This window comes from Rhodococcus quanlei, assembly GCF_055231015.1.
In genome coordinates this window covers 114309-170994 of sequence record NZ_JBUYWD010000016.1, presented here as the reverse complement: position 1 = coordinate 170994, position 56686 = coordinate 114309, and the positions used below count along the sequence as shown (strand labels likewise).

The following is a 56686-nucleotide window of genomic DNA, read 5'->3' as shown; positions in this document are numbered from 1 at the left end:
TCATGACTACCCCCGCAGCCCGCAGACTCTTCGCCCGCGCCATCGCAGAAAGCTCCTCACCCGGGTTGGTCACCACCGCTGACCGGGCGGCGGACTGGGCCGATCAGTTCCTCGACCTGGTCCCACTCGACGATGTCACCGATCCGGTCGACGCGCTCGGGCGTGCGACGCCGGCCGAGTTGGGGCGGGCGGGCAATCGACTCGTAGCAAAGGTGGTGTCGGAAGCTCCCGGACTGCACCCGTTCGGTCCGGTGGTGGACGGCGACTTTCTGCCACGCCCACCGCTCGATGCTTTCGGGGACGGTTCTGCGCATCCGGTGCCGCTGATCATCGGGAACAATTCTCGTGAGGGCACCCTGTTCGCCAAGGTGCTCGGCGGGTTGCCGACCACCCCGAAGCGTATAGAGAAGATGTTCGCACTGACCGACCCCGACGCCGAATCCAGAGTGACCTCCGCCTATCCCGGCTACCCGGGGGAAGCGGCCGCCATCGACCTCGGTGGAGATTTCGTGTTCTGGGCGTCGTCGATCGCCATCACCGAATCTCATGCTCGGTACGCGTCCACCTACAGCTACCGTTTCGACTTCGCTCCCAGGCTCCTCGATCTGCTCGGTCTCGGCGCCACTCATGCCTTCGAGTTGTTCCCGGTGTTCGGGTACGGAGACGGTCTGGTGGGACAGGCGATCACACTCGCCGGTGGCCGCCGCGGCATGCGCGCCGTCACCGATGCGATGCAGCGGCAGTGGTTGTCGTTCGCGAAGCATGGGACACCTCTGCAATCGTGGCCGGCATACGACGTCGATACACGCGCAACGATGATCTTCGATGCGACCAGCAGGGTGCAGAACGATCCCCGCCACGAGAAGCGGTTGGCGTGGTCGGGGTACCACGGCTACGACATGCACCTCGAGCACGACCGGACGGACCACGAAGACGACCAGGAGATTCATGCCGAACACAGTTGAGTCACATTTTCGGGTCGCCACCGATGCCGGAGACGTGACCGGCATCGAGGTCGAGGGAATCGCCGCGTGGCGCGGAATCCCCTACGCGGCGCCGCCTGTGGGTTCTCTTCGCCTCCGGGCTCCGCAGCCGGTGCAGCCGTGGCCCGGCGCGTTCTCGGCCGGCACGTTCGGTCCACGCTCGATACAGCCGGGGCCGGAATCGAGTGAAGACTGCCTGACCCTGAACGTCGCTACGCCGGTGGGTGCTCCGTCGGATGACGAACCTCCGCGTCCGGTGATGGTGTTCATTCACGGCGGCGGATACTCGGGAGGGTCTTCGGCATCAGGTCTGTACGACGGGTTCTCACTCGTCCGGCGCGGCGATATCGTCTACGTCAACTTCAACTACCGGCTCGGTGCACTCGGCTATCTCGACTTCAGCCGCTACTCCACCCCCGAACGACCGTTCGACTCCAACCTCGGACTGCGCGATCAGGTGGCCGCACTCGAGTGGGTCCAGCGCAACATCGCCGCATTCGGCGGCGATCCCGACAACGTCACCCTTTTCGGAGAGTCCTCCGGCGGCAACGCCGTCACCACCCTCATGACCACCCCCGCTGCCCGCGGACTCTTCACCCGCGCGATCGCACAAAGCCCGTCGTCCGCAGCCGTGTACGAACAGCAGCGGGCGACTCGGTGGGCCGGAGAGTTCATCGAAACGACCGGTATCGCCGAATCCGAGGCGGTGGACTGGCTTTCCCACGCGCCCGCGAAGGATTTCGCCGCGATCGGTCGCACGCTGGCGGACCGCATCTCGGACGACGAACCGGGCACTCGCGTATTCGGCCCCACCGTCGACGGCAACTTCCTGCCGGAGCATCCGATGGATGTCTTCGCCGCGGGCAAAGCACATCCCGTGCCCTTGATCATCGGCACCAACGCCCACGAGGGCCGTGTGTTTCCGTTCTTTCTCAATATCCTGCCCACCGATCGCAAACGGATCGAGCGGATGTTCTCGGCGGCCGAGTCCGGACTCAAGGAACGGGTGCTGGCGGCCTACCCCAAGTATCCGGGTCTGTGGGCTGCTGCAGACTTGGGTGGCGACGTCACGTTCTGGCAGCCGGCAGTTCTCGTGGCGGAGGGGCACGCACAGGCCGCACCGACCTTTTCGTACCGTTACGACTTCGCCACGGGGTTGCAACGCGCCACCGGATTGGGCGCCACCCACGCTGCCGAAATGTACGCGGTGTTCGGGCTCGACGGCTTCTGGCGGCGTGTGCTGACCTTGCTCGGTGGATTCGACGCATTCGCGAAGGTCACCGATTCGGTTCAGAACCACTGGTTGAATTTCGCGAAATCCGGTGTACCCGGCGATGATTGGCTCCCGTACGACAGGAAGGACCGCCACACACTCCTGATCGACGAGGTGAACCGCATCGCAAGCGATCCGCGCAAGCACCGACGGCTTGCCTGGGAAGGACACGATCACCCCCGTTAGGGAACCGGATCCTCACTTCAGCAATCGGGACATCCGGCGATCCGCCAGCACCTTTCCGCCGGTCTGGCAGGTCGCACAGTATTGGAACGATCGCTCGGCGAACGACACATCACGCACGATGTCACCGCAGACAGGACACGGCAGCCCGGTACGGGCATGCACCCGCATTCCGGAACGCTTCTCCGCTTTGAGACGCGCAGCATCCTGCCCGAGCGAACCCGCCGTAGCGTCCTCGAGCACGGTGCGCATGGCGGCATACAGGGTGTGGACCTGCTCGTCGGACAGTGCCCGTGACGTCGCGAACGGCGAAAGCTGTGCGGTGTGCAGAATTTCGTCCGAGTAAGCGTTCCCCACACCGGCCAGAAGCGATTGGTCGACAATCGAATTCTTGAGGCGCGCCGAGGTGGATTTCAGTATCTGCGCGAACTCGGGTTCGGTAACCGCCAAGGCGTCCGGACCGAGACGGGCAATGCTCGGCACCTCCCGCGGATCGCGCACCACCCACACCGCCAACCGTTTCTTGGTTCCCGCCTCGGTCAGGTCGAAGGCGGGGGTCGCACCCTCGCGGGTGAAGAGGTGAACGCGCAGGGCGAGCGGACCCTTTCCCGGCTTCGGCGGCGTGGGCGACGGGTTGTCGGCCCAGCGCAGCCAGCCGCCACGTGACAGGTGGGTGATCAGGGACAGATCATCGCACTCGAGGCACAGGTGCTTTCCGTAGCGGGAAGCACCGGTGACGTCGCGGCCTTGCAGGTCGGTGATCGGCGGATCGAAAGTCTTGAGCACGCTCAGCGCGGCCACATCGATACGGCCGACGACTCCGCCCACGGCATGCTGTCGCAGGAACTCGGCAAGTGCCTCGACCTCCGGAAGTTCGGGCATAGCCGAAGACTACCCACGTCGAAGCAGATATGTATCCATGATCCAACCCTTGCGTTCGCGCAGTTCTGCCCGCACTCGCACGATCTCGGCCTCGACCTCACGCAGGTTCCCCGAGATCAGCACCTCGTCCGGGGTGCCCAGATAGGCACCCCACCAGATCTCCAGGTCGTCTCCGCGGACCTGCGTGAATGTGCAGTTCGCGTCCAGCATCACCACTGCGTTGTCGACACCGGCGGGCAACCCCTCCGCCAATCGGCGACCGGTCGTGATGTGGACGGGCTCGCCTACCCGGTGCAAGACCATGCGGTGGGCGGCGGCCAGTGCGTGCACGCTCGTCACACCGGGGATCACGGACCATTCGAACACCACCGCTCCCCTGGCCAGCACTCGCTCGACGATGCGGATCGTGCTGTCGTACAGCGCCGGGTCACCCCAGACGAGGATCGCGCCGACGTCTTCACCGGTCGCGCCGAACTCGGCTTCGAACAGTGCGGCGCGCCGCTCGTGCCAGTCGTCGACAACACCTTCGTAGTTCGACGGGGTCCGATCACGGGGCGGGTCGACGATGTCGACGACCCGGTGGGGATGTGAAACGTGATCGGCGAGCAGACCGGTCCGCAGATCCACGAGTTCCTGCTTCTCGGTGCCCTTACCGATGACGAAGAACACGTCGGCGCGGTTCATGGCCTTAACGGCCTGCATCGTCACCTGGTCGGGGTCGCCGGCGCCGATGCCGATCACGAGGAGTTCACGCACACGAGCACGTTATCCCCTGTGAGTGGTTAACGAGTCTCTGCCCTCGTCAACCACTCACAGGAGCAGGTCAGTCGTAGCGAAGTTCTTCGCGCAACCGGGCAAGGGTTCGCGACAAGATGCGCGATACCTGCATCTGCGAAACGCCGACCCGCGCCGCGATCTCGGTTTGGGTCATGGATCCGAAGAACCTCAGCATGAGCACGCGACGCTCGAGGTCCGAAAGCTTCTCCAATGCGGGTCGCACCGCAGCATGAGCCTCGACGTTGGCCAGTTCTGGATCTTCTTCACCGACGGTGTCGGCAAGCGACATGTTGTCGGTGTCGGTCAGCGAAGCGTCCATCGAGAGGGTCCGATACGCGTTCTTCGCACGAAGTCCTTCCGACACCTCTTGCACCCCGATGCCCAGTTCGGCGGCGATTTCACTCGCAGACGGGGACCGTCCTAGCGTCTGCGACAACGTGTCCACCGTCTTGCCGATCTGCGCATTGAGTTCCTGCATTCGTCGCGAGACTCGCATGGACCAACCGGCATCGCGAAAGTAACGGCGAACTTCGCCCATGATCGTAGGAACGGCGTAGGACACGAATTCGAAACCGCGCGTCGGGTCGAACCCGTCGACGGCTTTGACGAGCCCGACGCGCGCGACCTGGACCAAGTCGTCATGGGATTCGCCGCGACCACCGAATCTTCTGGCGATGTGCGCGGCCAACGGGAGACAACGAGTGATGACTTCTTCGCGAAGTCCGGCGGCACGGGCCGACGAGGGATCCAACTCGACGAGACGCGCAATGGCAGGAACCACGTCCTTGTAGTCGTCCTGGTCACCGTGATGGTGCTCGTCGCTGTGAGGTCTTCCCTGCGGAACCGACGTCACCAGGTGCTCTTCCTCTTGATCAGCTCGACAGTCGTCACCTGCCCGTCGGCGGAACTCCCCGTTGCGCGGGACACCTCGACAGCGCTCATCAGAGTCTCCAAAATGTGCCACCCGAAACTCGCACGGTCGGGGACATCATCCCTGCCGACCACTGCACTGACCAGTGCACGAAATTCCGACTGCGACACGGCGAACGCACAGGTGAGCGCGGTTCCGGCCGGTGCGACCCCGATGAGATCGGAGCACACCTGGTCAACGGCAAGCTTGATGTCGGCGACGTCGTCGAGAACGTAGTCGCCCAGTACGGCAAGCGTTTCCGCCACAGCGCGCACAACGGGCAATTGCTCGAACTCGGCCGTGACGTTCAGGACTACCGGCGTATCCGAACTCACGCCGTACCCGATTTCGTCGACATTGTGCATCTGTCCTCCACACTCATCCTGTCGTTGGCCTCGAATTCCGGCAGCGTACCCCGATGCGGATCGGCCCAATCGAACGTGAACCGAGGCATACGGGCAATCGCGCAAGCACTACTTCTCACCCCGGATCACGACGATTTCGTCGGTGTGCTGACCGATGCCGATTAGTCCGCGAGCTTCGAGTAGTGCACGACGCGCAGCGAGAACCCGTCCGAACCGGATCTCGGCGCGTGCAGCAACTCGTACCGTCATCCCCCTCTCCTCCAACATCGATTGCGATTTCTCCACACCACTGAGAGTGGACTGAGCAAGGAGCAATACGCCGCCTTCGGTGAGCGCATCAGGGGCCTGCGCACAGATGCGGTCGATCACCGCTCTCCCGTCCGTGCCGGCGTCCCATGCCCGCTCGATACCTCTGGTGGGTAGAGCATCGGCCTGTGCCGGCACATACGGCGGGTTCGACACCACGAACTCGAAATGCTCATGACGTACCGGCTCGATCAGATCACCACGGAACACGCGGAGTCGGTCTCGACGCAACCACGCATTGATCCGCATGTTGGCTACCGCCCGTGTAGAAATATCGACCGCGGTAGGCACGTTCCCAGCCGCTGCTGCCCGCAATGCGAGAACACCTGTTCCAGCGCACAAGTCCAATACGCGAGTCTGCGAATCGGTCTCCTCACGACCCATTGCCTCTGCGAGCAACCAGGTGTCTTCCTGCGGACGGTAGACACCGGGCAGACGGATCAGCCGGTCGACCACCGCGCCCGACACCCTCGGCGACGCGTTCGACGGCCGTACCGTGAAGAATGTATTCACTCGGATACTCCTGGGCGTGTGGAAGTCGGCTGCAGCGGACTGACCACGTGTGCCCCACGCGAACTGTCGATAAACTGGAACGCTCATGGACGAGCATCCGGGATCCGGATCGTTCCCTCACCGTTCTACGGTTTCACGGCGCCGTGGCTGGGTAGACGAAGACTACGTATCGCTCCGCAACGGGATGTGGACATGAACATTTCACATGGTGCAATAACGGTCGCCAGGGCCACGACGTCAACCGCTGTGGGCGTTGCCGGCGCCGTCGGAGGTGCAACAATCGGCGGGCTCTGGGGCGCCGCCCGCGGTACGGCAACGGGCGTGCGTTCAGGTGCGGAACTCGGGAGTCGATCGACGCCCGCTGCCGCTCTCGCCCTTGCGACCGTGGGTGCCGTGGGCATTGTCGAGTGGCCGGTGGTATTGACCGTGGGCGGCACGACGTTGGTGATACGCGAGCTGACCAAACCATCCAACTCGTCGCACAACGCGAACGCGGGCAGCAAAAGTTCGGTCACGAAGCAATCCGCGTCCCGGTCCTCGACGTCCCGGTCGACGAAATCCCAACCCTCTTCGCGAACGACCTCGAAGTCACCCACCCCGACGGCAGCCAAGCGCACCGGCACCAAATCCCGCAGCCGTTCTCGCGCCGGCCGATGATATTCGACGTCTGGAATCAGCGAACGCTACTGACCTCGCCTGTGCGCGCATCCACCGACATCGCGGCGAGAGTTACGCGCACGATCACGAGTGTGCCGGTTGGGGTGGCCCGTGCGCTTGCCCCTACCGTGGTCGCGGAACTGGTCGAGCATGCGCCGAGCGATCTGGTCACATTGTTGGACCCGCGCACGAATCGGAATCAGCGACGTGTCACCAACCGGTCCGGCCACGTGAATGCCGAGGTGCGCGGACTGGCAAGGGCCGAGGGCACGGATGTCGCACGAGAGCTGTTCGCGCACCTCGATCGCACCGACGGAGTGGAGTGGTTCCACATCAATGCGGCAACGGGACGAGTCGCCGTCGAGCACTCGTCCCTACTGGATGTGAACTCGGTCCTTGCCGTGATCGACGACGTCGAGCACGCAATGGGTGTCCAGACCGAGCCGTGGAGTCGGCAGAGCGACCACCCGGCCGATCGTGAGCCGATACTGGCTGGAGTCGCACAGCTGACGACAGATGCGGTCGGTGCCGTTCTCTCCCTGACGACTGCTGCCGCCCCCTCGATTCCGGTATTGCAGGCCAATCCGGCATTACAAGCTTTCAAGGCGGCGGCGGCATTGATGGACGTGCAACCGCGGCTACGAAGAGCCATGGAAGCACGATTGGGCAACTCACGAACCGATCTGATCATCACCACGGCCAACGGAATCGGGCATGCGATCAGCGGGTCCACGTCGAGCCTGCTGATCGACGCCTGCCAACGGGCCATTCGACTCGCCGAGAACACGTCCCGTTACGAAGTGTGGCGCGACTGGGAGCAGCACCCGAACTACGTGCAGCAGTCACACGTCGAACAACCGGCGGTTGCACCTGCTCGTCCGGTTCCGTTGCCTTCCGGGCCGATCGAAACGTTTGCGGATTCGGCAGCAGTCGGCTCCGGTATCGCATCGATCGCGGCGTTGTTGGGGAACCGCGGACTGGACGACGCAGCCGCTGCCGCGCTGATCGGTGTGCCCAAGGCCACGCGGGCCAGCCGCGAGTGTTTTGCCGGGACACTGTCGACGATGATGGCCCGCCACAGTGTGTTGTCGATGCAGCCGCAGGCGTGGCGGCACCTCGACCGCCTCACCGCGGTAGTGATCGACCAACACGCATTGTGCAGCAACAGGCGGCTGGTCATCGACGCCGAGAACCTCGACGACGCGTGGAACCGCGATCACGTGTGGCGGGCAGCGCAGCGCCTACTGTGGACGGACGTTCCGGAAACGGATGACGCCATCGACACGATATTGCCCATTCCGCCTCCACCTGGACGCAGGAGGCAACAGCTGAAACTGGTCTCATCTCGGAGGCGCAGCGGGGCCGACCGTCGACTCGACACGGTGTGGCACGAGTTGCTCGACAACGGTCACGTGGTCGGTCGAGTTCTGGTCGGACCGGAGCTCGATTCGCACGCAGGAAGCCTCCTCGCCGAAGCGCGGCGGGCGGGCTTGCGCGTCATCGTGATCGGCGATGCGAGCGCCAACGAATTACGCCCGATCACAGACGAATTCGTCAGTACCGCGGGCTCGACCACGGATGTTGTTCAGCGATTGCAGGAAGATGGCCACGTGGTCGGAATCGTCAGCGCCGACGCGCACAAGGCCATGGCCGCCGCTGACGTGTCGATCGGCTTGTTCACCGACGGCCGGCACGGACAGGTGATCGTGCCGTGGAATGCCGATCTCATCTGCCCGGACCTTCAATGTGCCGAACGGATACTTGCCTCCACACCGGTCGCGCGCCAGGTCAGCCGTCGAGGACGTGTTCTGGCCTTTTCGGCCAGTACCATCAGCGGCTTACTGATGGTGGCCGGGCCCGGCCGAACGCGGCGATCCCGGCTGACGAGCCCCTTGGCGATCGCTCAATTCGTCGGTATGTGCCTCGGTCTCTACGACGGCGTTCGCGCCGGGCTCGGCTGGTCCCCCGACGAAGTGCCCCTGGTGCCCTGGCACGGTTTGGAACCCGACGAGGTTCTTGCCAGGCTGCCCGCTCCGATCCGCGAGGTCGACCCGGCACCGAGTTCTCGTCTACCGCAGCCGCTACGCACGTTCGCGGAAGTGATCGCCAAGGCCGACAGGGTTTCCGGTCCGCTCGGCGCACGGCTGCGTCCACCCATCACGAGTACGGTGAATTTCGCCCGGCAAGTCCGGTGTGAACTTCAGGACCCCATCACCCCCTTGCTCGGTGTGGGGGCGACGGCTTCCGCGATCTTGGGTTCACCCACGGACGCCGTCCTGGTGGGCTCGGTACTAGGTCTCGACGCAATCGTCTCTGCTCTCCAACATCGCCGGGCCGATCAGGCTCTGCAGAAAATGTTGATCAGCGAGCGACCCACCGCCCGGTTGTTGAACGAGCCCGCAGCCCGTAACCGCGGGTACGAGTTGCGGAAATCGAAGGAAGAGGACGTCCCCGCCGACCACCTGCGACCAGGTGACGTCATCGCACTCCGAGGTGGGGATATCGTCCCGGCGGACGCGCGGCTCTTGTCCGTGGACGGGCTCGAGACCGACGAGTCGGGATTGACCGGCGAGTCGGTGACCGTCGACAAACAGACCGGCGCCACCCCCGGGGCGCAATTGAGTGATCGCGCATGCATGGTGTTCGAAGGCAGCGTCGTCGTCAACGGCAGCGGGCGGGCGGTGGTCGTCGCGGTCGGCGCAGGAACCCAATCGGGCCGCGCCCTCGCTGTTTCCGGCCCGCCGCCCCGCAGCGGCGTCCAGACTCAACTCCACGACCTCACCGACAGAACCTTGCCATTGACCCTCGTGGGCGGAGGGTTGGTGACTGCGCTGAGTTTTCTTCGCGGCCGACAACTCCGTCCTGCTCTCGCCGACGGAATCGCAGTGGCTGTGGCGGCCGTCCCCGAGGGCCTTCCTTTGGTTGCGACCGTTGCGCAGTTGGCAGCGGCCCGCCGTCTTCTGCACAAAGGTGTGCTGGTTCGATCCAGTCGCACCGTCGAGGCACTGGGCCGAGTCGACACGATGTGCTTCGACAAGACGGGGACACTCACCGAAGGCCGGCTGCATCTCGTCGCACTGGCCGACGTCGACGACGAGTGGGACACCCACCAGTCGGAAGATTCCAAAGATGCCCGACGGCTGTTGCGCGCCGCCGCACGCGCATGCCCCGACCCCGACGAGGGCCCGGTGTCACACGCAACGGACCGTGCCGTCATCGAAGGGGCGCAGCATCATCTGGGCAAGCAATCATTGCACCGATGGGACCCCATCGAGGAGATACCCTTCGAAAGCAATCGGGGGTACGCCGCCACTCTCGGTCAGACCACCAACCACACCCGACTGTGCGTCAAGGGCGCCCCCGAGGTGTTGCTGCCGCGCTGCGTCCGCGGCCTACGACGCAAACGCGGCGGTGGCGCCGACGCCACCCGCGCAGTGGTCGACATGACCGCGGCAGACCGCCGCAGGATCGACGACGTGGTGGAGCGGCTCGCCGAGCGCGGTTTGCGTGTGCTCGTCGTCGCCAGGAGAGACTTCGCCGACGCCCCGGACGAACTCGAGAATTCGGTCGACGGACTGACACTTCTCGGCTTCATCGGATTGGCCGATACTCCTCGGCCCGAAACATTACCGCTGATCACCGAACTCACCCGTAACGGTCTCAGTGTCCGCATGATCACGGGCGATCACCCCGTCACTGCTCGTGCCATCGCAGAGCAACTCGGCATTTCCGCCGAAACGGTGACCACGGGCAAAGACCTGGACGAACTGGACGAAAGCGGCCAAACAGCACTCATCAACGGTTCATCGGTGTTTGCGCGGGTCAGCCCCGAACACAAGGTGCGCATCGTCACAGCTCTACGCCATTGCGGCCACACGGTGGCGATGACCGGCGACGGCAGCAACGACGCTGCGGCGATCCGAACTGCCGACGTGGGCATCGGCATCGCGGCCCAAGGTTCTTCGGCGGCGCGCAACGCGGCAGATCTGGTACTCACCGAATCCGACACCACGTTGCTGCTGGACGCGCTGGTGGAAGGCCGCGGAATGTGGCAGCGCGTGCGTGACGCCGTCGGTGTGCTGGTCGGCGGCAATGCCGGCGAGGTCGCCTTCACACTGATCGGGACCACCGTGATCGGCCGCGCACCGGTGGGGACTCGACAATACCTGTTGGTGAACTTGTTCACGGACATGTTCCCTGCCATGGCCGTGGCGCTGTCGAAACGGACGCCGTCGAACGGGGATCCGACCACTGCCGACGATTCCGGCGTGGAGTCGCAGGCAGCGGCAACGAGCGCCGAACTGGCGGCGTTGCCGCGCCCCGAACTCGGGGCGGAAATGATGCGGATCATCGCCGTTCGCGGTGTCACAACAGCTGCGGGTGCCACGACTGCCTGGACGATCGGACGCTTCACCGGGCCGCGGAGGCGAGCGAGCACGATGGGGCTGGCCGCGCTCGTCGGCACACAGCTCGGGCAGACACTGGTCACCGCGTGGCACAGCCCGCTGGTGTGGGCGACCACCTCGGCGAGCGGTGCGGCACTGGCCATGATCATCATGACTCCCGGTATCAGCGGGTTTTTCGGCTGTGTTCCTCTCGACCCGTTCGCGTGGTTCGTGGTGATCGCGAGTTCGGCTGTCGCCACTGCGGCGGCGGCAGTGCTGCCGATGCGCTCACGGCATCACGCGTGACGAAGCAACGCGGCGCAGCCGTCGGCGGGTTCGATTCGCTCGTCGACGCGTACGACGTCACCGCCGCCCACGAGCGCTGCGAACGGCAACGCCTCGTCCGCACGACAGGTGTTCGTTTCGGACGCGCCGAAATCGGACAGCTCGGCTGCGGCCGTAGCCACCCAGGTCGGTTCGTCTCCGACCAGTACGATGCGGTCGCCGATGTCGCCGATCACCAGAGTTTCCACATTGCCGGCTCGCAGTTCGCGGCCGACACCGTCGAGGCCCTGGGTTGCGAGTCCTTGCCGTCGGCCCAATTCGGCCCGAACGCGCTCGGCCACATCACCGATCTCGCCCAGCCGTCGCTTCGCGAACTCCTCCGCGATCGCGTCGCTCACCGCCTCGGTTTTCGCACCGCCGGCACGGGAACCACCATCGAGGTCGATTGCGCGGGCGCGTGTGCGCTCGGCCAAAGCATCGAGAAGCCCCTCCCGTGAACGTACTTCACCGATGATGAAAACGACGGTGGGATGGTGCTGGTCCACGAGAGCATCCACCCTGTGAGCCACGGCGGCAACGTTCCGTCGTACCGCTTCCTCCACCCGGGGTTGCGGGTCACCGGGTCGATCCGTCTCCGCGCCTGCCGCCTTGTGTATCGGATACTCGTGACCTCCGATCGTCTCCGTCGTTTCCGCGGCTGCGCCGAGCCGGCGAAGGGACGTGTCCGCCCCGTCACGATCGACTGCCACCACCAGATATGTCTGTCCGCCGACGGCGTGCTCGAACAGCGGGATGAGGTACGGCAGGCTCGAGAACCGCACCTCCGACACCGCGGGTGGCCGCAGAAGATGCTCGTCGAGAACGACCTCGTCGTCGTTGGCGATCAGGGTTCGGCCGCTTCGCCCTACCGAAGGCGTGGCATTGCGCACCGCACTCTCGAGGAGGTCGAGCACCGATCGCGATGCGCCCGCGCCTTCCAGACGTGCGCGAGCGCCACGCCATTCGAGTTCCATACGCTTGGCGGCGTCTTCGGTGTCATGGGAGTCGTCGAAGTGCATCGATGCGAACGGACCGTGGGCGGCGGTGATCCGATGCAAACGGTTGGTGTGCATACTGTCTTCCTCCAATCGGCTGAGGTGGTGCCGAAGTTCAGTTCGGCCAAGTCCATTCGGCGACCTCCGGGATGTCTTCGCCGTACCGCCGCGTCCATGCGCGAGCGTCGGCCCGTTTGTCCGTCATCTGTTGCCGCAGTTCGGCTTCGCTCGCGCGCAGACCCGGCACACGATCGATGACGTCGATCACGAGGTGATACCGGTCGAGATCGTTGAGCATCACCATGTCGAACGGGGTGGTGGTAGATCCCTCTTCCTTGTATCCGCGGACATGCAGCTGGCTGTGGTTGCTCCGCCGGTACGTCAATCGATGGATCAGCCAGGGGTAGCCGTGGAAAGCGAAGATCACGGGTTGCTCGCGCGTGAACATCGCGTCGAACTCGTCGTCGGACATGCCGTGCGGATGTTCGTTCTCGGGTAACAGACGCATCAGATCGACGACGTTGACGACACGTACCCCTAGATCGGGGAGCCGTTCGCGGAGAACAGACGCCGCTGCAAGTGTTTCCACAGTAGGAACGTCGCCGGCACAGGCCAGCACGACATCCGGTACGGTCTCCGGTGCATCGTTGTTGCTCGCCCACTCCCAGATGCCCACACCACTTGCGCAGTGCAACGCGGCTTCGTCGGCGGTCAACCAATCCGGCTGCGGTTGCTTACCCGCTACGACGACGTTGATGTATTGGCGCGACCGTAGGCAATGGTCGAATGTCGACAGCAGTGTGTTGGCGTCCGGCGGAAGATACACCCGCACGATTTCGGGCTTCTTGTTCATCACCACATCGAGAAATCCTGGATCCTGATGGGTGAACCCATTGTGGTCCTGTCTCCACACGTGGGACGACAGAAGGTAGTTGAGGCTCGAAATCGGTCTGCGCCAATCCACCTCGTTACTGGCGTTCAGCCACTTCGCGTGTTGGTTGAACATCGAATCCACGATATGAACGAATGCCTCGTAGCAGGTGAATATGCCGTGCCGACCCGACAACAGGTAGCCCTCCAACAGGCCTTGACACATATGTTCCGAGAGGACTTCCACAACCCGGCCGTCGTGGGAGAGGCCCTCGTCGAACTCTCCTTCTCGCAGCTGCCAGTTGCGGCCGGTGACCTCGAGAATGTCCTGCAAGCGGTTACTGGCCAATTCGTCCGGAGCGAAAGTGAGGAAGCTGTCGGGGTTGGCTGCGGTGACGTCTCGAAGCCAGCCGCCGAGCACACGGGTTGCCTCGTGATCGATCGAGCCCGGCCTCGGCACGTGTACGGCGTGATCACGCCAGTCCGGCAACCGTAAGTCTCGGAGCAGCACTCCCCCGTTGGCAACGGGGTTTGCACTCATCCTGTGCGCCCCCACCGGTGCCGAATCGAGAATCTCGGGCACCGGACGACCTGTCTCGTCGAACAACTCGCGTGGGCGGTACGAACGCAACCACTGCTCGAGTGTCCGCAAGTGAACAGCATTCGTACGCGCCGTCGGCAGCGGCACCTGATGCGAGCGGAACGTACCCGCGACGGGCTTGCCGTCGACCATCGGTGGCGAAGTCCACCCTTTGGGGGTGCGAAGAACGATCATCGGCCAATCCAGCACCACGTCGTCTGACCCGGCGCGCGCATGCTGTCGAATCTCGGCGATGCGGTCGAGGCATCGATCCAAAGCGGTCGTCATCGCCTGGTGGACGGTCGCCGGATCGTCACCGGCCACGACATGCGGGAGGTAGCCGTTTCCGCTGAGCAACTCCACCAACGTTGCCTCCGGAATACGTGCCAGCAGAGTAGGGTTCGCAATCTTGAACTCGTTCAGCGCAAGGATCGGGACCACCGCACCATCACGCGAAGGGTTGATGAACTTGTTGGCCTGCCAACTGGACGCCAATGGTCCGGTTTCGGCTTCTCCGTCTCCGATGACGCAGAACACGGTCAGATTCGGATTGTCTAGTGCTGCGCCGTAAGCGTGAAGAAGTGAGTACCCAAGCTCTCCACCTTCGTGGAACGAGCCGGGAGTCTCCGGTGCGCAATGGCTGGGAACCCCGCCAGGAAACGAAAACTGCCGGAAGAACACCTCCATACCTGCTTCGTTCAGTGGGATGTGGTTGTAGAGCTCCGAACACGTTCCTTCCAACCAGGCGCAGGCATTCGGTCCGGGTCCGCCGTGACCTGGCCCCGCAACGAACACGGCATCGAGGTCGCGACGCTTGATCTGCCGGTTCGCGTGCGCCCATACGAGGTTGAGACCGGGCACGGTTCCGAAGTGCCCGAGAAGGCGGGGTTTGACGTCCTCCGGTTGTAACGGCCGCCTCAGCAGCGGATTCGCCATCAAATAGATCTGGCCGACGGACAGATAGTTCGCAGCCCGCCACCACGCATCGATCTTCCGGAGTTCGTCGCGGGACAAGGGGCCTTGGACGTACTCGAGCGTGCCGGGCGACGGTGCGACCGTTTCCTCGTCGTGTGCGTCTCCGTGGTCGGACATAACACGCATACAGCCTCTTCCATCCGAACTGGCGTCTCAGTAATCATTGGGCAGGTCGGCGATGACTGGTGTCGCACAGGGGGTAGATGGTGCTGCGCCTGCACCTGCACACTGCAACGACGAAGCGTTCCGACAGGGTGGTCGGCCGATTGGGAACACTGATTCGTACGGGTCCTCGCACAAGGATCGGCCCACCCAGGACGCGCCGAACGCATTCCACTTCCGGCGAGTTCCACTCGGGATACCCGCAATCGTCGGTCGAGGAAGGTGTCATCCGACCGGAGTGCCCAATAGGTCTCCCAGCGAAACTCTTGACGTCGCCAAAAGCGCGTCACACAAGGTCTCGCGGGATCGTCGTGGACCAATTCCGGGAGAAGATTCGTTCGTCGCCAGCGTAGGCGTCCAGCTCGGCGCGCAGCCGAAAGTCCTCGGTGGTGCAGGTGAGGCAGGTACGTGTCACCGTGGTGGCTGTCCAGTCAGGCCGACTGAATGCGACCTCCCAACAGGTTTCCCCGTACACCGACGTGGGGTCGTCAGCGATCCAACCGTACGTCTCCTCGACACGTTTCGCGACGTCGATTCCGGGATCGCCTATCCGCACCAGCCCATTGTCCTTAACGATGTCGAGACTGTTGTGGTAGTCGGCGAGATCACGCGACACCCTCCAACTGTGCTCCGAGCGCTGGATCTGCTGGGCTGGTAATGGCGGCGCGCCTTCAGGATCACCGAATGCGATTTCCTCGCGGTGTCCGTCGGCGCGATAGACAGGCAGGCACAACGCAGACCAACCGGTATACACACTCAGCATGACCGGCTCCGGTGGCGGCCACGCCAACGGCCAATAGGTGGTCGACAGCGACAGCCGGATGCGGTGCCCGGCGGGAAACTGCTGCGCAACGCCATTGAGGGTGATGGTGGCGCGGTATCGGCAGTCGGGTTTCAACGCTTCGGGGTGAGTGCGGTCATTCCGCTGGGTCAGATTGAGAAGACCGTAGGTGACCCGAGTGGCACGCCCGTCCGGCCACACATCACTGAGGCGGGCCGCGACCATCGCGACCGGTCGGTCGACCGAGAGTTCGAGATCGACTGTCGGCGCACCGAGTATCTCGACGGTCTCCTCGAGGATGTCGGTGTCGAACACCAGCGACCCACCATCTTCTTCCCGTTGGTCGTAGGGAAGGTCCGGCGGGGCATTGTACGAAGCCCACTTGCCTGCGTATTGCCCCACGGACAACGGCGACGAGACGGTGAGGCGAGCCTTTGAGACCATATCGTCACTCTCCATGAGCCGATGGACCTCGAGGGGTAACACCGAGGGGTGCACTTCCGACGACGGCCACGCATCTATGCCCACCCAACGTCCTGGACGTTCACCGTAGGCAGTTGAGGGCGGAGCGCTCTCTTGCATCCAGATGCTCAGGCGCGGGAAATCCAAGACTCCATTGTCGGCCCCTTTCAGCCAGTGGTCCCACCACGCAACCACCTGCTGAAGGTATCCGATCGCGGGCCCCGGCTCGCCGAGGTGAGGGAACTTGTGCGACCACGGGCCGATCAGCCCCATCCGCGGCACGTCCAGGTGCGTGAGCAACCGTGTCACGGCATTCGAATACCCGTCAGCCCATCCACTGGTTGCGAGCACCGGCACTCTGATCGCGCCGTAGTCCTCACACACCGAGGCCCGCTTCCAGTAGTCGTCTCTGTGCTGGTGTCTCAGCCACTCGTCGATCCACGGCCCCACATGGCTCAGCCGTTCGCACCATTTCGCCCGCCAGTCCGGCCCCGCCACATCGGGGTCCGGCGGCATCGTGCAGTGCGCAAACATGGTTCCCGCCTCGGCAAGGTTGTCCGACAGCAGACATCCGCCCATGTAGTGCATGTCGTCGCCGTAGCGATCGTCGGTGAAGGACGAAATCGCGATGGCCTTCAGGTTCGGCGGATTGCGGGCGGCAATCTGGAGCGAGTTGAAGCCTCCCCACGAGATGCCCATCATCCCCAGGGATCCGTCACACCACGGTTGTTCGGCTATCCAGGCCAGCACGTCTTCGCCATCGCGATGTTCGTCCTCGGTGTACTCGTCGACGAGCACCCCGCCGGATGCACCCGTTCCACGGATGTCGACGCGCACGCATGCGTATCCGTGACCTGCCAGGTACGGGTGATGTATCGAGTCACGCCAGGCGGTCAGGTCATCCTTGCGGTAGGGCAGATACTCGAGGATCGCGGGTACCGGGCGGTCGTCCGATGTCATGGGGCGCCAGATACGCGCCGCGAGTTCTATTCCATCGGACACCGGAATCCACGTGTTTCTCTCCTCTTGAACCGTCTCAGGCAGTGTCGGTGTGCGCATCGTGGCCGGGCCCCTCCTCGTCGAACTCGAACTCGAGGGCTTCGACGACGGCCCGATACTTGGATTCGACCTCGTCGTCGTCGTCACCGCCCACGTAGATGTACGCCAACTCGAAGCTGTAGCTGTCCTGCGACTGGATATCGGACAGCCACATGCCTTGTTCTGCTTCGATATCGACGACAACTCCCGGGATCCGGCGATACACCGCTGCAAGTTCTTCCTGCGTCGGAGCTCGATGCACATACGCGTTCTCGAACTTTCGGTAACACCACTTAGACGCCGTGAGATACGGTCCTTCGCCGTGTGGCGGGGCAGGGTCTGCGCCCAAGCCAAGCTGCAACATGCAGTGATGGTTCGGGTACCCGTCGACGTACTCGAACAACTCGGAGTGTGATTGCGAATGGCGTGCATTGATTTCCAGCAGCCGCACACTTTCCCGCTCGATGTCGCAGAAGAACTCGATACTGAAAGTGGAGTTGTTCAACCCGATCTGCGCCATCACGGCCCTGCTTGTCTCCCCCATGCGTTCGATGACTGACACAGGCAATTCAGATGGGTACCGGTGCCGCTGGAATGATGAGCCACCTGGGTAACACAGCGAGTCGAGAGCTCCGTTCACCACAACCCGGCCGCCGTATGTGTACCCCTCCGTCGCAGCCTGGAGTCCGACCATCTTCTCCTCGGCAAGGCATGCACTGCCGCCTACTCTTGCTATCTCCTCCGGGAGATCGACTAGATTCATCACATACTCGAACGGTTTGCCTACCCTGTCGATCCCGCCGGCGATTTCTTTACTCGCCGCAATGAGTTCCTCGTCGTTGTTCACATCGAACGCAAGCTCGGACGAGAACGACTTCACCGGCTTCAGCCAGACCGGGTACGACAACCCGCGTGGGAGCACCGGTTCCTTCAGATCCACCACACCGAAGGCCGGGATGTCCTCGGTAACCTTCGCTTGCTCGAGGCGGCTCCAATACTTGTGTTCACACTTCAACACCGTTTCGAGTGGTGCACTCGGCAAGTTGTATTCAGTACACAGAATCGAAACCATGCTGGGAACCGGAAAGTCCCAATACCCCACGATGGCACCGATGTCGCCGTCGAACGCATCGAGTTCCCGACGTGCCTTGTCGAGCAGATCCGCGATCGGGATCTCCCCGTACTGGATCTCTGGAAGCGTGAGCAGACCGTGAAACTCGTACCGAACCGCGCCCGGTACGTCCCGCAGCGTTCGCTCGTTCGCTTCGTCGAGTCCCACGACGAACACGTCGATCTTCGCCATAATTCTCCTTCGACGCTGCCCTGTTTCCCCTCGGACACCTCCGGGTACCCGCGAGTTACATCACGAAACGGGCATTCGTTTGAGCTTCGAGCATTCGGGTAGTCGGATGCTGCACGCACCGACCGCGTGCAACCAATCGCACACCCAGGAGGTGTACATCAATGGCGGACGAGAATACGGGCCCAGCCGAGGGCGTAAAAGGCGTCGTGGAGGGCGCCAAGGGCAAGATCAAGGAGGCGGCCGGCGCTCTCAGCGGAAACGATGACATGACACGCGAGGGCAGAGCACAGCAGGACAAGGCCGATGCCCAGCGAGAGGTCTCCGAGAAGGAGGCCGCAGCAGAACGGGCTCGCGCCGAAGCGACCACTGAAGAGCAGCGCCAGCGGGCCCAACAGGACGACTGACCGCACTTTCGATTCCGTCGCGCTGTCGGCGCGACGGAATCGTTGGCGGTGAGCGCCCTTCCTGGCAACTGGCCTGCAACATCTGTCACCGTGGAGCATCCGACCTCAACTCGAGTACGCGCGATCCTCGTCGATATACTCCAGACATATCGGGATCACTTGTCGGCGTGCGGCCCCGGAAACATCGATCGGCGGCGCGCTCCAGTAGTGCTGCGCCACGGGCCGATCGTGCATGAACTGCGGCTAGCCGCAACAGGTTCACGGCAACCCAGCGAATCTCACCGTCGGCCAAACCGAGCTCTGCGGCTGCCAACCATCGGTGCGCAATCGGTGAAGCGATGGTTGTCGCCTCAGCGACGACTTCGGGACGCGAGAGCAACGCATCGACGGCGAGGACGGGAATGATCCACGAATCCCCCGGTTGGGCATCGAGATAGCGAATCTCGAAATGCCCGTGGGCACGCACCAGCGGAAAGACGGTGGTCAGATGGTAGTCCAAGTCTTGAGCTGTGGGGCGCCGTCCGATTACGTCGTCAAGTGCGCCATCGAGCCAATCGGCGAACGTACTGGCGGGTGGTGCCGTCCAGCTTGCACCAGGCTTCCCAACCAGGCAAAGCAACGGAACATCGAGCACCCAGCTTGCATAGCTGTCTACTGGATCCTCCCATGTGTCGACGGGAGGCGATGTTCGCGCCGGGTCGAGATACAACCATGTCCGCATTCGTTGTGAAGTCCACGTTCCGTTCGGAGTACCCTGCAGCACGGGGGAACATGCGAAGGCGGCCAACAAGGCAGGGCCGGTTGCATGCAGGGCGTTCCACCGCGCAACGACCTCCGCCCGATCTCGGCCCGCGTCGACGCTGATCTGAGTCGCTGCGGTATTGCACATCATCAGCTTGCCGAACGGTCCGACTGCGGAGAAGACACGCTCCATCTCGTGGTACCGGGGCAAGGTGAGTAACCGATGCGCGGACCGTTCAGCATCAGCCGCACCCGCAATGGTGACCACTCGGTGAGCCCTGAGGAGGCGTCGCAGAATAATTGCATCAGTACGTAAACACGCGCAGAGTCGTTCGACACAGGAAAAGGGAGGGCTGGAAAGTTCGATCTGACCGCCTGGTTCCAAGGTCACCACACTTCCCGCCGGTAAAGGCAGAGCCCGCGAGGACGGGGCGATCGACTTCGGTGCGTGCGAACCCAATGCCGACACTATGACCTGCAAATCGGGCCTCGAGCCATGACCGTCGTCAAGAGCAGTGAGCCATTCGAGTTCGGCGCCGATGAGCTGCGGAATACCGAGTTTGAAGCACTTGTCGCCAATGTAGGCCTCAGCCTCCGCTCTGCTGCCGAGTTGCGGACTGTCCACAGTGGTCGACATTTCGAACTCCCATCGTGGCGGTCGGCCTACAGCGCCGACTCCAGGCAGTGCCCGCTACATCTATTGCCCGATCCGCACGGATACAAACAAGTCGCTTCCGGTCAGTGATCCACTTCAGTCGACACAGTCTGGACACAGCATGTGCTCAGAATCGGCCAGACGGCTGCGATGGAAGACGAGAAAACAACTTCTGCAAGTAAATTCGTCGTCTTTCTTGGGCACCACCCGAACTTTGAGTTCCTCGCCGGATAGGTCTGCTCCGGGCATTTCGAAGGACTCCGCAGTATCTGCTTCCTCGACATCCGTGGCCGCCGAGCGCTCGTCACTTCTCCGAACGATGAGGTCGTCCAGAGACTCTTCGGACACGTCCAGGTCACTACTTCGCGGTGCATCGTAGTCGGCAGACATCATTCGCTCCTTTCCCATGCTCAAGTGAGGCAAATCGAACAGCGTTCGAGCAGTGCTCCCTGCTCGTAGATGACGCCATGAAGTGCCCTCGCCTTGTACCCGAGCAGCCCACCGCGAAAACAACCGAGTAACCAGCGATCGAGCGTGTAGTGCGCCGGTGGATGGGTAGTCGTGGCTCGGGTGCGAACCAGAGCGGGTCCGCACTACAGTGCAACAGTCTTACGAGAGGGCGATACGTGTCGCGTTATCTGTTTCGTCTCGGACGAGCCGCATACCGGCGGCGACGCGCCGTGCTGGCCGCGTGGATGGTTCTACTCGGCGCCTTGGCCGCGATTGCATTCGGATTCGGAGGGCAGACCAACAACGACTTCTCCATCCCCGGCACCGAATCACAACGCGCTTTGCACCTACTCGAACAACGGCTGCCGGAGTTCGGCGGCGCCAGCACCCAGATCACGTTCAACGCCGCCGGACCCGCCAAGGTCATCGACCCACAGGCTGCTGGAGCGATCGCCGCATCATTGTCTGCGGTGCGCGACATTCCCCAAGTAGCGGCGGCTGTCGGCCCGGCCGCCACCCACCTCGTCTCACCCGACGGCGAACTCGCCCTGGGCACCGTGCAGTACTCGGCACCGGCGGGCGATATCACCGACGCGACATTCGATGCCCTGCAGGAAGCAATGCAACCCGCGCAAGAGGCCGGGCTCCGCGTCGAGTATTCGGGTGCCGTCTACCCCGGGTGGAAGGTCAGTATTCCCGCGCTGCCCGAAATCATCGGTGTCGCCCTCGCGCTGGTCATCTTGCTGATCACGTTCGGAGCAATCGTGGCAGCCGGGCTGCCACTGGTGACGGCGATCCTCGGCGTCGGGGTCTCGGTACTCGCGTTGCTCGGCATCGCCGCCGTCGTCGACATGCCCTCGACGGCACTGTCGCTGACGTTGATGCTGGGATTGGCCGTCGGCATCGACTACGCCTTGTTCATCTTGTCGCGCCATCGCAACAACCTGATGCTCGGCATGGACCCCGAACACTCTGCCGCATTATCGGTAGGTACTGCTGGTGGAGCGGTGGTATATGCCGGGTTGACCGTCGTCATTGCGCTGTGCGGACTTTCCGTCGTCGGGATCCCCTTCCTGACGACTATGGGCTTGGCCGCTGCCGGCGGTGTGCTGGTGGCACTGCTCATCGCACTGACGCTGTTGCCGGCGCTCCTCGGTTTCGCCGGCAACACGATCACACGCTTTCTCCGCACACCGTGGCGGCCTCACCACCCGGAGAAGATCGCCCGCGCCGCCGCCACCGACCCGCACAGCGGCTTAGGCGGCCGCTGGGCTCGGTTCGTGGTGCGCTGTCGGATACCACTGCTGGTCGCAGGAGTGGCGGGGATGGTGGTGATCGCATTGCCGGCCGCGAGTATGCAGCTTGGCCTACCTACGGGCGCCACCAAGCCGCCGTCGAGTACCGCACGTCAGGCCTACGACCTGACGTCACAGCACCTCGGTGCAGGCTTCAACGGACCGCTGCTGATCGTTGTCGACCTCACCGACAGCACCGACCCCGCCGCAGTACAGACCATCACCGGCAGAGTGCAGAAACAACCGAACACCCACCTGGTTGCACCGGTTGCCACACGCAACCAAACGGCTGTCATACGCGTCATCCCGACCACCGGCCCGAATGACCCGGCGACCGCTGACCTTGTCCACACATTGCGCAACGAACGGGCAGCGATCACTTCAGGCACAGGTGCTCAAATCCTCGTGGGTGGCAGGACCGCGTCGAACATCGACACATCAGCGAAACTCTCGAGCGCGTTACCGATCTTCCTCGCCGTTGTGATCGGGTTGGCGTTCGTGCTGTTGACGTTGGCGTTCCGCACCGCGGTAGTCCCGATCACCTCGATCATAGGGTTTCTGCTGTCCGTCTTCGCCGCACTCGGGCTGCAAGTTGCGGTGTTCCAATGGGGTTGGGGGTCAGGGATACTCGGCATCACCCCTGGCCAGACGATCAGCTTCTTGCCCATCATCATTCTTGCAATCATCTTCGGATTGTCCAGTGACTACCAACTGTTCGTAGTCTCTCGGATCAAGGAGCAGTACACACAATCCGGCGACTCCCGTGCGGCGGTCGCCGCAGGAGTTGGCCTCTCCGCGCGGGTGGTGACCGCCGCAGCGCTGATCATGTTCGGGGTGTTCGTCGCGTTCTTGACTACCGATGCTCCGATCATCAAAGCCGTCGGGTTCACTCTCGCAGCCGGGGTTCTGCTTGACGCGTTCGTCATCCGTCTCACGCTGATTCCCGCCGCAATGAGTGTCCTGCGCAAGGCGGTCTGGTCACACTCCACATGGTTTGGGCGGTATGTCCCCGACCTCGATATCGAAGGCAAACACCTCGAGGAGGATACAAACCGATAATCGAGAACAGATCGCGCCAGCCGGGCAAACTCGTATCTCGGGAATCGGGGTTTCCGCGAACGGTTGATGAGGGTCTGCGGACGTCGTACTGTGGGATGCGCGTGGTTGAGAACACAGCCGCAGTCCGCCCGGAGACCGCATGGTTGGTCCCGTGTCTTGCTACTTTCGTCCTGATCGATCGCGACGAGGGTTCTTCGGGTTTCCATAGATCGCGCTCGATCGGAGGGCTATGAAACTGTCACGCACCGCGACGTCGAGCGAGGACATATCCGACATTCGCTCGGCCGAGGCTTCTCCATCGGATTCGTCTGGGGCCGATGGTGGTATTCGCATCCAGATACAGAGCGAGGCCACTACCCCGCTGTGCACCGTGTCTGGTGATGTGGATGTTCTGACCGCCCCTTCGTTGGCTCTCGCCCTCACACGGTTGGCAAGTAGTGGCCGCCCGTTCGTGCTCGACATGACGACAATCGACTTCGTAGGAACCTCAGCGTTGTCGATCCTCATAGATCTCGCCGAAACTGCTCGCCGCGAGAACATCTCCTGGCGCATAGCCGGCAACCGCTGTCTTCTACATCTTCTGGACGCTACAGGGCTCAGCACTCAGGTACCGGCGTGCGCGACGGTCGACGAAGCAATTCTACGGGTCGCTGCAGACTGATCTCCGACTGACATGCACGACGGATTGAGGTCATCCTCACCCGGGTAGTCGGTGAACACCAGTCGCTATGGGAACACGTTATCGGAAACAGGAGGAACGCGTGACCGGCCAGTGGGAATTTCGGTGCAGTCGGTGCGAATATTTGTTCAGAGCCACAGCCCGAAACCGTGCCGCCGCTTCGGTGGCCGCCCGCCTGAACGGTTGGATTGTCGACAATACGGCGCACGGCACGAGCGTGTGCCCCGGCTGTGCCTGCGTGGCAACCCGGTCGCGTAGCGGAGAACAGCCGCACGCCGTACCGTCGTCCACGCGTTCTGCGAGTGCACGAAGCCCGATGCGGATCACAACAGATCACACGCTCATCCGGCGGTGGGCTGAAGAACATGGGGGTGCCCCCGCTACGACTGCGGAACCGGTCTTCGGTGCCGAACGCCTGCGACTCGACTTCACGGGTGGCGCATCCAACGAGCCTCTCGCACGGATCGACTGGGCACAGTGGTTCACGACCTTCGACGCAGAGGGACTCGCGTTTCGCTGGCACGACGCAGAAGTGCCTGGGGTCGACACCAGCTATTTCGATCTTGCCCCACGAGGGACCGCGTGAGCGCCCGCCCGAAGGAGGTATATCCATGACGCCAGACCCCACTCGAGATCACGGGCAATTCGATGGTGACCATTCGAGGACACAGCGTGCACATGCCGGGGAGGCGCTGACGGATGCTCGCGGCTACCCCGGTTTCATCGCGATCGGTCTTTCCTTCGTCGTATTGGGGTTGTTTCTTGTTGCGATGGGCGGCGGTTTCGAGGGGTGGGCTGCCATCAGCGGAACCGTGTTCGCGGTTCTTCTGATCGCGGGAGTGGTCTATGTGCTTCTCGAGTATCGCCGTGTGCGCCGACTGAACAACAGGCAAGGGCGCCCGGACATGGAAGGGCACTGACCGGGCGAGATCGTCGAATTTCGGCTGCATGTTCCACGGACGATCTGGGTACATCTGGCGCATGACCGATCTACGTGCACTAGCCCTCAATTGCTCGCTCAAGCCGTCACCGGCGACATCGAGTACCGACTTGCTGGCCACGCAAGTTCTGCGCGAACTCGAGAAGTCGGGTGTGGAGTCGACCGAGATCATTCGACTGGCCGATCTCGAAATCCTGCCCGGCGTCGAGAGAGACATGGGGGGCGGCGACGAATGGCCGAGTGTCGCCGCGTTGGTTCTGGCGGCCGATATTCTCGTCTTCGCCACCCCGACCTGGCTCGGGCACCCCTCGAGCATTGCCCAGCGGGCACTCGAGCGTTTGGACGGCGAACTGTCCCATACCGGCGACGACGGACTGCCGATCCTGTTCGGGAAAGTCGCTATCGTTGCTGTCGTCGGTAACGAAGACGGCGCACATTCCATCATCGCCGATACCTTTCAGGGGTTGAACGACTGCGGCTTCACCATCCCGGCGCAAGGCAGCACGTACTGGAACGGTGAAGCGATGAGCGGCACCGATTACAAGGATCTCGACGAGATTCCGTCGGCCGTCGACTCCACCAACAAGACGTCAGCACGCAATGCCGTTCACCTTGCGCGGGTGCTGCACGAATCGGGCTATTTCGCAGGTTCGGCGGAGACGTGAGCACGGTGGATACCGGATATTTGCATCGACTGGCGTCGGTGGACGGGCCATTCTCGTCGATCTACTTCTGCGATCCCGGACAAACGCTGCCGCCTACGAAACGCGAACGGTACTGGCGCGAACAAGTACGCGCATTCGTCGCTCTCGGTGTGCCTGAACTGCACATAGAACATGCAGAGTCGGCGGTACTCGATTCCGCGGTACCCGGGCAACGGATCGGCCGAGCCGTAATTACGACCGACCAGCAAGTATGGCTGGATCAAACTCTGTCCGAGATACCCGATGCGACGGTTGCACGATGCTCCCGCTTGCCCTACTTGTTGCCTCTTGTCGAATTCGTGCAGCCACCTGGTTCGCGAACGAGCTTCGATTCCAGGTCGCGACGATGGGTCGAGGGAATGTCGCACGTATGTGCGGCGCTGCGCTGCGGGTCCGTGGACACCCTGGCGGTAGGCGACCTGCACAACCAAACTGTGTATGTCGGTGACATGCCGAACTGGGTGGCAATCGACCCCGCCGTACTGTCCCAGCTCGGCTCGGTTACCGCCGTCACCGAGTTGGCCGTCGAAGCGTTACCGTATGCGGCGGTGGCAACCATGAGCGCGATTGTCCGGCTCGACGACCGTGTGCCGGTCGTGGACGGCTGCGGGACCCTCGTTCGCTCCCCACGCGATGGGGGCCGTCCTGGACCCGAGTCAACGGTGACGCATTGGGACACGTTGGACGCATGAGCCGCGAAGAGGTCAGCCCGAACTTGCCGACTGCGCGCGGCCCGGTCACCGAGTGTCTTTTCAGGGCGCTGGGGTCCAACCCGGGCAAATACACCGACTCGTTGCCGCAACTCGGGCCGCTGGCCTGCGAGTCGGCCGATCTGCAATTGGCGTTGTGCGTCTGCTACGAACTGCACTACCGCGGTTTCGCCGGCGTCGAGTCGGAATGGGAATGGGATCCCGACCTGATCGCGCTCCGCAATCGGCTGGAGCGACACTTTCTCGACGACTTACAACAGCACGTGCCCGGCGGGACTGACGCGAATGCCGCCCTTTCCCAACTTACCGTCGCTGAACCGGACGATACCCTGGGGGCGTTTCTGCGCGAACGGGCAACCTGGGGTCAGATGCGGGAGCTGTTTGCCCATCGTTCGATCTATCACCTCAAAGAGGCCGACCCTCATATCTGGGTCATTCCCCGCCTGCACGGGCAAGCGAAGGCGTCTATGGTCGCGGTGGAATTCGACGAATTCGGCGGCGGCAAGGGCGATCGCATGCATTCGCGGTTGTTCTCGAACCTGATGAGCGCTGCAGATCTCGATTGCCGGTATCTGGCGTATCTCGACCGAGTGCCCGCTGAGACGATGGCAATTGTCAACTTCATGTCGATGTGCGGTCTGCATCGCTCGTTGCGCGGTGCATTGGTCGGCCATTTCGCGGACGTGGAAACGACGTCGTCGCCAGGTTCTGCACGCATGGTCGAAGCTCTGACCCGTTTGCACGCACCGCGTGCGTGCATTCACTTCTATGCGGAGCATGTCGAAGCTGATGCAGTACACGAACAAGTGGTGCGGCACGACGTGGTAGGTGACCTTTTGTGCGGGGAGCCGGAACTGGAAGCGGATGTCGTGTTCGGCGTCGAAGCAACCGAACTGCTCGAGAGCCGTCTCGCCGATCACCTCGCCGACTGTTGGCGTTCGCGACGCAGCTCGTTCGTCTGACTTTTCGAGCCGGGTTGAACGTCTCTCGATGTGGGTATTCGAAGCAATCCGCCTCGCAGGCTCCCCGGAACGAAGGAGGTAATCGTCATGCCCAAGACGACCAAGTCCGGATCCGCCGAAAAGAGTGAACTGCCAGAGACGTTGAAGCGCTCATCGGCGAAGGCGCAACGCACCTTCGCAAAGTCCCACGACTCGGCTGCAGAAGAATACGGCGAAGGCGAGAGAGCACACCGTGTCGCGTACGCCGCCCTGAAGCACACGTTCGAGAAGGTCGGTGACCACTGGGAAGAAAAGAAGACGCCGGGGCCTTCCGACGAACGCGCCCGCAGTGGCGGCCCGAACGCGGCGGGCAGGGCGGCAGAGGGGGTCAACGCGAACGCATCGAAGAAGCACCTCTACGACATCGCCAAAAGGCTGGGAATATCAGGACGTTCGAAAATGTCCAAACGTGACCTGGTCGAGGAGATCGAGAAGACGAATCGGCGCTCATCGGCACGGGTCCGCCGTTGAAGTCCTCCGCCGGGGTGTTATGCAGAAGGTACGGGCACCTCGGCGCCCGAACCCAGTACGTACGCAAGGTGCCCGCCGAGCGCTCCGGCGACGCCGAGTACGGGAAGTGCGGCGGCGCTCAGCGCCTTCGTAAACGTGTCAGGAGTGCACCTGTTGTCACGACGCAAGTAGTAGTCGGTGCGACGAAGGTAAGAGACCACGATCAGCGTGGTTGCCGTGACATTTCCCGCCGCATGCACCAGCCCGACGCGGCGTTGACGTTCGTCCCCGACCGACCAGTCGGCCCACCCTGTCGTCAGCACTCCCCCAAGCGACAGCAGGCCGATCCCGAGGAGGCGTCTCGCCGCTGCGGTGTCGTCGGTGAACGTGTCGAACACGGTGGCGGCCGTCCATGTTCCGATGGGAAGCGAAACCAGCGCCGGGTGAAGCGGATGACCCAGCCACTCGCCCCGAAGAACCCGGTCGGCCGCCGAATTGCTCAGCACCCGGCGAATACCATCACGGAGGGTATTGCCGATGTTGTCGACGAACGTTGCGTCCTCGCTGTAGCTCAACAGCTTCCGAATTGCATGTGTCATGGTGATTCTCCCTTCTCACCCGGGAAGCGTTTCGCCGCCTGTAGGCACAAGTACCTCACCGGTGTAGTACGACGACAACCGCTCGGAGGCGAAGAACTAATACTCTCGTCGTGAGGGTGCTCCGTCATGTCGCCGGTGCGACCTGGGTACTCGATATTGTGGGTTCGTACTCGTTCACGCTCACCGGCACTCCTTCCCGAGCATGGGCTTCGGTGGTCCGTGTACCCGTGCGGGAAGTAATCAATCCGGCGCGTCGATGGTCATCTCGTCGGGATGCATACCCACGCGGTTGCCGTCGTCGAGGGTGTCGATCTCGCTCAGGTCCAGTTCGGTGAGTTCGAAGTCGAATACATCGATGTTCTGCCTGATGCGGTCTTCGTGCACCGACTTGGGGATGACGATCAACCTGTTCTGCAGATGCCAGCGAATCAGCACCTGAGCAGCCGATACGCTGTGTCGGTCAGCGATCCGAGTGATGATCGGATCAACCAGCAACGTGTTGGGTTTCGACGCCTTGCCCCACCCCGAGTTGCTGGTGCCGCCCAGCGGGCTCCACGATTCGACAGCGATGCCGTGCTCGTCCGCGACTCTCCGTATCGCGTGCTGTGGCAGGTTCGGATGCAGCTCCACCTGGTCGACGGCGGGCAGCATGCCCCCGCGATCGACCAACAGTTGCAGATGGTGCGGTTCGAAGTTGCAGACACCGATCGACTTGGCTCGGCCGGACTCGGCAATCTTTTCCAACGCATCCCAGGTACGAAGCAGGCCGTCCGTGTCATGTAGCGGCCAATGGATCAGATACAGGTCGACGTAGTCGACGCCGAGGGCGGTGAGGCTGGTATCGAAGGCTTGGAGGGCCGGCTCGTAGCCATGGTCCGCGTTCCACAGTTTGGTGGTGAGGAAGATGTCCTCGCGCGCGATGCCGGAGGCGGCGATTCCGCGCCCCACGCCGGTCTCGTTTCCGTATGCGGCGGCGGTATCGATGTGCCGGTAGCCCGCCTCGGCCAACGCATACCGTACGCCCTGTTCGGTCTGCTCGTCGGTGGCTTGCCAGACCCCCAGACCGAGCTGCGGGATGGTGTGTCCAGAGTTCAGGGTGACGACCGGAATGCTCATCATCCCAGGCTAACGAGGCCACGCGAGGGCCGCAGGCACCCTGCGTAAACTGGCCGACGTGACTGTGGCTACCCCCTACGAGGACCTCCTTCGGCTCGTCCGAGAGGAAGGCACCGCGAAGTCCGACCGCACCGGCACCGGCACGCGCTCGGTGTTCGGTCACCAGATGCGCTGGAACCTGGCCGAAGGCTTCCCGCTGATCACCACCAAAAAGGTCCACCTCAAGTCGATCGTCTACGAACTGCTGTGGTTTCTGCGCGGCGATTCCAACGTCAAGTGGCTTCAGGACCACGGCGTCACCATCTGGGACGAATGGGCGGACGAGGACGGTGAGCTCGGCCCCGTGTACGGCGTGCAGTGGCGAAGCTGGCCCACACCGTCCGGTGAGCACATCGATCAGATCACTCAGACCATCGACACGCTGACGTCCGATCCGGACTCGCGGCGGATCATCGTGTCGGCGTGGAACGTGAGCGAGATTCCACAGATGGCGCTCGCGCCGTGTCACGCGTTCTTCCAGTTCTACGTCGCCGAGGGGAAGCTGTCGTGCCAGCTGTATCAGCGTAGCGCCGACCTGTTCCTCGGTGTTCCGTTCAACATCGCGAGTTACGCGCTGCTCACCCACATGGTGGCGCAACAGACGGGCCTCGAAGTGGGTGATTTCATCTGGACGGGCGGCGACTGCCACATCTACGACAATCACGTCGACCAGGTGGCGGAGCAGCTCTCCCGCGAGCCCTTCCCCTCCCCGACGCTGAAACTGGGCAAGCGCGATTCGATCTTCGACTACACCTTCGAGGACGTGGAGATCGTTGGATACGAACACCACCCGGCCATCAAGGCGCCGGTGGCCGTCTGATGGCGGAGAGGATGGTTCGGCTCGTCTGGGCGCAGGCACGAGGCGGCGTCATCGGCGTCGACAACACCATTCCCTGGCACGTACCCGAGGACATGGCGCACTTCAAAGATGTCACCGGCGGCAAGCCGGTCGTCATGGGCCGACGCACCTGGGATTCGCTGCCACCACGGTTCCGCCCGCTACCGGGTCGTCGCAACATCGTCGTGACCCGGCAATCGGACTGGGCCGCGGACGGAGCCGAACCCGTTGCGAGCCTGGACGAAGCGCTCACGCTCTGCCCCGACGACCTCTGCATCATCGGGGGCTCGCAAATCTATTCGGCGGCACTGCCGTTCGCCACCGAATTGCGTGTCACCGAAATCGATGCCGGGTATCGCGGCGACGCATACGCACCCGAGATCAGCGACGAATGGAAAGCCACCACCACGGGTGCATGGCTGCGGTCCGAGAAGACCAGGGTCCGCTTCCGTTTCGTGACCTGGACGCGCATCCCCCGGGCGAACGGTTAGCTCATTCGGCGAGCCCTCCCCGCCGTAGTACGGCATACTCCAGAGACATCGGTCGCAGCAGCCCTGCGATGCCTGTCGCTTCCAGGAGTGTCGTTCCATGGACAAAAAGTCTCTGACCGCCCTCGCACGCCAACAACTGAAGCTGGCTGCCGGAGCGTCGAGCGGACGTAGTTCGCAAACCGTGTACGGCGGTCACGCACGTAGCCTTCGGCAAACGCTGGTGGCGCTGACTGCAGGCCAAGAGATGGCCGAACACGACAGCCCCGGTGAAGCAACGCTTCTGGTGCTGGAAGGCAAACTGAACTTGATGTGCGGCGACGACGCCTGGAAGGGATCCACCGGCGACTTCTTGGTGATTCCCGCGGCCCGGCACAGCGTGGAGGCGATCGACGACGTCGCGTTTTTGCTCACCGTCGCGATGTGATCTCACAACTGTCAGCGGCGGTCCGTGGATTGGACCCCGGCTACTTCGCTTTCGTGATGGCCGGCGGCATCATCTCGGTGGGACTGCAACTTCAGGGCTTTCACCTGCCGTCGATGATTCTGTTCGCGATCACGGCCGCCGGGTACCTCGTCTTGCTCACTCTCACCGGGTGGCGGCTACTTCGATATCGGGCCGAGATGGCCGCCGATCTGAACGATGCCCAACGTGCGTTCACCTACTTCACCTTCATCGCAGGTACAGACGTCATGTGTGTTCGTTTGGCGATGGGCGAGCACCATGCTCTCGCTGCCACGCTGTTCGTGGTATCAACTCTCACGTGGCTGGTGCTGGGATATGTGGTGCCGTGGACGGCTGTTGTGGGCACGGCCGAGCGGCCGGTCATCGCCCGAGCGAACGGTACGTGGTTCATCTGGGTGGTGGCGAGCCAATCGGTGGCAGTCGCCGCCGCGACTCTCGAACCGGTGTACGAGGGCGCCCGTCCGATCTTTGCCGGGATCGCCGTGACCTCGTGGTCGGTGGGGGTCTTTCTGTACGCGGCCGCCGGAATCTTCGTTGCCGCACGGATGCTGCTGTATCGGCTCGGCCCGGAGGATCTGACCGCCCCCTACTGGGTGGCGATGGGGGCATGCGCCATCACCGTGCTCGCCGGCTCACGCATCATCGAAATGGCGGGAGCCCCTATCATCGACGCAACCCGGGGACTGATTCACGGTCTTGCCGTGGTGTTCTGGGCGTTTGCCACCTGGTTGATACCCGTCCTGGTGGCGGCCGGCTGGTGGCGCCACTGGGTCAACCGCGTGCCGCTGCACTACGCACCATCACTCTGGAGCATCGTCTTCCCCCTCGGCATGTATGCCACCGCGTCGATCTATCTCGGGGAAGCGGAGGGACTCACGGGGGTCCGTGCGATCGGCAGCGGCACACTCGTGATCGCCGTACTGGTCTGGGTCACTGCGCTCGCCTCCATGGCCTTTCACCTGCGGCGCGTTCTTCTCCCATCGAGTCCGCGTGAGTGAATCCGGCCGGACGGGATCGTTCACATTCGAGTCGAATGCGTCCTGCTCGAACATGGCCTCGATCCGGGCCTTGATGACCTCCGTGGTCATCGAACCACGATATCGAGCGGCTGTCCCATTCCGATTGCTCGAGGATTGGTTCATCGATTGACGGGCCTTCCGTAAGAAATTGTTTGGGAGCAGAGCAGGATCCGTCAGATCATCACAGCAGCGAGAACCACGGATGCCAGCGTCAACACCACTGTTATGCCGCCCACTGCGACGGAGCCGGTCACCCATACTGCTGCAGCGCTCAATCCCGCCACGCTTGTCGCGAGCGCAATGATTGCCAGCCAGAGCCCAGAACGATTGAACCCGGGTATAGCCGCCGGGTGCGCTGCACGGGAGTCACTACGGGCTGATACGTCAGCGGAGCCGGGGGATCGAGAAGAATGAGAATTAGGGCTGTAGGTCACGGACACACCTCTTCTTTGGCGCGGACCGACCCAGAAGTTGTGCTCACTGAACAAGTACGAGGCGAGCGTCACACACCAGGCCGGATGAGAATCCGTGCGGCAGACTGCTCAACCACAGTGGCATGAGCCTATCAATAACCCCCCAGACCGTCCAGCGTCGCTTCATAACTCTTGCCGCACATTGCATTTCCAGCAACGTTGAAGGAACACGGTTCAGATCGGCAGCCGCCCAGCCCTGCTCTACCGTCGCGGACCGGGTGCCGCCGTTCGCGCAGTCGCCACTACCTCCCGGTCCGAGGAGGTGTTATGTCTACAACATTGCCTCCAACTGAGTTATTCACAGACCACCAAGATGTAGGTCGGGTTCTCGTGCGAACAACCAAACGCCGGATCGACGATCACAGCACCGCCCTTCGACATCGAATGGGCTTCGGCGCCGGTTCGGTTTGCCACAATCGCTGGCGGGTACGCGGGTTGCGAAACAGTCGGCCGTGACGCGGCGAGTGACGCAGAGCAACCGAGGAGGGTGGACACATGTCCGACGAGGAACCCGATATTACTCGGACCGATCAACTCCAGTTCCAGGACCCGGTGACTCGGTATCCGGTGATCGAGCCGCCCGAGCAACACCAGCCTGAACCAGGGCTGGAATTCGAACTCCGCCCCAGGGCCGACATCGGCGAATCTTCCTACCGTGGTACCGGACGGTTGGTGGGACGAAAAGCACTGGTCACCGGCGGCGATTCGGGGATTGGATCGGCTGTGGCGGTCGCGTTTGCGCGTGAGGGTGCAGACGTCGCCATCACCTACCTGCCCACCGAGGACAGGGATGCCCAGAACGTAGCCCGAATAGTCAGAGAATGCGGCCGGCTGGCTGTGACGCTACCGGGCGATCTGACCGACCCGGCATTCTGTGGGCAGGTAGTCGATCAAGCCGTCGAGCAGCTTGGAGGCTTGGACATCCTGGTCAACAACGCTGGTAAGCAGGTCATTGCGACCAGCCTGGAATGTCTGCCCGATGAACAGATCGAGCAGACATTCACAACGAACATTCTGGCGATGTTTCGCACTTCTCGTGCCGCACTCCCCCATCTACCTGTCGGCAGCGCCATCATCAACACGACATCGATCGAGGCATACCAACCGGCTCCGATCTTGCTCGATTACGCCTCGACGAAGGCGGCCATCAACAATTTCACCAAGGGTCTAGCCAATCAATTGGCAGACAAAGGGATTCGGGTCAATGCAGTAGCGCCAGGGCCAATTTGGACTCCCATTCAACCCACGGATGGACAGCCGACTGAAGACCTCTCCGGATTCGGCCAGAACACTCCCATCGGCAGAGCCGGCCAGCCCACTGAACTCGCGCCCGCCTACGTCTTCCTCGCTTCACCGGAATCGAGCTACGTGATCGGAGCGACCATCCACGTGAACGGCGGCATGCCCAGCCCGTAGGGTCGAACTCTGGCGAAGCAGCGAGCAGAATGAACACGAGTGGGCGTTGCTAGGAGATCGAACAGCCGCGAGACGTTCGCCCACAACACCGAAACGGTGAGATAATGTTGGCGAACGTGAAACCCAGGGGTGTGAGGCGGGCCATGAATTTTTCGGATCAAGAAATGACTCGTACGGACAAGGCCGAGGTTCATGAGCAGATCGCCCAATTGGCCCGAGCATTACATGGTCGATCGGAAGCCGCGTTCAGCCCGGACGAAGTGCTCCGTGAAGTCACGACGTCAGCCGTCACGATGTTGCCCGCCGTTGATCACGCTGGGATCACCCTGGTTCGCAGACGCTACCGCAACAGCCGACCAGACCTGTCATCGACAGCTGCAACCGGTCCTGTACCCCAGGCATTCGACGATTTACAGCAAGAATGCGGGGCAGGCCCGTGCTTCGAAGCGATCTGGACCCACCAAACGATGTCGATACCCGACATCGCCACCGAGACGCGTTGGCCTGCCCTCATGAAAGCGGTATACGATCGCACCCCGATCCGCTCCTGCCTGTCCATTCAGCTGTTCATCACCGACCGTGAACTAGGCGCACTGAACATGCACTCAGAATCCGCCCACTCCTTCGACGAGAGCATTGAAGACCTGGCCACCAACCTCGCCACACACGCCGCGATCGCCCTCTCGGACGCTCGCCGCGACCAAGATTTCCACAGCGCTCTCGCCTCACGCGACATCATTGGTCAAGCCAAAGGCATCATCATGGAACGCTACGACACGGACGCAGTACGCGCCTTCGGCCTTCTCAGGCAACTCTCCCAAGAGAGCAACACTCCACTCGCGAAGGTCGCAAAGCGCCTGGTCGAAGCGGATCACCCGACGACCTGACCGACTCGAGGCTGGATTCGCTGCTCAAATTACTGTTGCCGGCCAACGAAGTCACAGAGCAATACCTACACGGGTGAACCCCGATTCGGATCGGCGAGTGTAACGCAAACCTATGTGATCGGCGGTGCGATGAAACCCGGACTCACAAGGCAAACACAGACCGAAGATCTCATACAGATCGCCGGATCGGGCGAGGTCGCACACGTGCGCTAGGAGCGCGGATCCGACGCCGTGACGTTGCCAGTCATCTTCGACCAGCAGTGACACCTCCGCTGTGCCAGGCTTGTCCGGCACCTGGATCAGTTGGGCGAATCCCACGACCACTTGGGAATCGAGCGCTACAACGGTGCGACCGTGTGGGGGCGTCAGCAGCGGGCCGACCCAGCGCCGCGGGATCTTCCGCATGCCGGTGTGGTAGCGCGCATACAGTGTTTCGAGTGAGCATCGCTCATGCATCGCAGCCACTTCGCCCGCGTCACCCATCGTCGCCATTCTGTAGTGCGCACTACGTGGGCAGCTCCCGTCCATGGTGGAGTCGGTAGACTGCTCGAGGCCTGGTCCCGTCAGGTCGCGATCTGCCATGGCCGGGGCCATCATTTTTGTCCGCATATCGGCGACGGTGCTCGCCGCGCGGAAGTGATCCGTCATCCGGGCGGCACGCAGCGCCCGGTCGAGGCAGTGTGGGCCGGTGATCAGACCCCACCGCAGTTGCGGCTGATTACGTTGTCTCTGTTCGAGTCGGGTCAGGAGTGCCAATCCAGCAATACCGACGAACTCGAGTTCGGAAAGGTCGAGGATCAACTCGTGGTCACCACTGGATCGCCAGGCCGACGCGAGTGCCTCCGCCAAACCCGGGGCGGTACCGGCATCGAGCGCCCCGTGTGGCTGCACCACGATGCTACGGGGCCCGACTCGATCGATGGAGACCGCTCCGGACACACGGAGATTTCCGTCGTCGCTGTACGGCCGGTGAAGACCATCGTCAGCTGTGGTGGACTCAGGACTCAACAACAAGTTCGACATTCACACTCCTCGGACCGGGAGGGCATGCCGCTAGCGGCGGCAGCCGTCCCATCTCGGTGAAACCAGGCAAAGCGGCTGCCGAACTGAACCGCACTATCGACTATAACGAAACGATTCTTCATCGCAACAGGATACGAAATTCCTTGCAGGCAATAATGTTTGGAGAACCAAACTGCAGCGCGTCTGGTTACGGTGCTGCTACCCGGCAGCGGCCGATGACGCTTCTGTCGACCCGTTGACTTCCTTCGCTGATCGGGCGGAATCGAACGCCTTCATTGCAGTATCGAAACACGCGACAACCGTGTTGATGCCAGTTCGCCCGACGAGGGACTGAACAACAGCGCGTGCAGCGACCGACAGGGTGCACCGTTGCTCGCGGAGACGAGTGCCGGCGCTGGCCAGGACAGCAAGTCCGTCACAGCCGACGAAAGGAGCATCCACCAAATCAACGACCACATTACGATGGGTGAGCACGGCTTCGTCGATACATCTGCCGAAGCCCGGCGCCGAGACGATATCGAGATCGCCGACCATACGAATCACCACCGGCCCACCCTCGCGCATGTCGAGTTCGACATGAGAGTCCGCGCCGCTCGAATCGGTAGTACGTGCACGCGAAGAAGACGAGAGGCCTGATGCCGCTTTTTCAGATGTTTCTGCAACGGGGCGAAGTGTGGTCATCGGATTCCTTCCGAAGTACCGCGAGGTAGAGCGGGCCCGTTGTTCGAGACGAGGCGAAGCCCTACCACGTCGGCTACCTGCGAACGTCGACGGAGGCTACTTCTCAACCCGTATACGAAGGTAGCGCGTTCTCGCCGCAGACGAAACCCAGCAGCCGCATCTTCTGTGCGTCGCTTGATGCACAGTCCCATCTCGATCGTGATCCGCTCTCCCGGGTGCAGTGGAAGTTCTCGGGCCGAGGATCGCTCATTTGCTGGGTTTCACGTCCGGTTTCAACGGGTAAACGTCGGCGATGCGTGCAATACAGATGAGGCAATTCGGTGGTCCAGAAGTATTGGAACTCAGCGACATCGACAAACCGGAACCCGGCCCCGGTGAAGTGTTGGTGAAGGTTTTGGCGTCCGCTACCAACCCGGTCGACACCATGATTCGGCAGGGCATCGCCAACCCTGATCTGGCCCTTCCCACGGCGTTGGGTAGTGACGTTTCCGGCATCGTCGAAGCAATGGGTGCCGGAGTCGCAGACTTCGCCCGCGGCGACGAGGTCTTTTACACTGCCGAGCTCGAGAACGGTGGGCGAGCCCACGCGGAATACCACGTGGCCAAGTCGTCGATCGTGGCATCCAAGCCGACATCTTTGAGTCATGTGGAGGCGGCATCGATACCGTTGGCGGCGGGCACGGCGTGGGAAGCGATCGTGCGGCGGTTGTCGGTCCGACCGGGCGAGACCGTGTTGGTTCAAGGCGGCTCGGGCGGAGTCGGCTCATTTGCGGTGCAGTTCGCACGGGCATCCGGTGCACGCGTGCTGGCTAGCGCGGGTCCGGACAACCAGAAGTTCCTCGAACACCTTGGGGCAATCGCCATCGACTACACAAGCGATGATGCCGTCGAGTTGGCGCTCCACCACACGGACGGAGTGGGTGTGGACGCCGTGTTCGACACGGTAGGTGGTGACAATGTCGCCAAGAGTCTCGAAGCCACCCGACCATTCGGGAGAGCTGCGGTTGTGTTGGCGCCCGACGGTGAACTGACAGCACTCTATTTGCGGAATCAGACGCTGCATGGGATCTTCCTCACTCGAGAGCGCCGTCGCCTGGAGGAGATGACACCACTGTTCGAAAGCGGTGCCGTTCAGCCACAGGTCGAAGAGGTGCTTCCCCTCGAACAGGCACGACAAGCCCACGAACGCCTCGACACCGGCCACGGTCGTGGGAAGATCGTGCTCGACCTTCGTCAGTAGCGTCGATCGACCCGCTGCAAACCCGCGCGCCACCGTGCCAGAAGACTATGGCGACGAACTACTCCGGTTCGTCCGGAAAGTAGGATTCGTCATTGTCCAGGTGGTACGGGGCACGGGGAGGTTCGATGTCGTCGAGCCTTTCGTTGATGGCATGCGCGATCATGTCCTGCTGCAATTGATGCAGCGGCATCAGACCGTTGAAGAATGCCTCCATTTCGAGCTTGCCGACTTCCCCACCGAGCGCAAAATACCGGAGCCACAGCTCCTCGGAGCTCAACTCGGTGGCTTCGAATGCGGCCAGTAGGCGCTGGCGGTGGTCGTCGGTATTACCGTTTCCCTGTGCAGGTGTCCCCACGGCTACCGCCGATCCAGCACGGAGCGCACCAGATCATCGGCAGTATCTCGGAGTGTGGTGTGGTTGTTCCGTGCCAGAACGAGTAGGCGACGTTGCGCCTGCTCCGGTTCGAGGCCATCCCGAAGCATCACGATTCCTCTGGCCATGGCGATCAGGTCGCGGGTGCGCAACGATTCCTTGAGACGTTCACTGAGCTGTTCGGCGTCCTGCAGCGTGTGCACGTTATCAATCAAAATGGCAGCCTGATCAGCGAAACGGTGCAGCAGGCCCTCACTGAACTCGTCGTAAGCGCCCGCGTGATCGGAGTACACCTTGATCGCTCCCAGCGTTCGATGGGCCACCACCAGCGGGACGCTCAACACGGCTCGGGCGCCGGCCTGCCGGGCCGGAATCGTCCACTGCGGCCAACGCTGTTCCTGATCGAGATCCTCCGAGCGTATGACCGTCTGCCCGGCCCATGCTGCCAGGCATGGACCTTCGCCGAGGTCGTACTGCAGCGCGTCCAGGCGCTCGACGATCGGATCAGTCGCCGCCGAAGTAGTCCGATTGCCTTTCGCATCTGCCAACGTCACCCCCGACCCCATCGTTTCTGCCACGGTGTCCTTGGCCAAGGAGGTGACCAAATCCAGCGCGGTCGCAACCGTCTCCTCTGACAGCAGCAGACCGGACATCCGCGCAAACACGGTGGCCAGTTCGTCCGGCACAGGCTTCGGGCTCGACACCACCACTCCATTCCCTTTCCACCACGCTTGATCAGGTGCGACGCTGCGCTCTATACACCGACGTACTGATACATTCAGCTTACTATCCAAAGTCGGACGAGTGGCCAATTGTCCAAGGTGGCCTCGGTGGGGTCGTGTTTTCCGTCCCCGCCTTCCATGCCCACCGCACGCAGCCTCCGGTGCCATGGTGGTGCCTACTGTCAGCATGCGCGGCCCCGATAGTCCTACTTTCCACCGCCATAACAGCGCGCGCACTACGGGGGCCGAGTACAACCCGGTATCGGAAACGCTGAGCAGCCTCGCTGCGTCGGGCCCTGGGCACTGGGTGATGACCGCAGGATTCATTGCTGTGGCCACCTGCACGTATGTGACAGCTTTGGGTCTGCGAGTTGCCCCGGCACTCGCGCGCGTGACGTTGGCGTGCTCAGCAACCTGCGGAGTGGCGCTCGCGATATTCCACGGCAACATCACCGAATCCGTATCGATCCACATCGTTGCGGTGGTAACGGGGTCGGCGCTCTTGGTGGTTTGGCCGCTATTGGTGATCTCTGAAGAGGGCTCGACGTGCCGCGCTCGCGGTATGCGTTACTCGATCGCGGCGTGTGGGGTGCTTGCGGCGCTGAGCATATGGCTGCTGGTCGAAGCGCAGGGCGGCGAGATGATCGGACTCGCCGAGCGTGCCGCTGTGGTCGCACAGTTCACCTGGCCGGCGGTCGTCGCGGTCAACGCCCGTCGACACCACACCCGGCTGGCGACCATGCACCCGGGCCAGCAGCAAGCACGTCCACGAGATGACAACCACAGCGAAGGTGAAGTTCCGCATCAGCACCGCAGGACCGTCGGGATAGATCACACCGGTGAGGTAGTAGTCGATGAAACCCGCGTCGGGCAACGGCTGCATTCCGGTGTGCGATCGAGCCCAACGCTCTACGTCAGTCAGTGGGCACTCCACGCCGATCAGCGCGTTGGTAGCCCCCCCCACGCGACGGCAGCGACGTGGACGCAGATCGTACGCGGCCATCGGAGAGCGAGGAACCCGCCACCGAGCACGTATCCGATAAATGCCAGATGAATCGCCACAGTGGCGACAATGATCAGGAGGTACACGGTAAGCCTACTCAACAGCCAGGACGTACGAAACGGTGCGGCCAGTCGTACATGTGACCATATCTTGCAAGACGTCCACAGCCCGTATCACATAGCCGTTATTGGATGCCCAATTCGGCGACATCGAAACGAGTTGACGTAGTCCATGGTTGATCCAGGGTCAAGGCAAAGTCGAGTTCGGTATGGTCTTAAGTCGTTCCTGGGCACGATCGACATCTCTGGCCATGTAGCGCAGGGCTTTTCGCGATGCCTGTTGCGTGACACGCAAGACTATCAGGACAGGGCGTACGCATCGTTTGCAACGCCGGGAGTGTTGTGGCCAGCCTTGCGCCACAGCCGGACCCGCGGCAGTGGCCACCATGTGACCTCGGTGCGAATTGCTCGGATCAGCGGGTTCGGTCAAGCACCCCCGTTGGCTGCACGGCGGCGGCCGATTGCGTGTAGGGGGCACATAACGGGGTGAGATGCGATGACGGTGAACCATCACGCACACACCACGAAGCGCGTCGAGCACGACGGTGTCCACCACTCTCAGCGACCCGACTCGCTGCGCGAAAACCTTTGGCGCAGCAATCAAAGCGCTGGATGGAACGAATGCTGCCCCGCGCACATTCTCACAACAAACACTCTGGCGAAGAATGTTCGACGATCGACAGGTGCCGTGCTCAGCTGATTGGGGGGATTGGGGGATCAGGATTCCGCTGGCCGGTCATTCAGTTCAGTCGCCCGGCCATTCGCCGGCCCACCGCTCGAACGCGCGAGCCCCGCCACGGTCGATGAGGGTTTTGACCAGTGAGTAGATGGCCCCTTGGGCGGCGGCTGCGACCAAGATCGTCTTTAGCGAGTACCCGGTCTCGAGGGGCGCTGGCGGATCGGGATGATCATCGGGCGCGCCCTGCCTCCACACCTTCTTGACGATCACGTGGGCCACAAGGCCCCCAGCGATAGAGCTGACGAGGCCGACCGGCCGGTACAGGATTCGCGCCGATGTGCTCGGTGACGATGTTTTCGTCGCGGTTCGGCTCATCGCCGCCTCCTCGACCACAGCGCCACCGCGCCGATCACCACCACAGCCGCTATCGCTGCCACTCCTGCGGGAACAGCAGGTTTGAGCGTGCCCTGCTCATCGGTGACGGTGTCTTTGACGCGTGCAACAACCTGACCGACGGCCTTCTGCGCCGTCCGAGCCTGTGTATCCGCTTGACTCTTGGCGTTGTGCATCGTGTGTTGGGCCTGGGATTTGATGTCGAGTTTCTGCGCGAGCTGATCGGCGGTGTGCCCGAACTCGGCGCGGGTGCGGTCGATATCGGCTACGAGCGACTCGTCGCCGCCGTCATTGCGCGGCGGCTGGTCATCAGGGCCGGTCGGTGTCGTCATGGTGACGGGCCTCCTGTACTTCATGAACGTCACGTCGCACGTTCTCCACGGTGCGGTCCGGCGTCGGGGATGCCTGTTGCACCTGCTTCTTGCCGAGTAGTGCGCCCGCACCAGCCGCGAGCAACAGCACCACGGTCACGATCAACGCGGCCAGCCACAACGGCAACACCAGTCCCAATGCGACGATCGCCGTCGTGATCCCGGTTCCGAGACCGAACAGGGCGAGCAGCCCACTGCCGCCGAGCATCCCGGCACCCTTGCCAGCGTGCTTCGCGCTGGCTTTCATCTCGCTCCGTGCGAGCTGCAGTTCCTCGCGAACCAGCCGTGCGGACTGGTCGGACAGTTGCGTCATCAACTGACCCACCGACCGATCCGTCGGTGCCGACGACTGCCCGTATACGCTGCTCATACGGTCGACCTGTCACGATCCGCGCCTGATGTGGCCCGGTACTGCGCTCCGCCGGCCGTGTCCGTCTCCGCGGCAGCCACGACAACGATCGTATTCACCATCTTTCTCCCTTCGGTGATGACCATGCGCCTGTCGGCGCTCTGATTTCCGCGCATTACCCGTACGCTGCCGACGCAAAACAGGACACGAGATCAGAACATGCTCACGCACCGCCCAGCCAGTGCGGACCACGAGAGTGGCACCCGAAGCGAGGCACCGGTGGCGACGGCGCAGATCCCGGTGACGATGACGGCGGCGTAGGAACCTTCATGATCTTCAGTTCGATCGTGCCCGTATCGACCAGCGTCGCCTCGGCGCGTCGCACAACAGACTCTCGGGTCATAGCGTCCTCGGAGCACTTTGCATCAGCCTTGCCTGGTTGACTGGACGATCGAGAAGCTTTGCTGATACTTTTGAGATGGTGCGGTCGAGTAGTCTGCCGCAACGGATACCCCATTCGACCGCGAGCCTTTCGCTGCGCCTCTCCGCGAATTTCCCACTGAACACTTCTCGGTACGTTGGCACCGGAGCGCGGTGCACCGGTGATTCGTGTAGCCATGTCAACCGGTGATCCAGTTCTACCCCCAGCAGGGCTTTCGCTTTTGTTGTGCTCGTGTATATTTCGGCATTCTGCGCCCCGAGAACACTCGTATCTGTGCCGGCGAAACGGTCAACCAAACGCCGCTCCCTAACCCGCACTACCGGAGAAAGTAGAGAACGATATCAATGCACTACGCCAGATACGTTGCGGCGGTGAAGAAGGACGGCGACTTCGCAACCACCGAACTCACGGAGCTTGCCGTGGTCTCAACGCTCGAGGTGCTCGGCCAATGGCTGTCCGCAGACGCCAGAGAGCATCTGGCAGACGTGCTGCCCGAAGAGCTACACGATGCGCTCGGCCACGCCAGTGACGCCGACCAGTTCGATGTGGACGAGTTCTTGCGCAGAGTCGATACCTGTGAAGGTCAGGGGCTGGGATCGGAGCAAGTCGCACATCACAGTCGAGCTGTACTGTCTCTACTCTGCACGTCAGGTGTAAGTATCAACGACTTGAGCTCACAACTCCCCAGCGAACTCTTGCTCGGATACTGACCAAGACGGAAATGTCGCGGCCGTACAAGTTTCAAGGCGCGCGCTGCGGGCATTCTGCGCATCGACAACGCATGTTCAATCCGGTCGCGTTTTCGTAAGGAGTCCTCGTGTCGACGAAGAAGCCCACCATCCCCGGATCCCCCAACTCCGAGACCCCCTCAGTTGACGAGCCGACCGATCCCTCCGGGCCGTTGCCGCCGAAACAAGATCAGGACGCTCCCGGGCCTCGCACGGCCACCGGGACGCCGTGGAATGGCCCAGAGTCCGCTCGCGGCCAGCAAGGCGCCTACCTGACCACTGCGCAAGGCGCGCGATTGTACGAGACCGACCACTCACTCAAGGCGGGTGAACGGGGTCCGACGCTTCTCCAGGATCACCACCTGAGAGAAAAGATCACGCATTTCGATCATGAGCGAATTCCGGAAAGGGTCGTGCACGCACGCGGGGCCGGAGCACACGGCACCTTCCGCGGCTACGGGACAGCCGACAAGGTCTGTAAGGCTGCGTTCCTCGATAAGGACGTGGAAACGCCCGTGTTCGTGCGCTTCTCGGTCGTCGTCGGTTCGGTTGGGTGCGCGGATGCTATCCGCGATACCCGCGGGTTCGCGACGAAGTTCTACACGTCAGAGGGAACGTTCGACCTGGTAGGTAACAACATTCCGGTTTTCTTCATACAAGACGGCATCAAATTCCCCGATATCGTTCACGCGGTCAAACCCCATCCGGACCGCGAGATACCTCAGGGTCAGAGCGCACACGACACGTTCTGGGATTTCGTCTCACTGCACACCGAGGCCACCGCGCACACTCTCTGGCACATCTCGGATCGGGGGATCCCACGGTCGTACCGGATGATGGAGGGTTTCGGTGTCCACACGTTTCGCCTCGTCGATGCCGATGGCAACACGACTTTGGTGAAGTTCCACTGGAAGCCACGGCTCGGGGTGCACTCGTTGGTGTGGGAAGAAGCGCAGCTGGTCAACGGGTTCGACCCGGATTTTCATCGGCGGGATCTCGCCGACGCCATCGAGTCGGGCGCCCACCCCGAATGGGAGCTCGGCATCCAGGTCTTCCCGGACACTCCCGATCAAATGTTCGAGGGCATCGACCTCCTCGATCCCACGAAGTTTGTTCCGGAGGAACTCGCACCGGTGCAGCCGATCGGGGTCATGACCCTTGATGCGAACCCGACGAACTACTTCGCGGAGACCGAACAGGTGGCATTCCATCCGGGCCATCTCGTTCCGGGGATCGACGTGACCGATGACCCGCTGCTCCATGCCCGGCTATTTTCCTACCTGGACACGCAGCTTCTGCGCTTGGGTGGCCCGAATTTCGCACAGATTCCCATCAACCGGCCCCACGCCCCGGTCAACGACATGTTCCGAGGCGGCATGCACCAGAGCGGTGTCCATCCAGGGGTTGCCCCATACCATCCGAATTCTATCGATGGCGGGTGCCCATTCATGGCAGGGTCTCGAACGGGTGCCTACATCGAAGTACCCGCCGAGCTACCAGCGTCAGCGAAAACACGAAATGCAGCAGCTACCTTCGACGACCACTTCTCGCAAGCTCGGCTGTTTTATCTCAGTCTCACCGAGGTCGAGCGCGACCATATTGCTGCTGCCTACACATTCGAACTGGGTAAATGCTACGAGCAATCCGTCAAGGAACGTAGTCTCCAAGTGATCGCAAATATCGATCCGGCACTCTGTGAGCACGTGGCCGAAGGCATCGGGCTCCCCGCCCCTGCGGCCACCGTCGACCTGGTAGAAGCGCCGACACCAAGCGCTGCCTTGTCACAGATAGGATCCGAGTGGCCGCTCGACGGACGCATCATCGGCATCGTTGCCGACGACAGCGCGGACCTGACCGAAATTTCCACCCTGCTCGAGAAGGTGAGCGACGCAGGGATGGTCCCCCTCGTAATCGCCCCACATGGCGGCAAGCTGGCTTCGGGTAGATTGACAGTGCCGGTGTCGCGGACCTTCCTCACGATGCGATCGGTCGAGTTCGACGCGGTGCTTCTGGCGGCCGGGCCCTCGGACCCACGCGTGAGAACTCTGCTGGCTGAGGCCTTCCGACACTGCAAAGCGATCGGTGCCCTCGATGGTGGCCGCAAGCTGCTCACCGCCTCTGACATCGCAGCGGATGCGCCGGGCGTCGTGATCGCCGACGAAGCGTCCACACTCCTCGATCGGATGGTGCCAACACTGCGGTTGCATCGCGCGTGGGATCGATCTGTATAAGCAATCACCATTCAGACGCACTGTGAAACCGGACCTCGCTTGCTTCTCAATGGTCATGGTCTGCAGAGGATCGCAACGTCTGACCGCTGCGTTCCTTGGCATCGTTATCATCCTTGGTGTCGTCATCCCGGCTTCGTGCGAAATAGTGCTGCAGCGCCCGGTCGATGACGAACCCGAGAAGAATGGCGCACGCAATTCCGATGACGGCGGCGAGGAGCGGTCGATCACTGAGCCATTGGCCGAAGAGTGTGGCGATCGCCACCGTATACAGCGCCCAGCTGACGCCGCCGACCACAGTCAACGGCACGAACTTCCGTCGCGGGTACTCCGTCGCCCCTGCGGTCATATTGACGGCGATGCGGCCTACCGGGATATAGCGTGCGGTGACGATCAATACTGCTGCCCTCGTATCGAGCATTCGCCGCGCCCACGCCAAAGCTCTCTCGATCCGGGGCTTTCGCATCCAGCCGAAACGCTGGGTGCCCACTGCCCGCCCGATCGTGTACGCGATGTTGTCACCGGCAATCGCCCCAACCGCCGCCGTCAGTATGAGAAGCCAGACAGATGGCTGTCCCGTCGAGCTGCCGATCGCAGCAAGCGCCGCGATCACGGATTCGCTCGGCACGGGCGGAAAGAACCCATCGATGATGCACACAGCAAGCAACGCTGCGTACACCCATGGCGAACTGGACGCTCCGGTGATGAAGTCTTGCAGTGCGCCCACAACTCAACCTCTCGTCGTCAAGCCTCATTCGCTTCGTGGGCACCTACCGTCACCGATTGCTGAATCGGCGTGGCAGGCCGGTAGACCACAGCGCTCTTGTCACCTACAACGGCTGACCTAGCAACCGTACGAAGCTGAGCGCAGACCTGCACCAAGCGTATCTCTACGCCATCAGACGCCAACGTCGTCACCGTGCCGCCTCCCCATCACTGTGCAGTCGGCATAGCGTCGCACCGACTTGGGTGAACGCGGAAGTGCGCGCTGACGTCAACGTCGGCGAGGGCGAAACTTTCTTTGTCTCCATCACGACATATCCTTCGTCACAGCACTGATACAGTCTCGATTGATCGCTTCCCGGCCGAGAACTTCAGTCCGCGGGGGTGGCCGGCGTTATGTCGTACGCCTTCTTCACCAGTTCGCTGCGGGCGGCACCGCCATCGTTTTGTTCGCGATGCCACGAGGCATCCACTTGCTGCCGAACCGCTTCGGCCATCTCTGTAGGCACCACGTTGCGATAGTGCCCGCTCACCCCGGTCAACACGTCGACGGTCGTCTCGATCACAGGCTCGGGACCGAACTGTTCACGCGGGAACGCCAACTGCTCATAATTGAATACGCGCGTCGACGGATCATCACACCACTCCTTCCACCGCTCCATCGCCGTGTCGTTGAACCCCGTCAGATACGGCCCAGGGTTGATGGTGGCGACGGCGACGCCGAACTCGGCGAGTTCTTGACTCAGCGCGTCGGCGAATGCCTCGAGTGCGTGTTTTGATGCCGAGTACGTGCCGGTGAAAGGATCGGTGATCAGTCCGGCGACCGACGACATGAAGACGATCTTTCCGGAACGGTTCTTCGTCATCGTGCGGGCGAACCCCTGCGTGAGAAGGACCGTGCCGAAAACATTGACTTCGAACTGCCTACGCAGCGCAGCGGCAGGAATGTCTACGACAGCGCCGCCTTCGGCGGTGCCGGCATTGTTCAGCAGCACAGCCACATCCCAGGACCACGCCCTTTCGCGATCGGCCGGGTCCGTCACGTCCAACTTCTCGACGCGCAAGCGGGCTCCCCGCTTCCTGGCCTCGGCACGCACGTCGGACACTTGCGCGATGATCTCGACTCCAGCGATCACATCGTGGCCTCGCTCGGCCAGTCGCAGCGCGACATCCCTACCGAAACCAGTCCCGGCCCCTGTGATCAAAATGCTTCCCACCATGAGCTTGCTCCTGTGTCATCCCCCAGACTGCTTTCGGCTCATGAGTACCCGAAGGACGAAACAATAAGCATGACTTGCATCTTGACCTGCTCGGCCTTACGCAAGCCGTTGGTCGTCGACGAGGCCCGCGGTGAACCCGACCGACCTGGACAGGGCGGGTCCAGGTTACTCATATACACGAAGCGTCTCCGGGCAACCCGGTGAGCGGGCAGCCACCGAGTCCCGTGCTGCCCACCGTGTCCTCCTGCTGAGGCACCACGTCGTCACGCCCGGCTTCTCGCACCGGCTCGACGATGCGCCAGCACTCCACAGCCGTGTCGTCGCGCACCGACAGGACCCTTCCGCGCGATGTCGACCAGCTGCCGCGTCGTGCAATGACTCCCGACTCGACCACGTCGAATCCGGGCTCTCCCACACCGCTTTCGCCCACGAGAACGTGACGATCGAGGACGGCCACTACCGCGTACGACTCGCCCGCAGTGCAGATCCCGGCGATTCCATCGTCGAAACGACGGTGTCCCTTGCCGAACACCACATACGCCCGTGCTGCTGTCGACTAAGACTCGGCTGCGGATCAGGTCCGCGTAGAGCGGAAGTGCTCTCTCAGGTAGTGGCCGGTGATGCTTTCCTCGCAGTCGGAGACGGCTCAAGAGCACCGGCCACCACAACGCGACCCCGTCAGCGTCACCGCCGTTCCGTCCTGCTCCAGTAGCGCCGATCAGAACCCGCACGTCCAGTGGGTGTAGCCCGACGGTGGGCTCGTCCAGTACGAACAGCATTCGCGTCTGTGCGCGATCGATCTCCGAAACGAGCTTGATTCGCTGCGCTTCACCGCCGGACAGTGCCGGGGCCGCCTCGCCTAGCGTCAGGTACCCGAGGCCGACGTCGAGCACCCCCCTCGAGCCGTGTGCACACCTTCCTCAGATCGCTGACATGGTCGACCGCTTCGCAGGCGGTCGTGGCCAACAACTCAGCCAGTGACAGATCTCCGTTACCGGTGGCGGAGGGACGGCGATACCGATCCGCTGCCGGGCAGTAGCGGCCGCCCCCACAGGTGGGACATACGATGTCGACATCCCGGAGGAACTACACATCCAGGGAGATCTCGCCGTTGCCCTGGCAGTGCGGACACCGCAGCGAGCCGATGGCCTGGTCCATCCGGCGGCGGGTGTAGGTCGACAGCGCTTCGATGTAGCGCCGCGAGCCTTCGGCATGGAGCACACCCATTGCAAGGGAACACAACAGCTGTCGACACTCGATGTCGCTCCACACCAGCTCTGCAGCCTTTGCACTCCATACAGGACCTTCGCTCCAGCGCGTCGTCGAACAGACTCAGCAGGCGAGATTCGGGGCCGAACACCGATCGCAGACGGTCGTCGTGCACCGTGATGTCCGAGACGACCACTTCGCGCGCCGGTCCTGCAGCACGGAGCACCCTTCCTGCCGATGACGGTGATACTGACCGAGTCACGAGAACCTGCAGGGTTGATCTCGTGTGGGGGCACTCGCAAGCGCGACCATCATCTGCACGCACGGCTCGTCGCCGACAGTGCCCGACAGGTGGCCGACGTTTCCGTCACCGTCGGGGAGGCAATTCTGGTCCTCCCCTAAGTGAATCTCTCCTGGCCCCATTTCGATACGGGTACCGTCCTGCGTCTGAACGAACCAACGACCCGACAGCGGGACCACCCATTGCGGATGTGGATTGGGATGCCAGTCCCCCACCCATCCGGCGGGACGCACCGAGAAAGTGACGGATGCGATGTCCTCGCCCAATTTGTTCATCCACTGGTCGGCGACATCCGGGCCAACGCTGTCGAGCGTGAACGCTTTCATCGTGCAATGGTGAATGCGACTGTGCCCGTCCGAGTCGATGTAGACGTGTGGATACGGGACTGTGGGGGTTTTACTCATGTCGTCAACTCGCCTCACTGTTTCGCCGTGGCGTCAGACTTCGGACTTTCTGGTCGAGTTCACGCTGGTAGAAGTCGATGAAGCCATCCGGATCCGGGCCCGCGTTCTGCATCACCAGATGGTCGAACCCCGCATCTACATACTCCTGCGTGACATCCACGTAGCGTGCGGGCTCGGGGCCGCAGGCGAACTTGCCGAGTATGTCGTCCTCACGCACCGTCGTGGTCGCCGCGGCGAAGTTGACCGGGTTGGGTAGCTCGCTCATCACCTTCCATCCGGTCAGTGCCCAGCGCGAGGTGTCCAGTGCCGCTTGTGCAGCGGAATGCTCGTCCTCCGCCCAGGCCATCGGCACCTCCGCGTAGCGCGGACCGCTGCCACCCGACGCGTGAAACTTCGCCACGATCTCGGGCTTCTGCTCGGTAGCGAACAGTCCGTCGCCCAATTCCGCGGCTATACGCGCCGACGCCGCTCCACTGGCCGCGACGGCAATGACCGGAGGCTGGTCCGGCAGATCGAACACCTGCGCGTCGTCCAAGCTCAGATGCTTGCCGTCATAAGAGCGATAGCCGCCACTCCACAACAATCGGATGATCTCGAGCGCCTCGCGAAACCTTTCGTGGCGAGTCCGAGCGGCATCGGGGAAGCCCTGGGCGACGACGTGCTCGTTGAGCCGTTCACCGGAGCCGACCCCGAGGGTGAACCGACCATCCGACATCAGCGCGAGTGTGGCTGCTGCCTGGGCGACAATCGCCGGATGGTACCGCATCGTCGGGCAAGTCACACCGCTGACCAACTCGATGCGCTCGGTCTTCGCCGCCATCGCACCGAACACAGTCCAGGCGAAGGGAGAATGTCCCTGATTGTCGAGCCACGGGTGGAAATGATCGCTCATCTCCACGAAATCGAAGCCGGCCTTCTCCGCCAACACCGTCTGGCGGATCAGCTCATCAGGACCGAAAGCCTCAGCGGCAAGTTTGTAACCAATCTTCATCATTCGCTCCGCCCGTCGGTTTCGTTGCCGTCGCCCGGGTACCCGGCACGAGTGCACACAAATCGATCAGCAAGACGACTTCACCGAGATCGACCCGATCTCAACGAGGTCGACGTGGTACGGCGGTGGACCACAGTGCCCAAGCGACCAGCACCGGCTGGAAGAGTAGTCGTACGAATCGCGTCGTGTCGTTGTTGAGGCCGAAGCCATCTCGCTTGTGAATGAATTGGGCGATGTTCCCTGGGAACACGGCGACGAAGAATGCCGCGGCCAGCCGTCCCACGAGGACCCGATCGCGGGTAAACAGTGCAAGACCCGCACCGAGCATGACCTCTATCCCGCCCGATGCCATTACGGTGCCGTCTTCGTCCAGCGGCACCGACTTCGGCACTTGGGCGCGAAAGGTGTCGCGTGCCCAGAATAAATGACTCGTGCCGGCGAGTATTAGCGTTCCAGCAAGTGCAAAGCGCCCGACGGTGCGAGCGGGCGTCGATGGTGGCGGGGAAGCCAGTGTCTTTCGACTTCTTCGATGAGCGAGTAGGTTGCCAATGCTCTTGCGTTTGGTACGAATTCGCATCGCGTTCGCTCTCTTTCATTGGTGCTTCATCACAAAGCTGCTTACTTTGTCACAATGCTGCCGCGCCTGCTTCGGCGACGGTTTGGTCTTGTTCCCCAGTACCTCCACTGACTCCGATCGCGCCGACGACCTGACCACCGCGTTGCAGCGGAATGCCGCCGGCGAAGATCATGACGCGCCCGTTGTTGCTGGCAGTGATCCCGTAGAACTGTTCGCCCGGCTGGCTGTTTTCGCCGAGCGTCCTGGTCTCGGTGTCGAATGCCCGGGCTGTCCACGCCTTGTTGATGCTGACGTCCACACTGCCGATCCAGGCGTCGTCCATCCGAATGTGGGCCACCAGGTTGCCGCCCGAGTCGACGACCGCGACGTTCTGTGGTTGTCCGAGGTCTTCTGCCTTGCGCTGCGCCGCATCGATAATTCGATGCGCGTCGGCCAAGCCGATGGTGTCGTTTGCCATGATTGCCTCCTCAGCCGTTGGCTGGGTTCAACACGACCTTCGTCCAACCCTTCTCACGGTTGTCGAAGTGTCGGTATGCGTCCGGGGCTTCGGCGAGCCCGAGGTTGTGAGACACCAGCCGGGCCGGTGTCGCTTTTCCCTCGTGAATCAGTTCACACAGCGCGCGGTTGTATGCCTTGACATTCGCCTGCCCGCTGCCGATGGTCTGACCTTTGAAGAAGAACTTTCCGAAGTCGAAGGCCAACTGACCCTTTCGGGCGAGTTCGTCCTTCGCGCCCGGATCCTCCGGGAGGAATACCCCCACCACACCGATACCGCCAGTCGGCTTGACCACGTCGATCAGTGCATTCATCGTCATGTTGGGCCGTTCGTTGCCTTCTGTGTCGTGGGCCTGGTAGCCGACCGCTTCTACTCCGCGATCGACTCCCGCGCCATCCGTCGCCTCCTTGATCTGTTCGACCGGATCGCCGTCGTTGGCGTCAATGCCCACCGCGCCGAACCGTTCGGCCAACTCGAGCCGCTCGGGTATGTGGTCGATCACGAACACGCGACTTGCACCCTGTAAAACAGCTGAGTATCCAGCCATGATTCCAACCGGCCCCGCACCGTAGACGGCGATCGTCTCACCGGGTTGGAGCTTCGCCAGCCGGGTCCCGTGCCAACCAGTCGGGAAGATGTCGGAGAGCATCGCGTAGTCGTTCTCCTTCTCGACGCTGTCGTCGGGAAGCACAAGTGCGTTGAAGTCCGCATAGGGCACCTGCAGATACTCGGCCTGCCCACCTGGATAGGGACCCATATCGGCGTAGCCGTAAGCACCGCCGGCCGCCGGTGGGTGGATGGTCAGGCAAAACCCGGTCAGTCCGCGCTCGCAGTTGTTGCAGAAACCGCATCCGATATTGAACGGCAGGCATACTCTGTCACCGACATCGAGCGAACGAACCCCCGCGCCGACCTCGACAACCTCGCCCAGATTCTCGTGACCGAAGATCGAGCCTGGTTCGATGTCGGTGCGGCCTTCGTACATGTGCAGGTCCGACCCGCAAATATTGGTCGCCGTCACCTTGACCACCAGATCGGTGGGCTCCTCGACCGCGGCGTCCGGAACGTTCTCCACCGACACGTCTTTCGGGCCGTTGTACACCAAAGCTCGCATCTTGCGCTCCTCCGGTCGGGGTACGTTCGACACCGCTTACCCCTGGCCGCTCTTCGTAAACAGACAGCGCCACACGTCGGCAGAGAGGAACCTGCCAATGGAACTGCCGTTGGACTGCAGGACATGGCAGCCGACCCCGATCTCGTGCGGAAGATGCGCCCGAAAACCTTCGGCAAGACCCTATTATCGGCCGTCGAAACCGACATGGCAGCAACCGTTCCGCACCGTTCGGGTCCTCGGCTTTGGCTGAGGCAGCACTGTCCGCCTTCAGCGGTGGGCGGCTGACCACGTACTGGAGAGCACCGAGTATGCGCGACAAGGGGTCGATCCGTGGTGTTGACACTCCTCGGATAGCGGCGTGTACTGGATGTTCGGGGATGAGTCCTTCTGGAGTGACCATGGTTATCATCGGTTTGATCATTCTGATCGCGGCAGTGGTCGTCGGTGTGGCGGGCGTCATGACGAACAGCGGTGACGCACACGCGCTGACCAACGACTTCTCCGTTTTCGGGTACCAAGTCACCGGTTCGACCACCGGCATGCTGTTTCTTTGGGGCGTTGTGGTCGGCGCAGTGGGCATGTTCGGCCTGAGCGTGCTCTTGGCCGGCTCCCGTAGAACTGCTCGACGCGGCCGTGCGGCCCGCCACGATCTCGAGCATGCACGCAGTGATGCAGCACCGATCAACACCGATCACAGCCATGGTCGGCCAGCCGGAGCTGACCGGGGACGCAGTTGGCGCCACCCCTTCGCACACAATTCCGGCAATCCGTCGACCATGAGCGGGCACGCCTGACAGAGGTTGATGTGACTCCTTGAAGGAGAAACACTCGGCGCGTACCGTCGATCGTAGGTGGTTGAGACCAGCAGCCTCGTAAGTCCGCGAACTCGAAGGCGGACGCCAATCGATTGCTGAGCGATCGGAGGGGCCGATGCCGCTGTTACCCGATTCCGTCGTACCCACGGACTCAGACCTGTGAACGACGTAGAAAAGGCCAGGATTCTTCTGGACAACGGCGGCGATACTTACGCTACCGATGCGGAAGTTGGACTGAAGAACACGCCGGCACCACTGTTCCGTCTGTTCATGCTGAGCTTACTGTTGAGCGCTCGCATCTCTGCAGACATAGCGGTTGCTGCGTCGAAGGAACTGCGCAGCAAAGGAATCACGTCCGCTCGAACAGCACGGGAAGCGAAGCGATCAGATGTTGTCGACGCGTTCGGTCGCGCTCATTACGTGCGTTACGACGAACGGACCGCCACCCAGCTGCATGACGATGCCCACCGAATGAAACGTGTCTACAACGACGATCTGCGGCGGCTGGCGAAACTATCGGAGTACCGAGTCGACAAAGCAAAGCAGTTGCTCACCGAATTCGACGGTATCGGGCCGGTCGGTGCAGACATCTTCTTGCGAGAAGTACAGGAGGTGTGGCCCTGGGTCCGTCCGCATTTCGACAAACGCGCCGTCGAAGGAGCACGAAGTCTTGGATTGCCGGACGGCAACGACGAGCTCGCCGACCTGGTTTCCGACGACAAACTCGCGTTGCTCGCTGCGGTCCTCGTTCGAGCGTCCCTCGACGACACCCTCCGTAATTCTCTCCAAGACCAATTCTCTCGACATTCGACAACCTGAGGGAGGACCTGTTTCATGACCTCGACAAATGCACAACCGATGAGCAGCACCGGACCGGATCCCGAGCCGTTCGAATCCGTTAGCCCCTACACTGGCGAGACCGTCGGAGAGTTTCCGTACCTTGAACTCGAACAACTCGATGCGGTTGTCGACCGCGCCCACGATGCGTTCGAGACATGGCGCGAAGTGCCGATCGGTGAGCGTGCCGCCGTGGTTCTTCGCGCCGCGCAACTGCTACGCGATCGCAAGGAAGAATTCGCTTCACTCATCACACGAGAGATGGGCAAGCTCATCGCCGAGAGTAAATTCGAGGTGGACCTGGCCGCAAGGATTCTCGAGTACTACGGTGAGAACGGACCACAATTTCTGGAATCCACCGATATCGATGTGGAGAACGGTAGCGCCCGCGTCGTCAACGAACCGCTCGGTGTTCTTCTCGGCATCGAGCCGTGGAATTTTCCCCTTTACCAGGTGGTCCGCGTCGCCGGCCCCAACATCATCGCGGGCAACACGATCCTGCTGAAGCATGCGAAGCTCTGCGCCACCACGGCTGCGCGATTGGAAGAGCTGTTTCACGACGCAGGGGTACCGGAGGGCGTGTACACCAATATCTTCATGCGAACACGCGACACCGAACGCGTTGTGAAACATCCTGCCGTTCAAGGCGTCGCACTGACAGGCAGCGAAGCCGCCGGCTCATCAGTTGCCGCACTGGCCGGGAAACACTTGAAGAAGTGCATCCTCGAGCTCGGCGGCAGTGACCCGTTCGTGGTGCTCGATGACGCCGATGTGAGCGCTGCTGTCGATGCCGCAGTTCCCGGACGAATGGCCAACACCGGCCAAAGTTGTATTGCGTCGAAGCGTTTCTTCGTTCCTGACATCATGTTCGAGGAGTTCGTATCCGAGATTTCTGATCGACTCGGCGCACTGCAGCCGGGCGATCCGTTGGATCCCGAAACTACGCTGGGACCACTTTCGTCCGAGCAGGCAGCTCGAGACCTCATCGAACAGGTACAAGACGCAGTGGACAAGGGTGCCACCGTGGTCACCGGCGGGGGCCGCCCGGAGAATCGGGGCCCGAACGGTGTGGGCGCCTTCGTGGATGCCACCGTCTTGACAGGAGTGACCCCGCAGATGCGGGCCTTCTCCGAAGAGTTGTTCGGGCCCGTGGCTGTCATCTACTCCGTTTCCGACGTCGACGAGGCGGTGTCATTGGCAAACTCCTCGGCCTATGGTCTCGGCGCGACCGTCATCGGCCGAGACCAGACCAAGGCAAACGAGGTTGCCAACCGTATCGAAAGCGGCATGGTATGGGTCAACGAACCGACGGGGACGGATCCTCGGTTGCCGTTCGGCGGTGTGAAAAATTCCGGATTCGGTCGGGAACTCTCCAACCTCGGCATTCTGGAATTCGTGAATCGCAAGCTCATCCGATCGGTAACCGCCTAGACGCCAGTCCAGTTCATCTGGGCTGCGCACTCGATCGACCTGTTCTCTCAACTGCAAAGGAATTGATGTCATGTCAGACCCGATCACCAGCACCCTCGACCCCGAGAGCCAGAAGATCACCGGCGAGGCATTACAGGACACAGTCGTCGACCTGATCGACTTGACGTTGATCGCGAAACAAGTCCATTGGAACGTCATCGGCGCAAACTTCCGGTCAGTTCACTTGGCCCTCGACGAAATCGTCACCGCTGCACGCGGTTTCACTGACGACGCCGCAGAGCGCGCGACCGCGATCGGCGTGAGTCCTGACGGTCGCGCGTCAACGGTTGCACGCGATACCGGCGCCAAGGGCGTCGGCGACGGCTGGATGCACGATACGGACGTCATAGCCTCCATGGTCGACAACATCGACACGATCGTGCAGCGTCTACGCGAACGAATCATTGTCACCGAAACCGCCGATCCGGTGACGCAAGACTTGTTCATTGCGATTGCGGCGCGACTCGAACAGTTGCACTGGATGTGGCAGGCGCAGATGGGATAACGCCGGACGGTGGCATCGGGTGTCCCCGCTCGGGTAGCCCATATCAGGCCCAGTCGGAGGCCCGAACAACCATGACGGGGCAGTCTGCCGTGTGAACCAACGCGTTGCTGGTGGAGCCGAGCAGCATTCCGGTCAGCCCGCCGCGTCCCCTGTGTCCGACCACGATCAACTGCGCTTCCTCGGCGAGGCCACTCAGCACCCGGACGGGGCGGTCACGCTCGACCATCCGCCGCACGGACAGGTCCGGATACCGTTCCCGGTAACCGGCGAGACGCTCCGACAGCACCAGTTCTTCGTCCGCCTGGATACGGTTCCAGTGCGGGTCCTCCGGGACCGCGCCGAGGCTGGGCTGCACGCTCACGTCACTCCACACGTGCACAGCCACCAACTCGGCATCCCGCACCGACGCCTCTTCGAAGGCGACGGCGGTGGCGGACTCACTCTGCTGCGACCCGTCCACACCCACGACGACGGGCCCATCGGTCGGAGGCTGTCCGTCGACCGTACGGCCGCGCACCACCACGACGGGCGACTCCGCGTGTGACAACACGGCAACTGCGGTGGATCCGACCACCAGACC

58 protein-coding genes and 3 pseudogenes (2 of these 61 only partly in view) are annotated in these 56686 nt (G+C 62.4%); 26 read left to right on the top strand and 35 right to left on the bottom strand.

The features are described 5' to 3' along the window. Together ACZI8Q_RS13485 and ACZI8Q_RS13480 are read left to right on the top strand one after the other, a co-directional pair. A protein-coding gene (locus tag ACZI8Q_RS13485; RefSeq protein ID WP_463374039.1) for a carboxylesterase/lipase family protein crosses the window boundary here: on the top strand, nt 1-965 show its 3' portion. Its footprint begins 607 nt before the window's first position; only the last 965 of its 1572 coding nucleotides appear in the window; the start codon falls outside the window, past its left edge; its stop codon occupies nt 963-965. After that, nucleotides 949-2442 carry a carboxylesterase/lipase family protein gene (locus ACZI8Q_RS13480; RefSeq protein ID WP_463374038.1) on the top strand — a complete coding sequence of 498 codons (1494 nt, stop codon included), beginning with the start codon at nt 949-951 and terminating at the stop codon, nt 2440-2442. The genes ACZI8Q_RS13485 and ACZI8Q_RS13480 overlap by 17 nt, the downstream gene beginning before the upstream one ends. 12 nt (nt 2443-2454) lie before the next feature. Here ACZI8Q_RS13480 and ACZI8Q_RS13475 read toward each other — a convergent pair whose 3' ends face one another. The 5 genes from ACZI8Q_RS13475 to ACZI8Q_RS13455 form a co-directional block, all read right to left on the bottom strand. Further along, nucleotides 2455-3321 carry a DNA-formamidopyrimidine glycosylase family protein gene (locus ACZI8Q_RS13475; RefSeq protein WP_463374037.1) on the bottom strand — a complete coding sequence of 289 codons (867 nt, stop codon included), beginning with the start codon at nt 3319-3321 and terminating at the stop codon, nt 2455-2457. A 9-nt stretch (nt 3322-3330) separates the two neighbouring features. Next, nucleotides 3331-4077 (bottom strand): precorrin-6A synthase (deacetylating), encoded by a 747-nt coding sequence (gene cobF, locus ACZI8Q_RS13470; protein ID WP_463374036.1) that lies wholly within the window; start codon nt 4075-4077, stop codon nt 3331-3333. 67 nt (nt 4078-4144) lie between these two features. Beyond that, nucleotides 4145-4951, bottom strand: coding sequence for a SigB/SigF/SigG family RNA polymerase sigma factor (locus tag ACZI8Q_RS13465; protein ID WP_463374035.1), 807 nt, complete (start codon nt 4949-4951; stop codon nt 4145-4147). Beyond that, nucleotides 4948-5373, bottom strand: a complete 426-nt coding sequence (locus ACZI8Q_RS13460; protein ID WP_463374034.1) for an ATP-binding protein — start codon at nt 5371-5373, stop codon at nt 4948-4950. Before ACZI8Q_RS13460 ends, ACZI8Q_RS13465 begins: the two co-directional genes overlap by 4 nt. 108 nt (nt 5374-5481) lie before the next feature. After that, entirely contained in the window at nt 5482-6123 is a 642-nt protein-coding gene (locus ACZI8Q_RS13455; RefSeq protein WP_463374055.1) for a HemK2/MTQ2 family protein methyltransferase, read from the bottom strand. A 476-nt stretch (nt 6124-6599) separates the two neighbouring features. On the opposite strand from ACZI8Q_RS13455, the gene ACZI8Q_RS13450 reads away from it, so the two are divergent. Then, complete coding sequence (locus ACZI8Q_RS13450) at nt 6600-11540, top strand: HAD-IC family P-type ATPase (RefSeq protein WP_463374033.1); 4941 nt, start codon at nt 6600-6602, stop codon at nt 11538-11540. Here ACZI8Q_RS13450 and ACZI8Q_RS13445 read toward each other — a convergent pair. Genes ACZI8Q_RS13445 through ACZI8Q_RS13425 form a run of 5 tightly spaced genes read right to left on the bottom strand, consistent with a single transcriptional unit; the run spans nt 11531 to nt 18724 of the window. Beyond that, entirely contained in the window at nt 11531-12631 is a 1101-nt protein-coding gene (locus tag ACZI8Q_RS13445) for an Rv2629 family ribosome hibernation factor (RefSeq protein ID WP_463374032.1), read from the bottom strand. The two genes, ACZI8Q_RS13450 and ACZI8Q_RS13445, sit on opposite strands and share 10 nt — an antisense overlap. Before the next feature lie 37 nt (nt 12632-12668). After that, nucleotides 12669-15095 (bottom strand): phosphoketolase family protein, encoded by a 2427-nt coding sequence (locus tag ACZI8Q_RS13440; RefSeq protein WP_463374054.1) that lies wholly within the window; start codon nt 15093-15095, stop codon nt 12669-12671. A 43-nt stretch (nt 15096-15138) separates the two neighbouring features. After that, entirely contained in the window at nt 15139-15369 is a 231-nt protein-coding gene (locus ACZI8Q_RS13435; RefSeq protein WP_463374031.1) for a CDGSH iron-sulfur domain-containing protein, read from the bottom strand. A gap of 57 nt (nt 15370-15426) precedes the next feature. Next, nucleotides 15427-17385: a CocE/NonD family hydrolase gene (locus ACZI8Q_RS13430; RefSeq protein WP_463374030.1), complete on the bottom strand. Its 1959-nt coding sequence runs from the start codon at nt 17383-17385 to the stop codon at nt 15427-15429. A gap of 34 nt (nt 17386-17419) precedes the next feature. Then, a complete protein-coding gene (locus tag ACZI8Q_RS13425) occupies nt 17420-18724 on the bottom strand; it encodes an ATP-grasp domain-containing protein (protein ID WP_463374029.1) in 1305 nt (434 codons plus the stop codon). Between the two features lie 161 nt (nt 18725-18885). On the opposite strand from ACZI8Q_RS13425, the gene mbp1 reads away from it, so the two are divergent. Continuing rightward, complete coding sequence (mbp1, locus tag ACZI8Q_RS13420; RefSeq protein WP_463374028.1) at nt 18886-19128, top strand: microaggregate-binding protein 1; 243 nt, start codon at nt 18886-18888, stop codon at nt 19126-19128. Between the two features lie 85 nt (nt 19129-19213). On the opposite strand, the gene egtA is transcribed toward mbp1, so the two are convergent. Further along, nucleotides 19214-20506 carry an ergothioneine biosynthesis glutamate--cysteine ligase EgtA gene (egtA, locus tag ACZI8Q_RS13415; RefSeq protein WP_463374027.1) on the bottom strand — a complete coding sequence of 431 codons (1293 nt, stop codon included), beginning with the start codon at nt 20504-20506 and terminating at the stop codon, nt 19214-19216. Between the two features lie 114 nt (nt 20507-20620). Then, on the bottom strand, nt 20621-20914 hold the full coding sequence (locus ACZI8Q_RS13410) for a DUF4193 domain-containing protein (protein ID WP_463374053.1): 294 nt from the start codon (nt 20912-20914) through the stop codon (nt 20621-20623). Between the two features lie 236 nt (nt 20915-21150). Between ACZI8Q_RS13410 and ACZI8Q_RS13405 the strand changes: the two genes are divergently transcribed. From ACZI8Q_RS13405 to ACZI8Q_RS13370, 8 genes are all read left to right on the top strand, one after another. After that, complete coding sequence (locus ACZI8Q_RS13405) at nt 21151-23328, top strand: MMPL family transporter (RefSeq protein WP_463374026.1); 2178 nt, start codon at nt 21151-21153, stop codon at nt 23326-23328. A gap of 229 nt (nt 23329-23557) precedes the next feature. Continuing rightward, the gene (locus ACZI8Q_RS13400; protein ID WP_463374025.1) at nt 23558-23989 is read left to right on the top strand and encodes an STAS domain-containing protein; all 432 of its coding nucleotides are present in this window, start codon (nt 23558-23560) and stop codon (nt 23987-23989) included. A 334-nt stretch (nt 23990-24323) separates the two neighbouring features. Continuing rightward, a complete protein-coding gene (locus ACZI8Q_RS13395) occupies nt 24324-24593 on the top strand; it encodes a hypothetical protein (RefSeq protein ID WP_463374024.1) in 270 nt (89 codons plus the stop codon). Between the two features lie 25 nt (nt 24594-24618). After that, a complete protein-coding gene (locus ACZI8Q_RS13390) occupies nt 24619-24927 on the top strand; it encodes a hypothetical protein (RefSeq protein ID WP_463374023.1) in 309 nt (102 codons plus the stop codon). A 61-nt stretch (nt 24928-24988) separates the two neighbouring features. Continuing rightward, nucleotides 24989-25612 carry a flavodoxin family protein gene (locus tag ACZI8Q_RS13385; protein WP_463374022.1) on the top strand — a complete coding sequence of 208 codons (624 nt, stop codon included), beginning with the start codon at nt 24989-24991 and terminating at the stop codon, nt 25610-25612. Beyond that, nucleotides 25609-26343, top strand: coding sequence for a hypothetical protein (locus ACZI8Q_RS13380; RefSeq protein WP_463374021.1), 735 nt, complete (start codon nt 25609-25611; stop codon nt 26341-26343). The genes ACZI8Q_RS13385 and ACZI8Q_RS13380 overlap by 4 nt, the downstream gene beginning before the upstream one ends. Continuing rightward, nucleotides 26340-27323, top strand: a complete 984-nt coding sequence (locus ACZI8Q_RS13375; protein WP_463374020.1) for an iron-containing redox enzyme family protein — start codon at nt 26340-26342, stop codon at nt 27321-27323. The genes ACZI8Q_RS13380 and ACZI8Q_RS13375 overlap by 4 nt, the downstream gene beginning before the upstream one ends. Nucleotides 27324-27410: 87 nt before the next feature. Next, nucleotides 27411-27833 carry a ChaB family protein gene (locus ACZI8Q_RS13370; RefSeq protein WP_463374019.1) on the top strand — a complete coding sequence of 141 codons (423 nt, stop codon included), beginning with the start codon at nt 27411-27413 and terminating at the stop codon, nt 27831-27833. A gap of 17 nt (nt 27834-27850) precedes the next feature. On the opposite strand, the gene ACZI8Q_RS13365 is transcribed toward ACZI8Q_RS13370, so the two are convergent. The 3 genes and pseudogenes from ACZI8Q_RS13365 to ACZI8Q_RS13355 form a co-directional block, all read right to left on the bottom strand. Continuing rightward, nucleotides 27851-28411: a DUF2231 domain-containing protein gene (locus ACZI8Q_RS13365; protein ID WP_463374018.1), complete on the bottom strand. Its 561-nt coding sequence runs from the start codon at nt 28409-28411 to the stop codon at nt 27851-27853. Nucleotides 28412-28426: 15 nt separating this feature from the next. Beyond that, nucleotides 28427-28507, bottom strand: a pseudogene (locus ACZI8Q_RS13360) (NAD(P)-dependent oxidoreductase); the annotation flags it as partial. Between the two features lie 144 nt (nt 28508-28651). Beyond that, nucleotides 28652-29527: an aldo/keto reductase gene (locus ACZI8Q_RS13355; RefSeq protein WP_463374052.1), complete on the bottom strand. Its 876-nt coding sequence runs from the start codon at nt 29525-29527 to the stop codon at nt 28652-28654. A gap of 58 nt (nt 29528-29585) precedes the next feature. On the opposite strand from ACZI8Q_RS13355, the gene ACZI8Q_RS13350 reads away from it, so the two are divergent. From ACZI8Q_RS13350 to ACZI8Q_RS13325, 6 genes are all read left to right on the top strand, one after another. Continuing rightward, complete coding sequence (locus tag ACZI8Q_RS13350; protein ID WP_463374017.1) at nt 29586-30386, top strand: thymidylate synthase; 801 nt, start codon at nt 29586-29588, stop codon at nt 30384-30386. After that, nucleotides 30386-30895, top strand: a complete 510-nt coding sequence (locus ACZI8Q_RS13345) for a dihydrofolate reductase (protein ID WP_463374016.1) — start codon at nt 30386-30388, stop codon at nt 30893-30895. The genes ACZI8Q_RS13350 and ACZI8Q_RS13345 overlap by 1 nt, the downstream gene beginning before the upstream one ends. Before the next feature lie 97 nt (nt 30896-30992). Next, the gene (locus tag ACZI8Q_RS13340) at nt 30993-31319 is read left to right on the top strand and encodes a cupin domain-containing protein (protein WP_463374015.1); all 327 of its coding nucleotides are present in this window, start codon (nt 30993-30995) and stop codon (nt 31317-31319) included. Continuing rightward, nucleotides 31316-32356 (top strand): tellurite resistance/C4-dicarboxylate transporter family protein, encoded by a 1041-nt coding sequence (locus tag ACZI8Q_RS13335; RefSeq protein ID WP_463374014.1) that lies wholly within the window; start codon nt 31316-31318, stop codon nt 32354-32356. Before ACZI8Q_RS13340 ends, ACZI8Q_RS13335 begins: the two co-directional genes overlap by 4 nt. Before the next feature lie 989 nt (nt 32357-33345). After that, complete coding sequence (locus tag ACZI8Q_RS13330; RefSeq protein ID WP_463374013.1) at nt 33346-34266, top strand: SDR family oxidoreductase; 921 nt, start codon at nt 33346-33348, stop codon at nt 34264-34266. A 104-nt stretch (nt 34267-34370) separates the two neighbouring features. Next, nucleotides 34371-35153 carry a GAF and ANTAR domain-containing protein gene (locus ACZI8Q_RS13325; RefSeq protein ID WP_463374012.1) on the top strand — a complete coding sequence of 261 codons (783 nt, stop codon included), beginning with the start codon at nt 34371-34373 and terminating at the stop codon, nt 35151-35153. Between the two features lie 51 nt (nt 35154-35204). On the opposite strand, the gene ACZI8Q_RS13320 is transcribed toward ACZI8Q_RS13325, so the two are convergent. Further along, nucleotides 35205-36176 carry a GNAT family N-acetyltransferase gene (locus tag ACZI8Q_RS13320; protein ID WP_463374011.1) on the bottom strand — a complete coding sequence of 324 codons (972 nt, stop codon included), beginning with the start codon at nt 36174-36176 and terminating at the stop codon, nt 35205-35207. 198 nt (nt 36177-36374) lie between these two features. Continuing rightward, nucleotides 36375-36857, bottom strand: a complete 483-nt coding sequence (locus ACZI8Q_RS13315) for an STAS domain-containing protein (protein WP_463374010.1) — start codon at nt 36855-36857, stop codon at nt 36375-36377. A 292-nt stretch (nt 36858-37149) separates the two neighbouring features. Between ACZI8Q_RS13315 and ACZI8Q_RS13310 the strand changes: the two genes are divergently transcribed. Beyond that, nucleotides 37150-38097 carry a zinc-binding dehydrogenase gene (locus tag ACZI8Q_RS13310; RefSeq protein ID WP_463374009.1) on the top strand — a complete coding sequence of 316 codons (948 nt, stop codon included), beginning with the start codon at nt 37150-37152 and terminating at the stop codon, nt 38095-38097. 58 nt (nt 38098-38155) lie between these two features. Here ACZI8Q_RS13310 and ACZI8Q_RS13305 read toward each other — a convergent pair whose 3' ends face one another. Next, nucleotides 38156-38452: a hypothetical protein gene (locus ACZI8Q_RS13305; protein WP_463374008.1), complete on the bottom strand. Its 297-nt coding sequence runs from the start codon at nt 38450-38452 to the stop codon at nt 38156-38158. 2 nt (nt 38453-38454) lie between these two features. After that, entirely contained in the window at nt 38455-39174 is a 720-nt protein-coding gene (locus ACZI8Q_RS13300) for a GAF domain-containing protein (RefSeq protein WP_463374007.1), read from the bottom strand. 184 nt (nt 39175-39358) lie between these two features. Between ACZI8Q_RS13300 and ACZI8Q_RS13295 the strand changes: the two are divergent. Further along, nucleotides 39359-39838: pseudogene (locus ACZI8Q_RS13295) on the top strand (DUF998 domain-containing protein); the annotation flags it as partial. Between the two features lie 171 nt (nt 39839-40009). On the opposite strand, the pseudogene ACZI8Q_RS13290 reads toward ACZI8Q_RS13295, so the two are convergent. The 6 genes and pseudogenes from ACZI8Q_RS13290 to ACZI8Q_RS13265 form a co-directional block, all read right to left on the bottom strand. Then, nucleotides 40010-40195, bottom strand: a pseudogene (locus tag ACZI8Q_RS13290) (DUF2784 family protein); the annotation flags it as partial. Then, nucleotides 40132-40281: a DUF2784 family protein gene (locus ACZI8Q_RS13285; protein WP_463374006.1), complete on the bottom strand. Its 150-nt coding sequence runs from the start codon at nt 40279-40281 to the stop codon at nt 40132-40134. The pseudogene ACZI8Q_RS13290 and the gene ACZI8Q_RS13285, both read right to left, overlap by 64 nt. 718 nt (nt 40282-40999) lie before the next feature. Further along, a complete protein-coding gene (locus tag ACZI8Q_RS13280; RefSeq protein WP_463374005.1) occupies nt 41000-41308 on the bottom strand; it encodes a DUF4235 domain-containing protein in 309 nt (102 codons plus the stop codon). Continuing rightward, the gene (locus ACZI8Q_RS13275; RefSeq protein WP_463374004.1) at nt 41305-41658 is read right to left on the bottom strand and encodes a DUF3618 domain-containing protein; all 354 of its coding nucleotides are present in this window, start codon (nt 41656-41658) and stop codon (nt 41305-41307) included. Before ACZI8Q_RS13275 ends, ACZI8Q_RS13280 begins: the two co-directional genes overlap by 4 nt. Next, a complete protein-coding gene (locus ACZI8Q_RS13270) occupies nt 41636-42067 on the bottom strand; it encodes a phage holin family protein (protein ID WP_463374003.1) in 432 nt (143 codons plus the stop codon). The genes ACZI8Q_RS13275 and ACZI8Q_RS13270 overlap by 23 nt, the downstream gene beginning before the upstream one ends. Further along, nucleotides 42064-42222 carry a hypothetical protein gene (locus ACZI8Q_RS13265; RefSeq protein WP_463374002.1) on the bottom strand — a complete coding sequence of 53 codons (159 nt, stop codon included), beginning with the start codon at nt 42220-42222 and terminating at the stop codon, nt 42064-42066. The genes ACZI8Q_RS13270 and ACZI8Q_RS13265 overlap by 4 nt, the downstream gene beginning before the upstream one ends. A 610-nt stretch (nt 42223-42832) precedes the next feature. Here ACZI8Q_RS13265 and ACZI8Q_RS13260 point away from each other — a divergent pair. Together ACZI8Q_RS13260 and ACZI8Q_RS13255 are read left to right on the top strand one after the other, a co-directional pair. Next, nucleotides 42833-43198: a DUF2267 domain-containing protein gene (locus ACZI8Q_RS13260; protein WP_463374001.1), complete on the top strand. Its 366-nt coding sequence runs from the start codon at nt 42833-42835 to the stop codon at nt 43196-43198. Between the two features lie 107 nt (nt 43199-43305). Then, nucleotides 43306-45447 (top strand): catalase, encoded by a 2142-nt coding sequence (locus tag ACZI8Q_RS13255; protein ID WP_463374000.1) that lies wholly within the window; start codon nt 43306-43308, stop codon nt 45445-45447. 46 nt (nt 45448-45493) lie between these two features. Here the strand turns inward: ACZI8Q_RS13255 and ACZI8Q_RS13250 are convergent, their stop codons facing one another. The 9 genes from ACZI8Q_RS13250 to ACZI8Q_RS13210 form a co-directional block, all read right to left on the bottom strand. After that, on the bottom strand, nt 45494-46171 hold the full coding sequence (locus ACZI8Q_RS13250) for a DedA family protein (protein ID WP_463373999.1): 678 nt from the start codon (nt 46169-46171) through the stop codon (nt 45494-45496). Between the two features lie 367 nt (nt 46172-46538). After that, nucleotides 46539-47387, bottom strand: a complete 849-nt coding sequence (locus ACZI8Q_RS13245) for an SDR family oxidoreductase (RefSeq protein ID WP_463373998.1) — start codon at nt 47385-47387, stop codon at nt 46539-46541. Between the two features lie 169 nt (nt 47388-47556). Then, entirely contained in the window at nt 47557-47919 is a 363-nt protein-coding gene (locus ACZI8Q_RS13240) for a hypothetical protein (RefSeq protein WP_463373997.1), read from the bottom strand. Nucleotides 47920-48473: 554 nt separating this feature from the next. Next, entirely contained in the window at nt 48474-48614 is a 141-nt protein-coding gene (locus ACZI8Q_RS13235; RefSeq protein WP_463373996.1) for a hypothetical protein, read from the bottom strand. A gap of 240 nt (nt 48615-48854) precedes the next feature. Continuing rightward, complete coding sequence (locus ACZI8Q_RS13230) at nt 48855-49301, bottom strand: hypothetical protein (protein ID WP_463373995.1); 447 nt, start codon at nt 49299-49301, stop codon at nt 48855-48857. Between the two features lie 4 nt (nt 49302-49305). Next, nucleotides 49306-50292: a TIGR03557 family F420-dependent LLM class oxidoreductase gene (locus tag ACZI8Q_RS13225; protein ID WP_463374051.1), complete on the bottom strand. Its 987-nt coding sequence runs from the start codon at nt 50290-50292 to the stop codon at nt 49306-49308. A gap of 100 nt (nt 50293-50392) precedes the next feature. Then, nucleotides 50393-50869, bottom strand: coding sequence for a DoxX family protein (locus ACZI8Q_RS13220; protein WP_463373994.1), 477 nt, complete (start codon nt 50867-50869; stop codon nt 50393-50395). 49 nt (nt 50870-50918) lie between these two features. Next, entirely contained in the window at nt 50919-51329 is a 411-nt protein-coding gene (locus ACZI8Q_RS13215; protein WP_463374050.1) for a GlcG/HbpS family heme-binding protein, read from the bottom strand. Between the two features lie 7 nt (nt 51330-51336). Further along, complete coding sequence (locus tag ACZI8Q_RS13210) at nt 51337-52479, bottom strand: glutathione-independent formaldehyde dehydrogenase (protein ID WP_463373993.1); 1143 nt, start codon at nt 52477-52479, stop codon at nt 51337-51339. Between the two features lie 398 nt (nt 52480-52877). Between ACZI8Q_RS13210 and ACZI8Q_RS13205 the strand changes: the two genes are divergently transcribed. The 4 genes from ACZI8Q_RS13205 (at nt 52878) to ACZI8Q_RS13190 (ending at nt 56106) form a co-directional block, all read left to right on the top strand. Beyond that, nucleotides 52878-53273: a hypothetical protein gene (locus tag ACZI8Q_RS13205; RefSeq protein WP_463373992.1), complete on the top strand. Its 396-nt coding sequence runs from the start codon at nt 52878-52880 to the stop codon at nt 53271-53273. Nucleotides 53274-53453: 180 nt separating this feature from the next. After that, the gene (locus tag ACZI8Q_RS13200) at nt 53454-54113 is read left to right on the top strand and encodes an endonuclease (RefSeq protein WP_463373991.1); all 660 of its coding nucleotides are present in this window, start codon (nt 53454-53456) and stop codon (nt 54111-54113) included. A 15-nt stretch (nt 54114-54128) separates the two neighbouring features. Beyond that, nucleotides 54129-55562 carry an NAD-dependent succinate-semialdehyde dehydrogenase gene (locus ACZI8Q_RS13195; RefSeq protein ID WP_463373990.1) on the top strand — a complete coding sequence of 478 codons (1434 nt, stop codon included), beginning with the start codon at nt 54129-54131 and terminating at the stop codon, nt 55560-55562. A 70-nt stretch (nt 55563-55632) separates the two neighbouring features. Beyond that, the gene (locus ACZI8Q_RS13190; RefSeq protein WP_463373989.1) at nt 55633-56106 is read left to right on the top strand and encodes a Dps family protein; all 474 of its coding nucleotides are present in this window, start codon (nt 55633-55635) and stop codon (nt 56104-56106) included. 43 nt (nt 56107-56149) lie between these two features. Here the strand turns inward: ACZI8Q_RS13190 and ACZI8Q_RS13185 are convergent, their stop codons facing one another. Continuing rightward, nucleotides 56150-56686, bottom strand: partial view of a universal stress protein gene (locus ACZI8Q_RS13185; RefSeq protein WP_463373988.1) — the 3' portion only. 375 nt of this gene lie beyond the right edge of the window; only the last 537 of its 912 coding nucleotides appear in the window; its start codon lies off the right edge, out of view; the stop codon is at nt 56150-56152.

Excerpts from the sequence above, each read along its gene's own strand:
- ACZI8Q_RS13480 (WP_463374038.1), top strand. The coding sequence starts at position 949 with ATGCCGAACACAGTTGAGTCACATTTTCGGGTCGCCACCGATGCCGGA.
- ACZI8Q_RS13475 (WP_463374037.1), bottom strand. The coding sequence starts at position 3,321 with ATGCCCGAACTTCCGGAGGTCGAGGCACTTGCCGAGTTCCTGCGACAG.
- ACZI8Q_RS13460 (WP_463374034.1), bottom strand. The coding sequence starts at position 5,373 with ATGCACAATGTCGACGAAATCGGGTACGGCGTGAGTTCGGATACGCCG.
- ACZI8Q_RS13445 (WP_463374032.1), bottom strand. The coding sequence starts at position 12,631 with ATGCACACCAACCGTTTGCATCGGATCACCGCCGCCCACGGTCCGTTC.
- ACZI8Q_RS13440 (WP_463374054.1), bottom strand. The coding sequence starts at position 15,095 with ATGTCCGACCACGGAGACGCACACGACGAGGAAACGGTCGCACCGTCG.
- ACZI8Q_RS13435 (WP_463374031.1), bottom strand. The coding sequence starts at position 15,369 with ATGACACCTTCCTCGACCGACGATTGCGGGTATCCCGAGTGGAACTCG.
- ACZI8Q_RS13425 (WP_463374029.1), bottom strand. The coding sequence starts at position 18,724 with ATGGCGAAGATCGACGTGTTCGTCGTGGGACTCGACGAAGCGAACGAG.
- mbp1 (WP_463374028.1), top strand. The coding sequence starts at position 18,886 with ATGGCGGACGAGAATACGGGCCCAGCCGAGGGCGTAAAAGGCGTCGTG.
- egtA (WP_463374027.1), bottom strand. The coding sequence starts at position 20,506 with ATGTCGACCACTGTGGACAGTCCGCAACTCGGCAGCAGAGCGGAGGCT.
- ACZI8Q_RS13410 (WP_463374053.1), bottom strand. The coding sequence starts at position 20,914 with ATGTCTGCCGACTACGATGCACCGCGAAGTAGTGACCTGGACGTGTCC.
- ACZI8Q_RS13400 (WP_463374025.1), top strand. The coding sequence starts at position 23,558 with ATGAAACTGTCACGCACCGCGACGTCGAGCGAGGACATATCCGACATT.
- ACZI8Q_RS13395 (WP_463374024.1), top strand. The coding sequence starts at position 24,324 with ATGCGGATCACAACAGATCACACGCTCATCCGGCGGTGGGCTGAAGAA.
- ACZI8Q_RS13390 (WP_463374023.1), top strand. The coding sequence starts at position 24,619 with ATGACGCCAGACCCCACTCGAGATCACGGGCAATTCGATGGTGACCAT.
- ACZI8Q_RS13385 (WP_463374022.1), top strand. The coding sequence starts at position 24,989 with ATGACCGATCTACGTGCACTAGCCCTCAATTGCTCGCTCAAGCCGTCA.
- ACZI8Q_RS13375 (WP_463374020.1), top strand. The coding sequence starts at position 26,340 with ATGAGCCGCGAAGAGGTCAGCCCGAACTTGCCGACTGCGCGCGGCCCG.
- ACZI8Q_RS13370 (WP_463374019.1), top strand. The coding sequence starts at position 27,411 with ATGCCCAAGACGACCAAGTCCGGATCCGCCGAAAAGAGTGAACTGCCA.
- ACZI8Q_RS13365 (WP_463374018.1), bottom strand. The coding sequence starts at position 28,411 with ATGACACATGCAATTCGGAAGCTGTTGAGCTACAGCGAGGACGCAACG.
- ACZI8Q_RS13355 (WP_463374052.1), bottom strand. The coding sequence starts at position 29,527 with ATGAGCATTCCGGTCGTCACCCTGAACTCTGGACACACCATCCCGCAG.
- ACZI8Q_RS13345 (WP_463374016.1), top strand. The coding sequence starts at position 30,386 with ATGGCGGAGAGGATGGTTCGGCTCGTCTGGGCGCAGGCACGAGGCGGC.
- ACZI8Q_RS13340 (WP_463374015.1), top strand. The coding sequence starts at position 30,993 with ATGGACAAAAAGTCTCTGACCGCCCTCGCACGCCAACAACTGAAGCTG.
- ACZI8Q_RS13330 (WP_463374013.1), top strand. The coding sequence starts at position 33,346 with ATGTCCGACGAGGAACCCGATATTACTCGGACCGATCAACTCCAGTTC.
- ACZI8Q_RS13325 (WP_463374012.1), top strand. The coding sequence starts at position 34,371 with ATGTTGGCGAACGTGAAACCCAGGGGTGTGAGGCGGGCCATGAATTTT.
- ACZI8Q_RS13320 (WP_463374011.1), bottom strand. The coding sequence starts at position 36,176 with ATGTCGAACTTGTTGTTGAGTCCTGAGTCCACCACAGCTGACGATGGT.
- ACZI8Q_RS13315 (WP_463374010.1), bottom strand. The coding sequence starts at position 36,857 with ATGACCACACTTCGCCCCGTTGCAGAAACATCTGAAAAAGCGGCATCA.
- ACZI8Q_RS13310 (WP_463374009.1), top strand. The coding sequence starts at position 37,150 with ATGCGTGCAATACAGATGAGGCAATTCGGTGGTCCAGAAGTATTGGAA.
- ACZI8Q_RS13280 (WP_463374005.1), bottom strand. The coding sequence starts at position 41,308 with ATGAGCCGAACCGCGACGAAAACATCGTCACCGAGCACATCGGCGCGA.
- ACZI8Q_RS13275 (WP_463374004.1), bottom strand. The coding sequence starts at position 41,658 with ATGACGACACCGACCGGCCCTGATGACCAGCCGCCGCGCAATGACGGC.
- ACZI8Q_RS13270 (WP_463374003.1), bottom strand. The coding sequence starts at position 42,067 with ATGAGCAGCGTATACGGGCAGTCGTCGGCACCGACGGATCGGTCGGTG.
- ACZI8Q_RS13265 (WP_463374002.1), bottom strand. The coding sequence starts at position 42,222 with ATGCGCGGAAATCAGAGCGCCGACAGGCGCATGGTCATCACCGAAGGG.
- ACZI8Q_RS13260 (WP_463374001.1), top strand. The coding sequence starts at position 42,833 with ATGCACTACGCCAGATACGTTGCGGCGGTGAAGAAGGACGGCGACTTC.
- ACZI8Q_RS13245 (WP_463373998.1), bottom strand. The coding sequence starts at position 47,387 with ATGGTGGGAAGCATTTTGATCACAGGGGCCGGGACTGGTTTCGGTAGG.
- ACZI8Q_RS13235 (WP_463373996.1), bottom strand. The coding sequence starts at position 48,614 with ATGGGTGTGCTCCATGCCGAAGGCTCGCGGCGCTACATCGAAGCGCTG.
- ACZI8Q_RS13230 (WP_463373995.1), bottom strand. The coding sequence starts at position 49,301 with ATGAGTAAAACCCCCACAGTCCCGTATCCACACGTCTACATCGACTCG.
- ACZI8Q_RS13225 (WP_463374051.1), bottom strand. The coding sequence starts at position 50,292 with ATGAAGATTGGTTACAAACTTGCCGCTGAGGCTTTCGGTCCTGATGAG.
- ACZI8Q_RS13220 (WP_463373994.1), bottom strand. The coding sequence starts at position 50,869 with ATGCGAATTCGTACCAAACGCAAGAGCATTGGCAACCTACTCGCTCAT.
- ACZI8Q_RS13210 (WP_463373993.1), bottom strand. The coding sequence starts at position 52,479 with ATGCGAGCTTTGGTGTACAACGGCCCGAAAGACGTGTCGGTGGAGAAC.
- ACZI8Q_RS13205 (WP_463373992.1), top strand. The coding sequence starts at position 52,878 with ATGGTTATCATCGGTTTGATCATTCTGATCGCGGCAGTGGTCGTCGGT.
- ACZI8Q_RS13195 (WP_463373990.1), top strand. The coding sequence starts at position 54,129 with ATGACCTCGACAAATGCACAACCGATGAGCAGCACCGGACCGGATCCC.
- ACZI8Q_RS13190 (WP_463373989.1), top strand. The coding sequence starts at position 55,633 with ATGTCAGACCCGATCACCAGCACCCTCGACCCCGAGAGCCAGAAGATC.